Here is a 57,671-nt window from a genome sequence, read left to right as displayed (position 1 = left end):
GTCGATCAACAGACCGGTGCGGTGCGGGCCATGCTCGACCTCGGGCCGGACGGCGGCTCCCGGGACGCCACCCAGCGCATCTGGGCCCAGGCCGAGTACCTGCGCGCGCTGACCCTGCGTCCGCACAGCGAGCCAGCGGTGTTGCGCCAATTGCAGGCGCTGCAACAACACTCACTGCACTCGCGTGGCTGGTATGAATGCCGTGACGAACAGGGGCACGTGAGCCGCCGGGACATGCCGTCGACCACGCCTTATCACTTGGCGACCTGTTATCGCGGGTTGGCTGAATATCTGCGCTGACGGTTCGAGCGCTTTCGCGAGCAGGCTCTCCCCCACACCGGGTCCTGTGCATGCAGTTCCATTGCGGGAGCGAGCCTGCTCGCGATTGGCCACGAGGCGGCCTTAAGCCTTGCCACCACTGCGATCAATGGCAAACCCGGCCCAGGTCTGGCTCACCGGCATCAGCTCCAGGCTGTTGATGTTGATATGGGCCGGCGCATTGAGGACCCAGAAAATGGTGTCGGCAATGTCTTGCGGCTGGATCGGATCGGCACCGGCGTAAGTGGCGTTGTAACGCTCCTGATCACCGGCAAAACGCACCAGCGAGAACTCGCTCTCGCACAGGCCCGGTTCGATGTTGCTGACCCGCACGCCGGTGCCTTGCAGATCGCAGCGCAGGTTCAGGGAGAACTGTCTGACGAAAGCCTTGCTCGCGCCATACACGTGGCTGCCCGGGTACGGGTAGTTGCCGGCGATGGAACCCAGGTTGACGATGCCGGCACCACGACCGTGGGCGATCAGGCGCGGCAGCAGCAAACGGGTGCTGTACATCAGGCCTTTGATATTGGTGTCGACCATGGTGTCCCAATCATCCAGGTCGCACTTGGGTGCCGGGTCAACGCCCAGGGCCAGGCCGGCGTTGTTGATCAGCCCGCGCAGCTTGGCGAAGGATGGCGGCAGGTTGGCAATGGCCTCTTCCATGGCCTTGCGGTCACGCACATCGAGTACCAGGCCATGAACTTCAGTCTGCTTCGAAAGTTCGGCGCACAGCGCGTTGAGGCGTTCTTCACGACGACCGGTCAGCACCAGTTTCCAGCCGGCCTCGGCAAAACGACGGGCACAGGCTTCACCAAAACCGGAGGTCGCGCCGGTAATAAACAGGGTGTTGGACATCGTGTTCTCCTAGCTGTGGCTGATCGCCAGCCATTGGAATATAAAATCAGCAGCCAGCATGCCCGGCCTTGTTCGCAGCGGCAACCACCGCCCAACCTGTACAAAAAACGATCAAACCTCGCAAAGCCTTGTCCAGCGTGGCCTACAGACAGGTGCACGCATGTTATCCACAGGTGGATCCACAGTCTTTGGGGGCAAGTGTAAAAAGCTGAAAGCCCCTATCCACAAGGCTTTGCGACGGATTTTGAAATTTTTTTACTTGACCCTCATTGCTCTGCTGTGCAGCAAAGGACAAGCAACTCGACCGGGCGGTCAAGCCGACGATGGCGCCAAGCCAGTAACCACGGCCTTTATCCGGGTCTTTCCAGAGTTTAATCACAGACTTATCCACAGGCTTGTCCACGCCTTTTCGAGCGGTTTTCGGCGCCAATAAAAAGGTTGACAAAGCGGCCTCACGGCTGCGCAAAAACGCCTGATCAAAAAACAATCACACGCCTGCAGGCCTTGTATTCCAAGGCCTTCAGCCAGCTACTCCCACGTTATTCACAGCCAGCTCCACAGCAAACGGGGACAAGTCAAAACCGTGGCAAAACAACTATTTGCAGCGGCTTTATGTCGCGCTTTGGCAGCTTGGGAATATTGTTTTCCACAATTGACTGCAGGAGCGAGCTTGCTCGCGATGGACGTCAACGAAAACGCGAAAATTCTGAATAAACGCGTCGTCCTGAAGACCTTCGCGAGCAAGCTCGCTCCTACAAGGGATTGGGGTGAATTGGAGATCGAGTAGGAGGCGGATTTACATCCGCCGTCCTCTCACACCACCGTACGTACGGATCCGTATACGGCGGTTCAAGCTATGCGGTTAAGTCGGTTCATCGTGTCCAGTACCGAGACTAGCCCAAGTTCGTCCCACAGCTTCTTCGGCAACGCCTGATTCATATGAGACGCCCCCGAACTCCACCATGGACCGCGACCATTGAAGGCTGATTTACAGGCGCGTGGTTCGCTAAGACCCAAGCGCATCAAATTGCGCGCCCTCGTTGAGGGCTGCTTCCATTGACGCCAGAACAAGCAGCGAAGCTTGCGACGCACCCACCCATCAATTTCCTCAAGTGGCCGTTTGCTCTGACTTAGCTTGAAGTAGCCTGCCCAGCCACGCAGCACAGGGTTGATCCGCTCAATGACATTTGCCATCTTGTGGCCCCGCGCGCTGCGCAGCAGGCCTCTGATCCTGTCGCGCAAGCGACCCAGGTTCATCGACGCCACCCTCAGTCTCGGCTCCTGATGCCAGCTCACCCCATAGCCCAGATAGTCACAGATCCAAGGCCGTGCCACGCGGCTCTTTTCCCGGTTTAGCGTCAGTTTCAGACGCTGGCTCAGGAAGCGCTCAGCTCTAGCCATCACTCGTTCGCCCGCACGGCAACTACGCACATAGATGTTCGCATCGTCGGCATAGCGCACGAAGCGATGACCCCGTCGTTCCAGCTCGCGGTCGAGTTCGTTGAGCAGGATATTCGACAGCAACGGCGAGAGTGGGCCGCCTTGCGGCGTCCCTTCTTGCCGTCGGCTAGCGATACCTCCCGACATGATCCCGGCCTCGAGGTAACGGCGGATCAGCCTGAGCACTCGTTTGTCGTCGACTTGACGCTCTATATGGGCCATCAAAACGTCGTGGTTAACTCGATCAAAGAACTTTTCAAGATCAAGTTCCACACACCAGCGGTGTCCCGCCGCCACATGGCAGCGTGCGGTTTCGATGGCTTGATGAGCGCTTCTGCCCGGACGAAAACCGTAGCTGTAGTCCGAAAACAGAGGTTCGAAGATCGGCGTGAGTTGTTGCAGCAAAGCCTGCTGGATCAGGCGGTCCACGACGCAGGGAATGCCCAACTGCCTTGTTCCGCCTTTGGGTTTGGGGATGTTTACGGCGCGCACACCTTGCGGGTGATACTCGCCAGCCAGCAGCCGAGTCTTGAGGATCGGCCAATACTGTTTAACGTAGCCTGCCAATTCGTCGACCGTCATGCCATCGGCACCCGGTGCACCCTTGTTGCTGACCACGCGGTGATACGCACGCTTGAGGTTGGTCGGTGCAAGCACCCGCTCCATCAGCGTGTCCGGCTCCGCGTTCGTCCACGTCACAGACGCCGCTGATACCTGTGCGCTGTCAGCCGTCATCCTCGGATTCTGTCCGGGACTCGGAGTAACAGTCTTCTCTGGGAGAAATTTCTGCATTTCGGTATTCAACGAGACCTCGACGCCTACTGGCGGCATAACCTGTTCGGCCCTTGGTGACGGGGTTATTCGTCACTTACTACGGCTTCGGCTGACTTCTGCACGCTCATCCCGTCGCCTCTCGACGCTCGGTAGCACAATGGCAAGCGTGCAGATCTCCCAGGGTAATTCGCGCGACCTTCCTGCTTATGCCTGTCGGATCTACGTCGCAGCGTCCCGTGCAAGTATTGGGCTTTGAGGAAACATGCCCCCTTACCCCGCTGCGCCGCCTCTATCCGCTTCCTGTTCGTCAGGCCAGCAATTTGCCTCGGGCTTCCTTCAGATTCGCAGTCACCCGCGACACCCTTGCCTCTGGCTAACACTTCCCCTTGCCGGGTGTGTAGAGGACTTGCACCTCCAAGTCACCACCCTGGCCACCACAGCCAAGCTGGTTGCGCTTACGCGCAACGCGCCATGCCTGGCGCACATGTAAAAAAGCCCCGGCGATTGCGCGCCGGGGCTTGTGTACAACAGGTATAACTCAGTGCCCGCCGAGGTAGGCGTTACGCACATCTTCGTTGACCAACAGCTCCTTGCCGGTGCCGGTCATGCGAATCTCGCCGTTGACCATGACATAGGCGCGGTCAGACAGCTTGAGGGCGTGGTTGGCGTTCTGCTCGACCAGGAAGATAGTCATGCCGGTCTTGGCCAGTTCCCGCAGGGTGGCGAAGATCTGTTTCACCACGATCGGCGCCAACCCGAGGCTCGGCTCGTCCAGCAAAAGCAGTTTTGGCCGGCTCATCAGCGCACGGGCGATGGCGAGCATTTGCTGCTCGCCCCCGGACATGGTCATGGCACGCTGGTTGCGCCGCTCTTCGAGCCGCGGGAACAGCTCGAACATGCGTTGCATGTCTTCCTTGGCGTACTTGTCACCGATCGGAATGGTGCCCATCAGCAGGTTTTCTTCGACGGTCATGTCGGGGAAGACCCGCCGCCCTTCCGGCGATTGTGCGATGCCGTTGGACGCGATGTAGTGGGACGACTTGTGGGTGATGTCCACGCCCTGATAAACGATCTGCCCGCCCGCCGCCCGAGGCTGGCCGAAGATCGACATCAGCAGGGTCGACTTGCCGGCGCCGTTGGAGCCGATGAGGCTGACCGTTTCACCTTCATTGATGTGCAGCGAGACTTTCTTCAGGGCCTGGATCGGCCCGTAAAACACGTCCAGCTCCTTGAGTTCGAGGATGGCACCGTTAGTCATACGAGCTCCTCTTCGTCGGCGCCCAGATAAGCGGCAATCACTTTCGGGTCGTTACGGATATCGTCAGGGCCGCCCTCGGCGATAACGATGCCGTGGTCCAGCACCACGATGTGATCGGAAATACTCATTACCATGCCCATGTCGTGTTCGATCAGCACCACGGTCAGATCGTGCTCGTCGCGCAGCAGCCGGATCATCGCGCTCAGCGCTTCGGTTTCCTGAGGGTTGAGGCCGGCGGCCGGTTCGTCGAGGCAGATGATCTGCGGACGGGTGCACATGGCCCGGGCGATTTCCAGGCGACGTTGCTGGCCGTAGGACAGTTCACCGGCCAGACGGTTGGCGCAGTCCACCAGGTCCACCACTTCCAGCCAGTAGAACGCATGGTCCAGCGCATCGCTTTCGGCCTTGCGATAGCCCTTGGTGTTGAGGATGCCCGCCAGCATGTTGCGGTTGACCCACATGTGCTGGGCCACCAGCAGGTTTTCCAGCACCGACATTTCCTTGAACAGGCGAATGTTCTGGAAGGTCCGCGCCAGCCCGGCACGGTTCACCAGGTGGGTGCCGCCGAACGCCTTGTAGAACAGGCGACTGGCGAAAGATTTGGGCGAGACGAAATCGGTCGCTTTGAACGATTCGCCGAGCAACTTGATGACGTTGGTTTTCTCGCCGCGCACATTCAGTTCGATCTTGCCGCCCGAGGCCTTGTAGAACCCGGTCAGGCAGTTGAACACAGTGGTCTTGCCGGCACCGTTGGGGCCGATCAGGGCGAAAATCGAGTTGCGCTTGACCTGCAGACTGACATCATTCAACGCCTTGATGCCGCCGAAGTGCATCATCAGCTTCTCTACGGAGAGTACGACTTCGCTCATGGCGCTACTCCTTTACGCGGGGCCACACCGGTACGGCTGATCCGAATCAGTCCGCGCGGTCGCCAGATCATCATCAACACCATCAGGATGCCGAACAGCAGCACACGGTATTCCGCGAAGCCACGCAGCAGTTCCGGAGCGACGGTCAGCACGAAGGCCGCCATCACCACACCGATGGTCGAACCCATGCCGCCGAGCACCACAATGGCGAGGATCAGCGCCGATTCGAAGAAGGTGAACGAGGTCGGGTTCACAAAGCCCTGGTAGGTGGCAAAGAACACGCCGGCCAGACCGGCCGTCGAAGCGCCAATGGTAAACGCCGAGAGCTTGACCAGTACGTGGTTCAGGCCCATGGAGCGGCAGGCGATCTCATCTTCACGCAGGGCTTCCCAGGCACGACCCACCGGCATCTTCACCAGACGATGCTTGATGTAGAGCACAGCCAGTACGACCAGGAACAACACCGTGTAGATGAAGTAGTACTTCACGTCCGGGTTATAGGCGATACCGAAGAACTCGTGGAACGGCACGCCGCCGTCCTTTGCCCGCTTGCCGAATTCGAGGCCGAAGAACGTCGGCAACGGTGCCGGCATGCCGTTCGGGCCACCGGTCAGGGACAGCCAGTTGTTGAGGATCAAGCGGATGATTTCACCGAAACCCAGGGTCACGATCGCCAGGTAGTCACCGTGCAGGCGCAACACCGGGAACCCGAGGATGCAGCCGGCCAGACCGGCCGTGATCGCCGCCAGGGGCAATACCGTCCAGAAACCCAGGCCCAGGTATTGATAACCGAGCGCCAGACCGTAGGCGCCGATGGCGTAGAACGCCACATAACCCAGGTCGAGCAGGCCGGCCAGGCCGACCACGATGTTCAGCCCCAGCCCCAGCAGCACATAGATCAGCCCGAGGATGACCACGCCGAGCAAGTAGGAGTTGGAGAAAAACGGGAACACCACGGCGATGGCGATCACCAGCGGGACAATCCAGCGCAAGCGGGATTTGTAATCCGGTGGCAGTACATGCACGCCGGAGCCGGTGGTTTCAAAACCCTCGAGGATTTTCAGGCCCTTCGGGGTTTGCAGGAACAGGCTCAGGGCAAAGCGACCGGCCATGACGATGGCGACAATCCAGGCCACCCGGGTCGTTTCCAGGTTGAAGCCGTAGCCATCGAGAACGACGCCGACAATCGGCCCGAACACGATCAGGGCAATCAGGCCGGCAAGAATCGCGTCAACCAGACTTTTTTTGATATCAATGGATTTTTTAGTGGTTGAAGACATCGCTTACACCTTCGACACAAGAGGACGGCCGAGCAGGCCTTGAGGCCGAAAGACCAGAACGAGAACCAGCAGCGAGAAGCTGAAAACGTCTTTGTAGTCCGAGTTGACCAGACCAGAGAACAGCGACTCGGAAATCCCGAGAATGATCCCGCCGAGCATGGCGCCAGGCAGCGAGCCGATCCCGCCGAGTACCGCAGCGGTGAACGCCTTGATGCCGATGACGAAGCCTGCGTAGAAGTCGAACGTGCCGTAGTTCATGGTGATCAGTACGCCGGCCAGGGCCGCCATCGCTGCACCGATGATGAAGACGTAGGAGATCACACGGTCGGTGTTGATACCGAGGATCGAGGCCATCTTGCGGTCTTGCTGGGTAGCGCGGCACATACGGCCGAGCTTGGTGTACTTGATGACGTAGGTCAGCACGGCCATCCCGGCAAATGCGGCGACCAGAATGAAGATCTTGGTGTAGGTGAGCTGGACGAAGCCAGTGCCTACGTCGATGCGCCATGCACCGGTCAGCAGTGTCGGAACACCCTGCTGGCGAGCGCCCTGGGCGATCTGTGCATAGTTTTGCAGGATCAGCGAGATACCGATGGCACTGATCAGCGGTGCCAGTCGTGTGGAGTTGCGCAGCGGTTTGTAGGCGACGCGCTCGATGACCCAGCCATACACCGCCGTCACGACGATGGTAAAGACCAGTGTGCCGAGCATCAGCAGAGGGAAGGATTCAATACCGAAGTAAGCCAGCAGAGCCAGACTGATTGCCGCGAGGTAAGCGGAAATCATGTAAACCTCGCCATGGGCGAAGTTGATCATGCCGATGATGCCATAGACCATTGTGTAGCCGATGGCGATCAGGCCATAGACCGACCCGAGGGTCAGGCCGTTGACCAGTTGCTGCAGGAAAATACCATCCATAACGCAATCTCACGCATTTGAGAGACTGCACAGAAGCCGGTTGCGACGGACCGGGGTTCAGCCGCCGGCGTAACACGGTTGTGTGCAGCTCTACGAGAAAAGACAGGTACTGCACGGACATGTTTCAGGATTGCCCGGCGCACAAGGCACCGGGCAAATCAGCCGCTCATATCACTTCTGTTTTTCCAGCTGGTGGTATTTGCCGTCCTTGTCCCACTGGTAAACCACGTAGTCGGACACTTTCAGGTCGCCCTTGCTGTCCCAGGACTTCTCGCCCATGACGGTCTTGACCGGGTGTGCCTTGAGCCATTTGGCAGCGTCTTCACCCTTGTTGGACTTGGCGCCGTTGAAGGCTGCCGCCAGGGTCTGGACCGAAGCGTAGGCATACAGGGTGTAGCCCTCTGGCTCGGTGCCATGTTTGCGGAACTCGTCTACCACGGTCTTGCTGTCTGGCAGCAGGCGTGGGTCGGCGCCGAAGGTCATCAGCACGCCGTCGACGTATTGCGGGCCGCCAGCGGTGGTCACCAGTTCGTCGGTCACGATGCCGTCGTCGGACATGAACTTCACGTCTTTGAGGCCTTCAGTGCGCAGTTGTTTAACCAGTGGACCGGCTTCCGGGTGCAGGCCACCGAAGTAGACCACGTCGGCACCCGCCGCGCGGATCTTGGTGACCACGGCGCTGAAGTCTTTCTCGCCACGGGTCAGGCCTTCGTACAGCACGGGCGTTACGCCGCGCTTGATCAGCTGTGCCTTGGTGGCGTCTGCCAGGCCCTGACCGTAGGTGTCCTTGTCATGCAGCACGGCAACTTTCTTGCCCTTGAGCACGTCGACGATGTAGTCGCCGGCCACGATGCCCTGCTGGTCGTCACGACCGCACATACGGAACATGGCGCTCAGGCCGCGTTCGGTAACCTGTGGGTTGGTGGAGCCTGGCGTGATGGCGATGATGCCCGCTTCGTCGTAGATCTCGGAGGCCGGGATGGTCGACGAGGAGCAGAAGTGACCGACGACGCCGGCGACTTTCTGGTTGGTCAGGTCCTTGGCGACCGTCACAGCCTGTTTCGGTTCGCAGGCGTCATCGCCCTTGACCAGTACGATTTTTTCCCCGTTTACGCCGCCCGCTGCGTTGACCGCATCGGCTGCTGCCTGTGCACCCTTCATGTACTGCTCGCCAAATGCCGCGTTGGCGCCCGTCATTGGACCCGCTACGCCGATCTTGATGTCGGCCTGAGCAAACGCAGAAACACCCAACGCAGTTGCCACTGCGAGGGCAAGAAAGCCTTTCTTGTAAAACGTCTGGGACATGAGGTGGTGCTCCAAGGTTTTTTTTAATTGGCACTGCGACTTCACTGAATGCTCAGAGCAAGTGCCGTGCCATCGGTTTTTTATTCTGAAAAAAGTCGCTGCTTTATTATTATTTTGACCGTTTCGATCCCATTTTCATTGGGCGTGCAACCGTCTAAACCGGGGAAGGTGAAACCTTTTATTTTTTGAGGCGCAACCCTCCCGTGCCATCATTGCAACCAAGCCGCCAAACGGTGTGCAACCAGCCTGTAACAACGTACGTCACCGAACTGCACACTGCTGGTGCGGTACTGCTACAACCCGCACCATTACAGGCTAGTCGCTGCGCAAAAAAGCGCCGCGTTTCTGCACGTTTTTCAATCATCAAATGACGATCCGCAGGCACTGGCCCGCGTGATACAGCGAAAAGCCCGCCTCATAAAGACAGCTGCGCAACCCGACCCCGGTCAATGGCTGCATGGGTGCAAAAGGAATCGGTAGCGCTTGAGGATTTCCGTTACACAAATAATCGGCAAAGGCTTTTCCGACCACTGTTCCCGTGGTCACGCCCCGTCCGTTGTAACCGGTGACTGCCACTAAACCGGGCGCCGGTTCGAACAGACGCATCAAGTGATCGGGGGTGAACGCGATGCAACCGGTCCAGGTGCACTCCCACTCCACCGGTTTGAGGTAAGGGAAGTAATGCTGCTGGACGCGATCGGCCCACGCCTTGAGGAACCAGGTCGGTTTCTGATTGCCATTGCCCAGACTGCCGAGCAATAGACGTCCGTCTTTATCGCGACGAATGCTGCTGAGCACCTGCCGGGTATCCCAGGAACCCTGGCCCCCCGGAAGAATTTGCTGCGCAGCCTCTTCCGTCAGCGGCACCGACGCCACCTGGTAGTAATAGCCGGGGAAGAAATTGCGCCGTAATTCCGTCCAGTCGCCCTCGGTGTAGGCGTTGGAGGCAATCACCACCTGCTCGGCCAGCACCGAACCCTGAGCCGTCTGAACCGACCAGCGTTGGCCCTGACGTTCGAGTCGGGTCACAGGCGAATGATCGAACAATTGACCACCGAGACCCACGGCCGCTTTGGCCAGGCCTGTGGTGTAAGCCATAGGGTTGATCGTGCCGGCACGCCGATCGAGCAAGGCGGCGGCGATTTTTTTGGTACCGGTGGCTTGTTCGCAAGCCTGGCCGGTCAGCAGTTCGACCGGCGCGCCACGGCGTTTCCACTGTTGTTCACGACTGCGCAGATCCGCTTCACCGCGGGCGTTATGCGCCATGTGCAGCGTGCCTTCGCGGCGCAATTGGCAATCGATGTTGTATTTGTCGACCAGGCTGAACACCAGGGCCGGTGCCGCACCGAGCATGCGGTTGAGCTGACTGCCGACCGCCTCGCCAAACCCGGCTTCAATTTCGTCCGGTGGAATCCACATGCCGGCATTGACCAGCCCGACGTTGCGCCCGGAACCGCCATGCCCGGCGCGATGGGCTTCCAGCACGCAGACCGTTTTACCCTGCTCCAGCAAATGCACGGCCGCCGACAGACCGGTAAAACCGGCGCCGATGACGCAGACATCGACCTTGACCTCTCCCTTGAGCGCCACGTTGTCAGGCCTTTGCGGCGTCAGTTTTTCCCAAAGACACTCTTCGCGTAACGGCATTGCCAGACTCCAACAGAAACCTAACCAACACAATTTCAATGTGGGAGCGAGCTTGCTCGAGATAGCACCGGCACATCCCACTACGATGCGTCCGATAAATCGCTATCGCGAGCAGGCTCGCTCCCACAGGGGATTACGGTTGACCCACGTTTCAGTCGAACGTGATGCCTTGGGCCAATGGCAACTCCAGCGAGTAGTTCACGGTGTTGGTCTGACGACGCATGTAGCCGCGCCATGCATCGGAACCGGACTCACGACCACCGCCGGTTTCTTTCTCACCACCAAACGCGCCGCCGATTTCCGCGCCGCTTGGGCCGATGTTGACGTTGGCGATACCGCAATCGCTGCCCACCGCCGACATGAACTGTTCGGCTTCACGCACGTCGGTGGTGAAGATGCACGAAGACAGGCCTTGCGGTACAGCATTGTTCAAACGCAGGGCTTCATTGAAATCGCTGTAACCGACCACGTACAGGATCGGCGCGAAGGTTTCGTGGCAAACCACGTCGCTCTGCTCCGGCATTTCGACGATGGCTGGCGAAACGTAGTAAGCGTTCGGGAATTTGTCTTCGAGCTGACGCTGGCCGCCGAATACCTTGCCGCCTTCGCTCAGGGCCTGCTCCAGCGCATCCTGCATGTTCTCGAAGCTTTGCTTGTCGATCAGCGGGCCGACCAGGTTGCCTTCCAGTGGATGGCCGATACGCACTTTGGAGTAAGCGGCTTTGAGGCGGGTGACGATTTCTTCCTTGACCGATTCGTGGGCGATCAGACGACGCAACGTGGTGCAACGCTGACCGGCGGTGCCGACGGCGCTGAACAGAATGGCGCGAACGGCCATGTCCAGATCGGCGCTTGGGCCGAGGATCATGGCGTTGTTGCCGCCCAGTTCCAGAATGCTGCGGGCAAAGCGTGCGGCGATTTTCGGCGCCACTTCACGGCCCATGCGGGTGCTGCCGGTGGCGCTGACCAGCGCGACACGCGGGTCGTCGACCAGGGCTTCGCCGGCATCGCGGCCACCGATGATGACTTGGCTCAAGTGCGGTGGAGCATCGCTGAAGTTCTTCAGCACGCGGTCGAACAGTGCCTGACAGGCCAGTGCGGTCAGCGGCGTCTTTTCCGACGGTTTCCAGATCACCGGGTTGCCACAGACCAGCGCCAGCGTGGCGTTCCAGGCCCAGACCGCCACCGGGAAGTTAAATGCACTGATCACGCCGACGACGCCCAGCGGGTGCCAGGTTTCGCGCATGTGGTGACCAGGACGCTCGGAAGCGATGGTCAGACCGTACAACTGACGGGACAGGCCGACGGCGAAGTCGCAGATGTCGATCATTTCCTGAACTTCACCCAGGCCTTCCTGAGTGATCTTGCCGGCTTCCCAGGACACCAGTTCACCAAGATCGGCCTTGTATTCACGCAGGATGTCGCCCAGTTGACGCACCAGTTCGCCACGGCGTGGCGCCGGAACCTTGCGCCACAGCTCGAACGCATGATCTGCGCGACTGATGTGTTGCTCAACTTCGGCGGCACCTTCCCAGTTCACGGCGGCGATGCGGCTGCCATCGATAGGCGAATGCACCGGCACTTTGCCGTTCTGGTACAGGGCCGGGTTTACACCAAGACGATCAAGCAATGCAGCAACCATGGGTGACTCCTCAAGCAAAAAACGGAACGGGTGCAGCCGGAAAATCACGGCTGATCAGGCCTGTAGTTTTAGCGCCCCGGAGGTTACTCAACAAACGACCTTTAAGAGAGATATCATTCCGTTTATTCATGCTGTGCATTGCTGGCAATAAAGAGACAAGCACAAAGGACCGCCCATGCTGAACAAACGCTATTTGCCATCGATCGCTGCACTGCAGTGTTTCGAAGCCGTGACCCGGCATCTGAGCTTCACCCGGGCCGCCGAAGAGTTGAATCTGACCCAGAGCGCCGTCAGTAAACAGGTCGCGCAACTCGAAGAGCTGTTGCAGCACTTGCTGTTTCGCCGGGTACGTCGACGCCTGCAAATGACACCAGCAGGCGATTTGTACCTGGTCGAGGTCAGAAAAATCCTCACGCAAGTCGAGATGTCGACCCATTACCTGCGCTCCTACGGCGGTGAAACCGAAGTCCTGCGCGTCTCGACGCCACCGACTTTCGGTGCGCGCTGGCTGGTACCGCGCCTCAAAGGCTGGCGCCTGCGTCATCCATCGATTCACCTGGACCTGTGCAGCGAACAGGAAGCCGACGATCTGCTGCAAGGGCGCAGCGACCTGGCGTTCTACTTTGGCCAGGGCTCACGGCCGGGTACCGAATGCCTGAAGCTGTTCGGCGAGGAGCTGGTGCCCGTCTGTGCCCCGGGCAGCCTGCCGGCCGAGCCGTTCACCGATCCTACGCAACTCACCGATCTGGTGCTGCTGCAAAACGCCTCACGCCCCCAGGCCTGGCATGACTGGTTCGACAGCCAGGGCTATCACACCGAACACAGCTACCACGGCCCGCGGTTCGAAACCTTCTACATGTGCATTCGCGCGGCGCAGGTCGGCTGCGGCGTGGCGCTGTTGCCGCGGTTTCTGGTGGAAGAAGAGTTGGCGGACGGCAAACTGGTCATTCCCTGGAAGCATGCAATGCCCAGCACGGATGCGTATTACCTGGCATACCCGGAGCATTCGGCGGAAGTGCCCAAGGTGCGGGATTTTGTGAAGTGGATGCTGGAGCAGGTTGATTGCCCGGAAGCGACCTGACGTATACCGTCGCCTTGCAGGAGCTGGCAAGCCAGCTCCTGCAAGGACTCGGTCAGTCTAAAAAATGCTGGTAATCCTCGCCCTTGATATGCGCCACTAGCGCCATTGATCAATGCCGCTGCAACGCTGGAGATTCCCGTTATGAGCGAGAGTGTGTTTGCCGATCGCATCGTGCAGAACCTGCTCGACACCGACTTCTACAAACTGACGATGATGCAGGCGGTGCTGCACAACTACCCGAACGTGGAAGTCGAATGGGAGTTTCGTTGCCGTAACAGTGAGGATCTGCGCCCTTATCTGGCGGAAATCCGTTACCAGTTCGAACGCCTGGCCGAGTTGAGCCTGAGCGCCGACCAGTTGAGTTTCCTGGAGCGCATCAGCTTCATGAAACCGGACTTCTTGCGCTTTCTCGGGCTGTTTCGCTTCAACCTGCGCTACGTCCACACCGGCATCGAAAACGGCGAACTGTTCATCCGCCTGCGCGGCCCCTGGCTGCACGTGATTCTGTTCGAAGTGCCGATGCTGGCGATCGTCAGCGAAGTGCGCAACCGCTACCGCTATCGCGAAATCGTACTGGAACAGGCGCGCGAGCAGCTCTATCGCAAGTTCGACTGGCTGACCGCCAATGCCAGCAGCGACGAATTGTCCGAATTGCAGGTCGCCGACTTCGGCACCCGCCGTCGCTTCTCGTACCGCGTGCAGGAAGAAGTGGTGAACGTGCTCAAGCATGATTTCCCGGGACGTTTTGTCGGCACCAGCAACGTCCATCTGTCCCGGGAACTGGACATGAAGCCGCTGGGCACCATGGCCCACGAGTGGATCATGGCCCACCAGCAGCTCGGACCGCGACTGGTCGACAGCCAGATTGCCGCCCTCGATTGCTGGGTCCGTGAATACCGTGGCCTGCTGGGCATCGCCCTCACCGACTGCATCACCATGGATGCCTTCCTCGGTGATTTCGACCTGTTTTTCGCCAAGCTATTCGACGGTTTGCGCCATGACTCGGGCGATCCGGTGGTTTGGGCGGAAAAAGCCATCGCCCACTATCACAAGCTGGGCATTGACCCGATGAGCAAGACGCTGACGTTCTCCGACAGCCTGACACTGCCCAAGGCCCTGGAAATATTCCGCGCGCTGCGCGGGCGGATCAACGTCAGCTTCGGCATAGGCACCAACCTGACGTGTGATATTCCGGGTGTCGAACCGATGAGCATCGTGCTTAAAATGACCGCCTGCAACGGCCAGCCGGTGGCAAAGATCTCCGACGAGCCCGGCAAGACTCACTGCAAAGACCCGAATTTCGTCGCCTATTTGCGACACGTTTTCCAAGTTCCTGCCCTTCCCAGCCTATCTAGCAAGGAGTGAATTCATGCAAGCCGTACAGCGTGAGATTGCTGAACAGCTCAAGGTCCAACCGCCGTTTGCCGACGAGGCCGCCCTCAAGGCTGAAGTCGCCCGGCGGATTACCTTTATCCAAGACTGCCTGGTGAATTCCGGGCTCAAGACCCTGGTACTGGGCATCAGTGGCGGCGTCGACTCCCTGACCGCGGGGCTGCTGGCCCAGCGTGCCATGCGTGAACTGCGCCAGCGCACCGGAGACGACCAATACAAGTTCATCGCCGTGCGCCTGCCGTACGATATCCAGTTCGATGAACACGATGCCCAGGCCTCCGTGGACTTCATCAATCCGGACGAGCGCCATACCGTGAACATCGGTCCGGCGGTCAAGTCCCTGGCCAACGAAGTCGCGGCCTTTGAAGGCAAGCATGCGGTCTCGGTGGATTTCGTACTCGGCAACACCAAGGCGCGGATGCGCATGGTCGCCCAGTACACCATCGCCGGTGCCGCCCACGGCCTGGTGATCGGTACTGATCACGCGGCAGAAGCAGTGATGGGCTTCTTCACCAAGTTCGGCGATGGCGCCTGCGATCTGGCGCCCCTCAGCGGCCTGGTGAAAAACCAGGTCCGGGCCATCGCACGCAGCTTCGGTGCGCCGGAATCACTGGTGGAGAAGGTACCGACCGCCGACCTTGAGGACCTGTCCCCTGGCAAACCTGACGAAGCGTCCCACGGCGTGACCTACGCCGAGATCGACGCCTTTCTGCATGGCGAGCCGGTACGCGAGGAAGCGTTCAAGATCATCGTTGGTACTTACAACAAGACGCACCACAAGCGGGTGATGCCGTTTGCGCCTTGAATCGTGAATGAATGAAAAAGCCCGCTGAAGTGTTGATCTTCAGCGGGCTTTTCTTTGGCCGCCAGGATGTGGCGATGCAACCAGCCTCTTCGCGGGCAGCCCACTCCCACATGGAACACCACCGTACCTGTGGGAGCGGGCTTGCCCGCGATGAACGTTAACGCGGTACTTCGGATTACTTCAGCGTCACAGTGCCTTTCATCATCGAGATGTGGCCCGGGAACGAGCAGAAGAAGCCATATTTTTCAGCGGCGTCAAGTTTAGACACGTCGAAGGTCACCGAATCTTTCTCACCAGCACCGATCACCTTGGTGTGCGCGATGATGCGAGCATCACCTTCTTTCAGGTAGTTCTTTTCGATACCGGCACTCAGACCGTCGGTCGCGATTGGCTGCATGTCGGCTTCTTTACTCAGCACCCAGTTATGGCCCATGACGGTTTTCGGCAGGCTGCCGGAGTGGGTCAGTTCCACGGTGAAGGTCTTGCAGCTCTTGTCGATTTCAATGGCCTTGGTGTTGAAGGACATCTGATCAGTGGAGTCGATAGTGGTTTTGCACTCTGCAGCCATCAGTTGGCTGCTGGCCAGTGTCAACAGGGATACCGCAACGAGTTTGGCAAACATGGTGAATCTCCAAGGCAGGGTTAACAGAAATGCGAGTGGACAGAAGACTGCCTGAAAACTTCGCAAGTTCCTATGACCTGAATCAAAAATTGTATACAACTTTCGGGCTATGGCCCCCATCGAAACAATCTACCAGCCAGACGTCTGGGACGGGCCTATGATCGGGCCATCACCCAAACTGGAGCGTCTGTCATGTCCCTCAACAGCCTGTTGTGCAGCTTGCTTGCCGCCTACGCCTGTGGCGCCAGCGGCACTTACGAAACACCCAATCGCAAAGTCTAGCCCTTGGTGCGTCGCGCGCCTGCCTTTACTCTGTGGCCCTGATCGACCATGGAGTAAGGCATGTCTTTAACATCCGTTTGTGTATTTTGTGGTGCCAGCACCGGCCCCCATCCGGCTTATCGGGAAGCGGCCGAAGCCCTCGGCCGGGCGCTGGCCGAGCGTAAGCTGATGCTGGTTTATGGCGGTGGCGCCGTCGGACTGATGGGGATCGTGGCCGATGCCGCGCTGGCGGCCGGAGGCGAAGTCGTGGGCATCATCCCGCAAAGCCTCATGGACAAGGAAATCGGCCACAAAGGGCTGACTCGCCTGGAAGTGGTGGACGGCATGCATGCGCGCAAGGCGCGGATGGCTGAACTCAGCGATGCGTTCATCGCCCTGCCGGGCGGCCTGGGCACGCTGGAAGAGCTGTTCGAGGTCTGGACCTGGGGCCAGCTTGGCTACCACGGCAAACCACTGGGCTTGCTCGAAGTGAACGGTTTCTACAGCAAACTCACCGGTTTTCTCGATCATATCGTCGGCGAAGGCTTCGTTCGCGCAGCGCACCGTGACATGCTGCAGGTGAGCGAATCGCCAACATCTCTGCTCGACGCCCTCGATCAATGGCAACCCACCGTACTGCCCAAGTGGGTCGAGCAAAAACCCGACTAACGACTTGGCACCGATACAGGGCAGAATACGCGCCGCTCAACCTCACCTTCGACCCCAGAGGATCGCCCATGGCTAAACCCAACTACTCCTTCGCCAAACGTCAGCGTGACCTGGCCAAGGAACAGAAGAAAGAGGAAAAGCTTCAGCGCAAGAAAGCAATGGCTGAAGACGCAGCACTGAACCCCGACGGTGAAGTCGCGGCAGAAGATGATGTTGATGCACCGAAAGATCAGGCGCCGGACGCCTGAGTCCCTCCGGGCCGGATGATCCGATCAGGCCCACCGGATCTGTGTCCAGGGCTGGCAGCGTTGCTGCCGGCCCTCACAGAACGATCTGAAACACCCTATCCAGAACAGACCCGCACGCCCTGTGAGCGAGCTTGCTCGCGATGGTCGTCAACGATGACGCGTACTGTCCGGATTAACGCGGCGCCCGTTGGTCAATCGCGAGCAGGCTCGCTCCTACAGTTGATCTTCATTATTCCAATGGCATTACGGTGACGCGGACTTCCGGGTCGTGGTTACCGCCGCCCAGAATCACCCCCCGCAACGGCGAAACATCGGAAAAGTCCCGGCCCCAGGCCAGCGTGATGTGCTCCAGCGCCGGTTGCACATTGTTGGTCGGGTCGAAATCCACCCACCCCAGCACCGGGCAAAACACCGACACCCAGGCATGGGACGCATCGGCCCCGATCAGTCGTGGCTGGCCCGGTGGCGGCTGGGTCAGCAGGTAACCGCTGATGTACCGCGCAGCCAATCCACGGGAACGCACGCAAGCGAGCATCAGGTGGGCGAAGTCCTGACAGACGCCACGCCGACGCTCCAGCACTTCTACCAGAGGCGTCGCCACCTGCGTCGCTTCGGCATCGAAGGTGAATTCGCTGAAGATTTTCTCCATCAGGGCCTGGACCCCCAGAAGCAATGGCCGCCCCGCAGGAAAACAACTTTCCGAGAACTCGACGAAGTTGCGCTTGAGATGCACATAGGGTGATTCGAACCGGTAGCGGCAGGCGTCCAGGATTTGTGGGGGCAGCGGCTGGCTGCTGTAGGTCAGCGCACTTCGGGTGTCTTCCCAGGGCGGAGACTGATTGAAGTCCAGCAACGGTCGGGGCAACACTTCGATCGTGAGGCTCGCATTGACCAACAATTCATCATGGGGACGTTCGAACGCCAGCCGGGTCAACGGATTACCGAATACATCCAGCTCATCACGGCGCGAGGACGGTTGCGGACTGATCTGCAATTGCTGTGCGGTGCAGCGTTGCCAGGCACAGGCGCGCGGCCACAGGTGCGCCAGTTGCTGAGCCAGGGATACCGGGCTGTCGTAGTGATAATGGGTGTCGTGGAAGATCTGGTAGTGGGCACTCATCAGACGGACACCGTGCGTTGGCTGACATCATCGACATGGGCGAAATGGCGCAAGGCCAGGCGATCCGAGACTTGCCCGCTGGCATCGGCGATTTCTTGCAGCAGATCGGCCAGCCCCTCGACGGCGGCGCGCACGCTGGCGGCACCAAACAGCGGGTTTTCCAGACAGCCCAGATCGAAGCGCGCCAGGCGCTCCACCAACGGCGCCAGACCCGCTTCACGAGGCACGCCAAAGTCGTCGTTCAGGCGTTTGAGCGTGCGGGTCACCAGTTTCAGCTGGAACAGCACGGCATGCGGGTTCTGCTCATCAAGCAGCAACAGGTCGAGCACCGGGATCAATTGCGCCACCGCCAGGTAACGCGAACGGTAGGTGATGCTGCTGTTGCCCAGTTCCAGCAGCCATTCCAGCCCGGCCTGATCGAAAGCCCCGGCGCCCCGCAGGAACGCTGCCAGGCTGCCGCTGAGAAATTGCAGACGCTCGATCCGCCGGCCGATCATCAGGAATCGCCAGCCTTCGTCCCGGGTCATGTCATCCAGGGCAAATCCCGACAGTGCCGCCAGGGACATCACCAGTCGGTTGAGGAAATCCAGCAACTCGCCAAAGTCCGGCTCTTCGGTTTCCAGCTCCATAGCTTCGCGCTGCAATTCCACCAGCGCCTGCCAGTTTTCCCGCGAGAGCTTGCCACGCACCTGTGAGGCCGCCCATTGCAAACGCTGCAGGTTGGAACGCAGGCTGAAAGGCCAGTCATCGCCCAGTATCGCGGCCAGCAAGCGCTCCGGCAGTTCGCCTTCCTCGGGCAGCAGCATCAGCCGCTCACCGAGATCGACCGCCGCGTCCAGCGCCTGCGGGTCATCGCCATCGACATAACGCGCCAGCATGATCCGCAGCAACCGCGCACTGTCGTCGCAACGCTCGCAGTAGCGGCCGAACCAGAACAGGTTTTCCACCACCCGCGACGGCAGATACGGGTCGCGTCGCACCAGATCATGCACGCCGATGCTGCGCCGGGCTTTCCATTGCTCGCCGCTCGGCGGGCGGTCGCCCAGCACCCAAGTGTCCTTGCTCGCCCCACCGCGCTGCATCGACACCACTTCAGCGTCTGCTTCAGCGGCGACACGGGTCAAACCACCGGGCAGGACCCGGTAACCGTCTCGACTGGCCACGGCGTACACACGCATGCCGATGGCCCGGGGTTGCAGCTGACCGTCTTCGGCCTGCCAGATCGGCGCCTGGGAGAGCTGAGCAAGTTCTTGCGCAACATAGGCGTAAGGACGCGCTTGCATGCGCTCAGCGAGCGATTGCCGCTGTTTTTCGCTCAGATCACGGCCAAATACCGGTGCAAAGCTCTGGGACGGGAATGCCGGCTTGATCAGCAATTCCGGCAATTTTTCCAGGGCCTGAGCCAGCACGGGCGCTTCGCCGCACCACCACGTGGCGATGGACGGCAAAATCAGCTCCTCACCAAACAGAAACTGGTTGATCTTCGGCAGGAAGCCCAACAGTCCCGGCGATTCAAGTACGCCGCTGCCGAGGGCATTGGCCACCAACACCCGCCCCTGGCGCACGGCTTCGAGCAGGCCCGGCACTCCCAGAGCCGAATCGGTGCGCAGCTCCAACGGATCGCAGAAGTCGTCATCGAGCCGGCGCATGATCGCGTGGACCCGGCGCAGGCCACTGAGGGTTTTCAGATAGACCGTCGCGTCGCGCACCGTCAGGTCGCCGCCCTCCACCAGCGGGTAACCGAGCTGACGCGCCAGGTACAGATGTTCGAAATAGCTTTCGTTGAATCGCCCCGGCGTCAGCAACACCACCAGCGGCACCTCTTCATCGCTCGGCGCCTGGCGCGCCAGGGTTTCCTGAAGCGTGCGGAAGAATCCGGCCAGATGCTGCACCTTCAAATCGCGGTACAACTCGGGAAAGGCGCGGGACACGATGGTGCGGTTCTCCAGCGCGTAACCGGCCCCGGACGGGGCTTGCGTACGGTCCGCGGTCACCCACCAGCGACCATCGGGAGTGCGTGCCAGGTCCACCGCATACAGATGCAGAAAGGCCCCTTCAGGCGGATTGATACCCTGACAGGGCCACAGGAAGTTGTTGTGACCGAACACCAGCTCGGCTGGCAGCAAGCCTTCGGCGATCAAGCGTTGCGGGCCGTACAGGTCGGCCAGCACGGCATTGAGCAACCGGGCCCGTTGGGCGATGCCGGCTGACAGCTGCTCCCACTCATCGGCAGCAATCACATGGGGCAGCAGGTCCAGCTCCCAGGGACGATCGGCGCCCTTGGGGTCGGCGTAAACGTTATAGGTGACGCCGTTTTCCTGAATCTGCCGGGTCAGCAATGCCTGGCGCTGCATCAGCTGCGCTGGCGTGCTGCGCTGCAATTGGTCGAACAGCCGGCGCCAGTGCGCACGTACGGCGCCGCTGTCGTCGAGCAGTTCGTGATAAGTACCCGCTGTCAGCGGGTAGCGGTCTAGCAGGTCAGGCATGGAAAGCTCGGCAGACAGCAGTGAACAGTCAGACTAACGTAGGCTCATGACGCCCGGATAGACGAAAGATCCGGGCGTCGCATACGGCTTAGAAACGTCGTAAATCAAGCGTCAGTGGCAGCTCGTCGTTGATTTGCGCAATCGGTACAGGAATCTTCCCTGGCGTGTGTCCGATCCGGAAGAAACGCGCCATCCGCCGGCTCTCGGCCTCGTTGGCATTGACCGGCAAGCTGTCGTAATTACGCCCGCCCGGATGGGCCACGTGATATTGGCAGCCGCCCAGCGAACGCCCCATCCAGGTGTCGAGCAGGTCGAACACCAGCGGCGCATGCACGGCAATGGTCGGTTGCAGACAGTTGGCCGGTTGCCATGCGCGGAAACGCACCCCGGCGACAAACTCACCGACGCGCCCGGTGGGCTGCAGCGGCACCGGAATGCCGTTGCAGGTCAGTAAATAGCGCTGAGGCGGCAAGCCGTTGAGTTTGACTTGCAGACGCTCCAGGGAAGAATCCACGTAGCGCACCGTGCCACCGACCGCGCCCTCCTCGCCCAATACATGCCACGGCTCAAGCGCCTGGCGCAGTTCCAGCGCAATGCCACTGACGGCGTAATCGCCGACCTTGGGAAAGCGGAACTCCAGATGCGCGGCAAACCACTCGGCCCGCACCGGATAACCGGCGGCGTTGAGGTCGACAATGACGTCGGCGAAATCCTGCTCGATAAAGTGCGGCAACAGGAACCGGTCGTGCAGCTCAGTGCCCCAGCGCGCCAGTTTCGGCGGCGCATAGGGTTCACGCCAGAAACGTGCGACCAACGCCCGCAGCAACAGCTGTTGAGCCAGGCTCATGCGCGCGTGGGGCGGCATTTCAAAGGCCCGCAACTCGAGCAAGCCCAAGCGCCCCGTGGCGCCGTCCGGCGAGTAAAGCTTGTCGATGCAGAACTCGGCGCGGTGAGTGTTGCCCGTTACGTCGATCAACAGATTGCGCAGCAACCGGTCGACCAGCCACGGCGCGCATTCCTCGCCGGGTTGCGGCATTTGGGCGAAGGCGATTTCCAGCTCATACAGGGCATCGTTGCGCGCTTCATCGACCCGTGGCGCCTGCGAAGTCGGGCCGATGAACAGCCCGGAAAACAGGTACGACAAGGACGGGTGGTTATGCCAGTAGCTGATCAGGCTGCGCAGCAGATCCGGACGCCGCAGGAACGGTGAGTCGGCCGGTGTCGCGCCACCCAGTACGAAATGGTTACCGCCACCGGTACCCGTGTGCCGGCCATCGATCAGAAATTTCTCGGTGGTGAGTCGGGTTTGTCGCGCCTCTTCGTAAAGGAATTCGGTGCGTTCAACCAATTCATCCCAAGTGGCGGACGGCTGCACGTTGACCTCGATGACCCCCGGGTCCGGCGTGATGCGGAAGTTGCTCAAACGCGGATCGCTCGGTGGTTCATAGCCTTCCAGCAATACCGGGCAACGCAGCTCTTGCGCGGTGGCTTCAATCGCGGCGACCAGTTCGAGGTAGTCCTCAACCCGTTCCAGCGGCGGCATGAACAGGTACAACCGACCTTCCCGCGCTTCGGCGCAGATGGCGGTGCGGGTCAGCCAGTCGGCGGATTCATCGATTTTCGGTGCGCGATCTTCAGCAATGGCAGCGGAATCTTGGCTCTGAAGCTGTGCGGTGTCGGGCAATGCCGGGAAATCCTGGTTCGGGTCCTGCGGATGAATGTACGGGTACTCCGCGGCTTTCACCCAGGGCTGTGAGCCGAGTGGCAGACGATAGCCCAGCGGCGAATCTCCCGGCACCAGACGACAGTGCTCGTCGCGCAAGTACCAGCGCCCGCTCTGCCACTGATCCCCCTTGGCGGTCCGTGCCAGCGGCAGGACCTGACCAATTACCTTATCCAGACCCTGACTGAAGACTTTACGCAGTCGCGCACGCTCCAGCGGCTCCTCGAGACGTGAATCTTCGGCGCTGACGTTCTGCGGCAAGGTGCCTTCGCGCCAGAGGTAATAGAAATTGTCTTCGTAAGCAGGGAACACAAAACGTGTCGGAATTTTCAGGCGCTCGGCGACACTCGCCAGAAATCGTCCGGCCAGCTCGCCATCGGCGCCATAGTCTTGCTGCTCGTCGGCGATCAGCGCCGCGTTGTGCCAGATCGGCACCCCGTCGCGGCGCCAGTAGCAGTTGAGCGACCAGCGCGGCAGTTGCTCACCCGGGTACCACTTGCCCTGGCCAAAGTGCACCAGGCCTTTGGGCGCGTAGTGCTGACGCATGCGCTGGAACAGTTCGGCAGACAGGCGACGCTTGTCCGGCCCCAGCGCCGCGGTGTTCCACTCGGCACCGTCCGGGTCATCGATGGACACGAATGTCGGCTCACCGCCCATGGTCAGGCGTACATCGCCTTCCAGCAGGTCAGCATCGATCTGCCGCCCCAGGCTCTGAATCGCCAGCCACTGCTCTTCGGTGTAGGGCTTTGTGACCCGGGGCGCCTCCCAAATCCGCTCCACGGACATTTCGTGGCTGAATTGGCACTCGCACGGCTCCACCAGGCCACTGATCGGTGCCGCAGAGGACGGATCGGGACTACAAGCCAAGGGAATATGTCCTTCACCGGCAAACAGCCCGGAGGTCGCGTCCAGACCGATCCAGCCGGCACCGGGCAAATACACCTCGCACCAGGCGTGCAGGTCTGTGAAGTCCACATCCGTGCCCGAGGGACCGTCGAGGCTTTTGACGTCGGCCGTCAGTTGGATCAGATAGCCGGAGACAAAACGCGCGGCCAGTCCGAGATTTCGCAGCAGTTGCACCAGCAACCACGCGGAATCGCGACAGGATCCGGAGGCGTGCTCTAGGGTGTGCTCGGGCGTTTGCACGCCCGGCTCCATGCGGATCAGGTAGCCGATGTCTTCGCTCAGGCGCTGATTGAGCGCGACAAGGAAATCCACAGCCGGTAATGGTGAGCGGTCGATGCCATCCAGATACGCCTTGAACTTAGGCGTCAGCGGCAGGGTTTCCAGGTAAGGCGCCAGTTCCTTGCGCTCATCGGCGGCATAGGCGAACGGAATTTTTTCCGCGTAGGGCTCAAGGAAGAAATCGAACGGATTGAACACCGCCATTTCCGCCACCAGGTCGACTTCGATCCGCAGCTCTTCGGTTTTTTCCGGGAACACCAACCGCGCCAGGTAATTGCCCTGCGGGTCCTGCTGCCAGTTGATGAAGTGTTGCTCGGGCGAAACCTTCAGCGCATAGGACAGAATCCGCGTGCGACTGTGGGCGGCCGGGCGCAGGCGAACGATCTGCGGACCGAGCTCAACGGCACGGTCGTAGCGGTAATGCGTAACGTGATGCAATGCGACATGAATCGACACGGCGTGCCTCCTGCGAGCCCTAAGCGTATGTGAAAGCGCGCAAGACTTATGCCACCCAGCAGTGCTGGCGCTTTCTCCGGTTACTGGAGGCAGTACAGCACCAAAATCGGGCGAGGCGGGAAATTGGTTTGGGGCCGTTGCACGTAAATGTGGCGTTGCGCGGCAGATTCACCACCAGCAGCGGTCTCTTTGGGCCCAATGTGCTGATGTTCCGCGGCTCAGAAATGCAAAACGCCAACCCGAAGGTTGGCGTTTTGTTGAGCCCAAGCGCGATTTAGCGCGGTACGACCGGCTTGCGAGCCGGTTTCGGCCCTTTGCCTTTGGCCGCATCCTTGCGCTCCTTGGCCGCCTGCTGGTTACGGGCGAATGCCGCAGCCTTGGCCTGTTCACGCTTGTCCCACGGGTTGCCACCGTCGCTGGCGCGGGGTGGCAGGCCGGTGTGCTGGGTCAGGATTTTGGTCGTTTCCTTGCCCACTTTATGGCTGCCGGCCGGCGTCGAGTTCTTGCGACGAGCACTCTGGTAGCTGTCGGTGGACGGCTGGTGCAACGGGATCAACTGGTTCTTGCCCGGCCCGATCAGGTCACTGCGGCCCATGCGGATCAACGCTTCACGCAGCATCGGCCAGCCTTTCGGGTCGTGGTAGCGCAGGAAGGCCTTGTGCAGGCGGCGCTGCTCTTCGCTCTTGACGATGGTCACCGCGTCAGACTTGTAGGTGACCTTGCGCAGCGGGTTCTTGCCCGAGTGGTACATCGCGGTGGCGGTGGCCATCGGCGACGGGTAGAACGCCTGCACCTGGTCGGCACGGAAACCGTTGCCCTTGAGCCACAGGGCCAGGTTCATCATGTCTTCGTCGGTGGTGCCCGGGTGAGCGGCGATGAAGTACGGAATCAGGTACTGCTCTTTGCCGGCTTCCTTGGAGTATTTCTCGAACATGCGCTTGAACTTGTCATAGCTGCCGATGCCCGGTTTCATCATCTGGTTGAGCGGACCTTCCTCGGTGTGTTCCGGGGCGATCTTCAGGTAACCGCCGACGTGGTGGGTCACCAGCTCTTTGACGTATTCCGGCGACTCGACCGCGAGGTCGTAACGCAGGCCGGAAGCGATCAGGATTTTCTTCACACCCGGCAAGGCGCGGGCACTGCGATACAGCTGAATCAGCGACGAGTGGTCGGTGTTCAGGTTCGGGCAGATACCAGGGAACACGCACGATGGCTTGCGGCACGCGGATTCGATTTCCGGCGTTTTGCAGGCAATGCGGTACATGTTCGCGGTCGGGCCGCCAAGGTCGGAGATGACGCCGGTAAAACCGGGAACCTTGTCGCGAATTTCTTCGATTTCGCGAATGATCGACTCTTCGGAACGGTTCTGGATGATCCGGCCTTCATGCTCGGTGATCGAGCAGAACGTGCAGCCACCGAAGCAGCCACGCATGATGTTCACCGAGAAGCGGATCATCTCGTAGGCCGGGATTTTCTCCTTGCCATACGCCGGGTGCGGAATGCGCTGATAAGGCATGCCGAACACGTAGTCCATTTCTTCGGTGGTCATCGGAATCGGTGGCGGATTGAACCAGACGTCGACCTCGCCGTGCTTCTGGACCAGGGCACGGGCGTTGCCCGGGTTGGTTTCCAGGTGCAGCACGCGGTTGGCGTGGGCGTAGAGCACCGCGTCGTTGCGGACCTTTTCCACCGACGGCAGACGAATCACGGTCTTGTCGCGGGTCATCTTGGGACTTGCCAGGATCTGCACGACCTTGGCTTCCTGCGGATCCTCAACCGGACCTTTTTCCTGCTCGATGGCGCAGGCCTGGGTGTCCTGGGTGTTCACGTACGGGTTGATGATCTTGTCGATCTTGCCCGGACGGTCGATGCGCGTGGAGTCGACTTCGTACCAGTCTTTCGGCGTATCGCGACGGATAAACGCGGTGCCGCGCACATCGGTGATGTCTTCGATCTTGTGACCGTAGGACAGGCGCTGGGCGACTTCGACAATGGCACGCTCGGCGTTGCCGTAGAGCAAGATGTCGGCGCTGGCGTCAATCAGGATCGAGTTGCGAACGCGGTCCTGCCAGTAATCGTAATGCGCGATGCGGCGCAGGGACGCTTCGATGCCGCCGAGCACGATGGGCACATGCTTATAGGCTTCCTTGCAGCGCTGGCTGTAAACCAGGCTCGCGCGGTCCGGCCGCTTGCCCGCCAGGCCACCCGGCGTGTACGCGTCATCGGAACGGATTTTCTTGTCGGCGGTGTAGCGGTTGATCATCGAGTCCATGTTGCCGGCCGCGACACCGAAGAACAGGTTCGGCTCGCCAAGCTTCATGAAGTCGTCTTTGGACTGCCAGTTTGGCTGGGCAATGATCCCGACGCGGAAGCCCTGGGACTCCAGCAGCCGGCCAATGATCGCCATGCCGAACGACGGGTGATCGACGTAGGCATCACCGGTGACGATGATGATGTCGCAGGAATCCCAGCCAAGCTGATCCATCTCCTCCCTGCTCATCGGCAGGAATGGCGCTGGCCCGAAACATTCGGCCCAGTACTTGGGATAGTCAAATAACGGCTTGGCTGCTTGCATGTCGATAACCGGTGTTGGCTTTCATTGAATTTCGCGGGCGCGGAATATAGCACAAATTTTGACCAATTCCGACGGCTATGGTCGGAAATTGCGGCGCGTCTATCGCTGGCAAGCCAGCTCCCACAGGGATCGCATCAGCCCTGTGTGGGCTTGCCAGCGATGGGGCCCTTCAAGACGCTGAATTACTCGTCGTCATCGAAGTTATAGCTACCCGGCGCCAGGTTCTCGAAACGGGTGTACTTGCCGATGAACGCCAGGCGGATAAAGCCGATCGGCCCGTTCCGCTGCTTGCCGATGATGATTTCGGCGATGCCTTTGTGCTCAGTTTCCGGGTGGTACACCTCGTCGCGATACACGAACATGATGACGTCGGCGTCCTGCTCGATCGCTCCGGATTCCCGCAAGTCGGAGTTCACCGGGCGTTTGTTCGGCCGCTGTTCCAGGGAACGGTTGAGCTGGGACAATGCCACCACCGGGCAGTTGAATTCCTTGGCCAGGGCTTTCAGGGACCGGGAGATCTCGGAAATCTCGTTAGTCCGGTTGTCGCCACTCGAACCAGGGATCTGCATCAATTGCAGGTAGTCGATCATGATCAGGCCGATTTCACCGTGCTCACGCACCAGACGCCGGGTCCGGGCGCGCATTTCCGACGGGCTGATACCGGCGGTATCGTCGATGAACAACTTGCGGTCGTTGAGCAGGTTGACCGCCGAGGTCAGGCGCGGCCAATCGTCGTCTTCCAACTGGCCCGAACGGACCTTGGTCTGGTCGATGCGTCCCAGGGACGACAACATACGCATGATCAGCGATTCGCCTGGCATCTCCAGCGAGTAAACCAGAACCGCTTTCTCGCTGCGCAGCACGGCGTTTTCCACCAGGTTCATCGCAAAGGTGGTTTTACCCATGGATGGACGGCCGGCAACGATGATCAGGTCAGCCGGTTGCAGGCCGCTGGTTTTCTCGTCGAGGTCGGTGTAGCCGGTGGACAGGCCGGTGATGGCGTTGTCGGTGTTGAACAGGGTATCGATGCGGTCGATGGCCTTGGTCAGCAGTTCATTCACCCCCACCGGGCCGCCGGTTTTAGGCCGGGCCTCGGCGATCTGGAAAATCTGCCGTTCAGCTTCATCAAGGATTTCTTCAGCCGTACGCCCTTCCGGGTTGAAGGCGCTGTCGGCGATTTCGGTGCTGATGCCGATCAGTTGGCGCAGCGTCGCGCGCTGGCGAACGATTTGCGCATAGGCCTTGATGTTGGCGACGGACGGCGTGTTTTTCGCCAGTTCGCCGAGGTACCCAAGGCCGCCGACTTGCGAAGTCTGACCTTCCTTGTCCAATTGCTCGGCCAGGGTCACGACGTCGATCGGCGAGTTCTGATCGGCCAGTTTGGCGATCGCACGGAAGATCAAGCGGTGGTCATGTCGATAGAAATCACCGTCGGAGACTTGATCAAGCACGCGCTCCCAGGCGTTGTTGTCCAGCATCAGACCACCGAGTACAGCCTGTTCGGCTTCGATGGAATGCGGCGGCACCTTCAGCGCGGCGGTTTGCAGATCGTATTGCTCAGGAGCGGAGATTTCGTTCATGGCCACTTGGTATTTTTTGGAGAAGCTGGAATTAAAAAACGGAACTGCCAGAAAGACAAAGGGCACGACCTGTAAACAGGATCGTGCCCGATGTTACCGGCAAGCACCCGAGGGTGCCAGCCGACAAGTACTGCTTAAGCTGCTACCACGACAACGCGTACGGTGGCTTCAACTTCGGCGTGCAGGTGCACGGCTACGTCGAATTCACCTACGTTGCGGATGGTGCCGTTCGGCAGACGAACTTCGCTTTTTGCAACTTCAACGCCAGAGGCGGTCAGTGCATCAGCGATGTCGTGAGTACCGATCGAACCGAACAGCTTGCCTTCGTCACCAGCGGTGGCAGTGATAGTCACTTCCAGCTCAGCCAGTTGGGCAGCGCGGCTTTCAGCCGATGCTTTACGGTCTGCTGCAGCTTTTTCCAGCTCAGCGCGACGCTCTTCGAACGCAGCCAGGTTGGCTGGGGTCGCAGCGGTAGCTTTGCCGTAAGGCAGCAGGTAGTTACGACCGTAACCAGCCTTAACGTTCACTTTGTCACCCAGGTTGCCCAGGTTGGTGACTTTTTCCAGAAGGATCAGTTGCATGTGAAAATCCTCTTAACTTTTAACCTTCACCGTTCGCGTTATCGGCGTCTTTCGGCGCCAGACGACCGCGAAAATCAATCAGGCTGTCGACGATGGCCAGGACCACCAGCAACGGATAGATCAGTTGCATGAACAGCAACAGCGTGACGTACAACCCCACCAGCCAGAACCTGGCCAGTCGCTTTTGCGCCACCAGCCCGTGAATCAGGGCCAGCCCGGCGAAAACCAGCGGTACGCTGCACAACGGCGTCAACATGGCCATCTGCGGACCGAAGTTCGGCCCCAGAAGCATTAACGCCAGCAACAACATCGCTGGTCCAAGCGGGATTCGGATGACGCGAAACTCGCGACCAAAACCACCCGGGTTGTACAACAACGCCTGCCAGTAGCGCCCGATAATCAGGCTCAGCACACTGACGATTTGCAACAAGGCCGCAATCAGGCCGGTCAGGATCGGTGCAATCAGGGACGCGAATCGCGCTTGCTCTTCTACCGACATCTTCTGGTAGAGGTCACCGAGTGCCAGCGGCAGGATTTTTATCAGATCCTGCGCCAGCATTTCGATTTGGGAACTGAACACCGTCCCCAGCACCACTGAAAACACCAACCCCATCGCTATGCTGACCAGCAGCACGCGGTTCCAGGACTCGCTTGCGCGCAAAACCAACGCAAGGCCCGAAGACCCCAGCAGCACCAGAAGTGCCCTTGGATCATCGAATTTAAGCCACCAGATCAACGCCGGCAGCAATCCCAGAGCAAGAACGCCCAGGGCGTCCCTCATTCCGCGCCGCAGGAGCACAAGGCATCCGGCGGCAGCACCCAACCAATACAACAACGGCAATGCCGCGCATCCGGCCACTACCAGAGTGGCCTGCATACGGCCCCGCATGATGAACTCAGCTAAGGCACGCATACATTCAATCCTTTGCTACGTGTCGACTGCCCGGTCTCAGCGGCCGTGGCTGTCGGTGTAGGCCAGCAGGGCCAGGAAGCGGGCGCGCTTGATAGCGGTGGCCAGCTGACGCTGATAACGAGCTTTGGTACCGGTGATACGGCTTGGAACGATTTTGCCGGTCTCGGATACGTAGGCTTTCAGAGTGTTGAGATCTTTGTAATCGATCTCTTTCACGTCTTCAGCGGTGAAGCGGCAGAATTTACGACGACGGAAGAAACGTGCCATTTGATAGGCTCCTTAAAAGGTCCGTGGATTACTCGTCAGCGTTATCGCTGTTGTCGCTGTCATCACTGTCAACGCCTTCAGCGTCGGAGTGCTCAGGACGGTCGCGACGCTCACGGCGCTCACTGCGGTTTTCTTCAGCCTTGAGCATCTCGGATTGGCCGGTAACGGCTTCTTCGCGACGGATGACCAGGTTACGGATCACTGCATCGTTGTAGCGGAAGTTGTCTTCCAGCTCGGCCAGGGCCTTGCCAGTGCACTCAACGTTCAGCATCACGTAGTGAGCCTTGTGAACATTGTTGATTGCGTAGGCCAGTTGACGACGGCCCCAATCTTCCAGACGGTGGATTTTGCCGCCGTCTTCTTCGATCAGCTTGGTGTAACGCTCAACCATGCCGCCGACTTGCTCGCTTTGATCCGGGTGGACCAAAAAGATGATTTCGTAATGACGCATGAATGCTCCTTACGGGTTGTAGCCTGCCGCTCAAAAGCGGTCAGACAAGGAGTGAATGACACTTATGGACTTGTGGACGCTAGACACATGCGTGCCTGCCATCGCAGCAAGGGGCGCAATTGTAGAGAAGGGGCGAAGGAGGCGCAAGGTAATTGGTGATTATTTGAACAGTTCGTTCGCCCGCCATTCTTTGGCTGGCCACAAACCATTGTGGGAGCGAGCCTGCTCGCGATGAGGACGCAACATTCAACATTGATGCCGAATGTTACATCGCTATCGCGAGCAAGCTCGCTCCCACAGCAATTGCAACCAGATCAGGACTTCTTGGCGGTAGCCGCAGCTTTGACCCTACGCTGACGCTGGGCTTCGAACAGGCATACGCCGGTCGCCACGGAAACGTTGAGACTGCTGACGCTACCCGCCATCGGCAAATTCACCAGGTAGTCGCAATGCTCGCGAGTCAGGCGGCGCATGCCCTTGCCTTCGGCACCCATGATCAGGATGGTGGGGCCGGTCAGGTCCTGGTCATACAGACTGACTTCAGCCTCCCCTGCCGTGCCGACGACCCACAAGCCACGCTGCTGGAGTTTCTCCAGGGTGCGAGCCAGGTTGGTCACGGCGACCAGAGGAATCACTTCCGCAGCGCCGCAGGCGATTTTTCGTACAACCGGCGTCAGGGTCGCCGACTTGTCCTTCGGAACGATCACCGCCAGCGCACCGGCCGCATCGGCAGAACGCAGGCAGGCACCAAGGTTATGCGGATCGGTCACGCCGTCGAGCACCAGCAACAGCGGTGCGCCTTCGGTGCGATCAAGCAGTTCGTCGAGCATCGCCTCACCCCAGACCTGGCTCGGACTCACGTCCGCGACCACGCCCTGGTGTACGCCTTCGACCCAGGCGTCCATTTCACGACGCTCAGCCTGCCCGACCTGGACACGATTCTCGTTGGCCAGTTCGATCAGCGTCTGCACCCGAGGATCATTGCGGCCTTCGGCCAGCCAGATCTGCTTGACGCGTTTCGGATGGTGACGCAGCAACGCTTCTACAGCATGCACGCCGTAGATTTTTTCCAACTGACTCATGACTTGGCCTTAGGTTTACGCGCCCCGCCACTTTTGGCTGGGGCCGAGCCCGCTTTTGGCGGACCTTTACGATGTTTACTCGGTTTGGCTGGTTTTCCGCCGGGAGCCTTGTCAGGCGCCGACCGTCCGGTCTTTCCCGCAGACGCCGCTTTACCGCCGCTTTTCGCGTCGGCCAGCAGGGCCTTCTTCAGTTCACGGCTCTTGCGCACTTCGGCGTTTTTCGCCGCGGCATCGCTCGGGCGATAGGCCTCTACAACCTTTTCCTTGGCAGGACGACGACCGGTTTTCACCGGTGCCGGCTCTGCGGCTGTTTTTGCAGAAGACGCTGCGGGCGCTGCGGTTTCCGTACCGCGTTTTTTACGACCGATCGGCGCGCTGATGGTTTTTTCGGCCATCTCGAAATCGATCTTGCGTTCGTCGAGATCGACGCGCATGACCCGCACTTCAACAGTGTCACCCAGACGGAAGCTACGACCGGTACGCTCACCGGCCAGGCGGTGATGCACAGGATCGAAGTGGTAGTAATCGCCCGGCAGCGCGGTGACGTGCACCAGGCCTTCGACGTAGATGTCGGTCAGTTCGACGAACAGACCAAAACCGGTTACGGCGGTGATTACACCCGGGAACGATTCGCCAACGCGGTCTTTCATGAACTCGCACTTGAGCCAGTTCACGACATCGCGGGTCGCCTCGTCGGCGCGGCGCTCGCTCATCGAGCACTGCTCGCCGAGTTGCTCCAGGGCCGCTTCGTCGTATGGATAGATACGCGCCTTCGGAATGGTCATCGCGCCAGCACGACGAACGTGCGGGGTGTCCTGTTTCGAATGGATGACGCTGCGGATTGCACGGTGAGTCAGCAAGTCCGGATAGCGGCGGATCGGCGAGGTGAAGTGGGTGTAAGCCTCGTAATTCAGACCGAAGTGGCCCTGGTTATCAGCGCTATACACCGCCTGACTCAGCGAGCGCAGCATGACGGTCTGGATCAGGTGGAAATCCGGACGATCCTTGATACCGGCCAGCAATGCCTGATAATCCTTCGGCGACGGGCCGTCCTTGCCTTTGTGCAGGGACAGGCCAAGCTCACCGAGGAAGGCGCGCAGTTTTTCCAGGCGCTCCGGTGGCGGGCCGTCGTGGACGCGGTACAGCGCAGGGATTTCATGCTTTTTCAGGAATTCGGCGGTAGCCACGTTGGCTGCCAGCATGCATTCCTCGATCAGCTTGTGGGCATCGTTGCGCACGGTCGGGCGAATTTCCGCAATCTTGCGCTCGGAGCCGAAGATGATCCGGGTTTCCTGGGTTTCAAAATCGATCGCGCCGCGCACATGACGAGCCGCCAGCAGCACCTTGTACAGCGAGTACAGCTGCTTGAGGTGCGGCACGACGTCGGTGTACTCGCCACGCAGCTTGCGCGCTTCGGTGGCTTTCGGCGTTTCGAGCATGGCGCTGACTTTGTTGTAAGTCAGGCGCGCATGAGAGTGGATCACCGCTTCGTAGAAGCAGTAGTCGGTCATTTCACCGGTTTTGGAGATGGTCATCTCGCAAACCATGGCCAGGCGATCGACCTGCGGATTCAGCGAGCACAGACCGTTGGACAGCTGCTCAGGCAGCATCGGGATCACGCGCTCGGGGAAGTACACCGAGTTGCCGCGTACCTGGGCCTCGGCATCCAGCGCCGAACCGAGCTTCACGTAGCTGGATACGTCGGCAATCGCCACGTACAACTTCCAGCCACCCGAGAACAGCCGCAACTTGCCCTTACGGGCTTCGCAATAGACCGCGTCATCGAAGTCACGGGCATCTTCGCCGTCGATAGTGACGAAGGGCAGATGGCGCAGGTCGATGCGTTTCTCTTTGTCCTTTTCTTCGACTTCAGGCTTGAGCTTGGCCGCTTCCTTGAGCACCGCCTCAGGCCAGACGTGAGGGATGTCGTAAGTACGCAGCGCGACATCGATCTCCATGCCCGGCGCCATGTAGTTACCCACGACCTCAACCACATCGCCCTGGGGCTGGAATCGTGGCGTCGGCCAGTGAGTGATCTTCACTTCAACAAACTGACCGATCTGGGCGTTGGCATTGCGACCCGGCGTCACCAGCACCTCTTGCTGGATCTTCGGATTGTCGGCAACCACGAAACCGATGCCGCCCTCTTCGAAATAGCGACCGACAATGCTCTCGTGAGCACGGGACACCACTTCGACGATCATGCCTTCACGACGACCGCGACGGTCGAGGCCGGAAACGCGGGCCAGCGCACGGTCACCATCGAACACCAGGCGCATTTGCGCCGGACTCATGAACAGGTCGTCACTGCCATCGTCCGGAACCAGGAAGCCAAAGCCGTCACGGTGACCGCTGATGCGGCCCAGGATCAGGTCGAGCTTGTCTACCGGCGCATAAGTGCCGCGACGGGTATAGATGAGTTGAGCATCGCGCTCCATGGCGCGCAGGCGGCGGCGCAGGGCTTCGATCTGGTCTTCTGTGGTCAGACCAAACTCTTCGACCAATTGCTCGCGGTTAGCAGGCGAACCTCGATCAGCAAGATGCTGAAGGATCAGTTCGCGGCTAGGAATAGGGTTTTCATATTTTTCCGCTTCACGAGCGGCCTCGGGATCGAGGGACTGCCAATCGGCCATTAGAGAGTTTTCACCTTGTCTATATACGGGTTAGTTTGGCATAGGCGTAATGAAACGGGAAATTTCAAGCTATGACGGCCCTTCTAAAGCCCTTTATCGACGTCACAAAGCTGGTTTGAAGACCGCCGGTGAATTTTTTCAAGTTTTTTTGATTCCAGGGGTTTACAGTTAAAAAGACGCTCCGTATAGTGCGCGCCATCGACGACGGACAACGTTGCCGATACTGCCCAGATGGTGAAATTGGTAGACACGCCAGCTTCAGGTGCTGGTGGCCTTACGGCCGTGGAAGTTCGAGTCTTCTTCTGGGCACCAATTTCGAGCTTGAGATTAGATCAATTTCAAGGCTCACACAAAAACCCGCGAAAGCGGGTTTTTGCATTTTAGGCCGTTGATTTATTAATTTTAAATCAGGGGTTTACAGATCAAATTGCTCTCCGTATAGTGCGCCACATCAACAGCGGCAACGCTGAAGATGAATGCCCAGATGGTGAAATTGGTAGACACGCCAGCTTCAGGTGCTGGTGGCCTTACGGCCGTGGAAGTTCGAGTCTTCTTCTGGGCACCAATTCAAATTCAAGGTTACGACCTTGGATTTCACAGAAACCCGCGAAAGCGGGTTTTTGCGTTTCCGGCTTTCGAAAATCAACACGCCCTCCCCCTGTAGGAGCGAGCTTGCTCGCGGTGCATTTAAAGGCGGCGCTCTCTCGCAGACAGAACGCATTATCGTTCTTGTCGATCGCGAGCAATCTCGCTCCCACAGAAATTTTCTGCGAACACAATTTTTGTGAACAACAGAGTCACTGCGTGAGCGAACTTGCCCGCGACAGCCTCATCCCTGACAACACATCAAGCCCTGAACTGCCCCAGGCTCGCCTTCAACTGCGCCGCCAAACCGTCCAGCACCTTGCCGCTGGCCGTGGTCTCCACCACCGCCTGAGCCGCTTTCTCTGCCTGCGCGTGAATGGTTTCGACCCGACCACGCACAGCCTGCGCGCCCTGGGCTTGATGCGCGGCGGCCTGGGTTGCCAGACCGATCGCCGCATGTACCTGCTCCACCGAAGCCTGCACTGATTGCTGCAGCCGCGCACTGTCACGCAATACCAGCAAACCTTCGTTCGCCTGACGCCCAGCCTGACCGATCGCCGCCACCGCCTCACGCGCGCCTTGCTGCAACGCCACAATGTGCGCCTGGATATCGCCAGTGGAGCTCTGCGTCTTGCTCGCCAGCGCTCGCACCTCGTCCGCCACCACCGCGAACCCGCGCCCGGTCTCGCCGGCTCGCGCCGCTTCGATGGCCGCGTTCAGTGCCAGCAGGTTGGTTTGCTCGGCGATCCCGTGAATCACCGTGAGCACCACCTCAATCTGCTCACTTTGCTGCGCAAGCCGCTCGATCACCTGTGCCCCGGTTTCGACTTGACCGGCCAACGCTTCGATCAGGCTGCCGACTTTCGCCGAGGTGCGGGTGTTTTCGTCGGTGGCCTGACGGATATCAACGACCTGTTTCAAAGCTGCCTGCATGGCGTTGCTTTCAGACTGGGCCTCGTCAGCCATTTGCGACAAGGCACGCAGACTTTCGGCCACCTCATCGCGCTGCATACCTGCCGCCGCATCGGCCCCGGCATTACGCAGGGTCATGGCGCCGATTTCCACGCCGGTACGCTGGGCCACGTCACCCGCTTCGCGCACGATCGGCTGCAACTTATCCACAAAGCGATTGACCGCCGAGGCCATGTCACCGATCTCGTCCTTGCTGCTGATCTGTACCCGCTTGGTCAGATCACCCTCGCCCGCCGCCAGGTCATCCATGGCGACAATCAGCATTTTCAAGCGGTTGACCACTCGACGCCCCAGCACCACTGCCAGCAACAGCAGGACACCGAAGCCCACCACCGCCAGACAGACACCGATGCGCCAGCGCAAGGTTGCTGCCGCTTCCTGAACGGTGTTGGTGGTATTGGCTTTCATTTCAGCCGCCGTGGACTGGGCCGATTGCAGTCGTGCACGCATGGCTGCCGCGCTATCCGCTGCCGCACCTTTGAGACTGTCACCCACCAATTGATCACTGCTGGCGATCAATGCGGAGAAGCGTTTGTCGAGGGCCGCCAGGTCGGTTTCCACCGACGCGGTCGAGACGCCCATCAGGACTTTGCCGATTTCCACACCATTGGGGTTGATCGAGGCTTCGATGTAAAAGACCGAAGGATCGTTCTTCGCCGCATCCAGCACTTTGTCCAGCGCCCTCTCGCCCTGGCCTTTCTCCAGAAGCGCCTTGTTGATCGGGTTTTCCCGGTTGAGGTAGCGCGTCAGATGCTGACCCGTGGCGTCGTCATACACCACGAACAGTACATTGGGATTGCGCTGGGCCCTTCGGGCAAACTCGGACAGGGTCGGAACGTCGTTATCCCACATCGCGCGCGGGGCGACTGAGGCCAGAAGCTGCGCCATGTCGCTGGCGGAGTCCTTCAAGTCCTTTTCCAGCGTCGCACGCAACTGCGCCTGCTCATCCTCCAGGCGCGAGGACAAACCGGTGGTAAGACGTTGGCGGGTACTGGCGGAGAGGTTATCGAGGCTCGACGTGACTTCTCGCCCCGCCTGCTCAAGCTCACCGGAAAGTTTTTGACTGTCCGCACCCAGGCGCATACCGAGATCGGCTTCCAATGCAGTCACCGTGCTCCGGGTCAGAGCGACAGCTACCAGCACTTGCACCAAAAGGGCGATACCAAGCGTAACGAACACTGGCCGCAACAAACGGCTTTGTAACAATGAGAGAACGGCCGACACTAGGAATCCCTCTGCTTTGGCGCCATTAAATTGATAGCACACCGGAAAGGATGCTCTTTTCAATGTTCGCAGCAAAGGTCATGCCGTTCAGCAGACAAAAACGACAAAGGGCCCGATTATGGGCCCTTTGTGTTTCACATCAATGACTTATCAAGCGAACGGATGACGCAGAACGATGGTTTCGTTGCGGTCCGGGCCCGTCGAAATAATGTCGATCGGCGCGCCGACCAACTCTTCGACACGCTTGATGTAGTTGCGCGCAGCCTGAGGCAGCTCTTCCAGGGTTTTGGCACCCAGGGTCGATTCGCTCCAGCCCGGCATTTCTTCGTAAACCGGCTCCAGGCCGATGTAGCTGTCGGCGTCGGTTGGCGCGTCGATCACTGCACCGTCAGCGTTTTTGTAGCCAACGCAGATATTGATGGTTTCCAGGCCGTCGAGCACGTCCAGCTTGGTCAGGCACAGGCCCGAGATGCTGTTCACGTCGATAGCGCGACGCAGGATGACGGCATCGAACCAGCCGCAACGACGGGCACGGCCGGTGGTAGCACCGAACTCGTGGCCACGCTTAGCCAGGAACGCACCAACGTCGTCGAACAGTTCAGTCGGGAACGGACCCGAACCGACGCGAGTGGTGTAGGCCTTGGTGATACCGAGGATGTAGTCCAGGAACATCGGACCAACACCCGAACCGGTCGCGATGCCGCCAGCGGTGGTGTTGGAGCTGGTCACGTACGGGTAGGTACCGTGATCGATGTCCAGCAACGAACCCTGGGCGCCTTCGAACATGATGTCCTTGCCAGCGCGACGCAGGGCGTGCAGCTCGGCAGTGACGTCCAGCATCATCGGCTTGAGCAGCTCGGCGTATTCCATGCACTCATCGAGAGTCTTCTGGAAGTCGATTGCAGGCTCTTTGTAGTAATTGACCAGTACGAAGTTGTGGTAGTCCAGCAACTCGCCCAGCTTGGCGGCGAAACGCTCGCGGTGGAACAGATCACCGATGCGCAGGCCACGACGTGCAACCTTGTCTTCGTAAGCCGGGCCGATGCCGCGACCGGTGGTGCCGATCTTCAGCTCGCCACGGGCCTTTTCACGGGCCTGGTCCAGTGCTACGTGGTAGGACAGGATCAGCGGGCAGGACGGGCTGATACGCAGGCGCTCACGCACCGGTACGCCTTTCTCTTCCAGCTTGTTGATTTCCCGCAGCAGAGCGTCAGGTGCAACCACCACGCCGTTGCCGATCAGGCACTGCACGCCTTCGCGCAGCACGCCCGACGGGATCAGGTGCAAGACGGTTTTTTCGCCGTCGATCACCAGGGTGTGGCCAGCGTTGTGACCACCCTGATAGCGCACTACGGCGGCAGCATGTTCGGTCAGCAGATCAACGATCTTGCCTTTGCCCTCATCACCCCATTGGGTGCCCAGGACTACGACATTCTTACCCATAACACTTGTCCTCATTCGCGCAAACTTGGTGCCGGCGGTGGCCGGCAGGAAAACTCAAGAAGCCAGTGGCGATACTTGCCAAAGCCCGTTCTGCTGAATCAATTGCCGGTCGCAGTCCGCTTCACGGGCGGCGGCCAAAGGTTGTCCAGGCAAGGCCTGAACGACACGCTGACCCTCACTGCGCAACTGGCAAACCTGCTGCCAGAGTGCCGCATCCGTACTGTCAGGCATCCAGATACCGCCAGACGGTAGCTCGATCTCAGCACGCCCCAGGGTCACCAGGGTTTTCAAATCGGTGGAGAAGCCGGTTGCCGGACGGGCGCGACCGAAATCGGCGCCGATGTCGTCGTAACGACCGCCCTGGGCGATGGACTGGCCAACACCCGGCACGAATACGGCAAACACCACACCCGTGTGGTAGTGATAACCGCGCAGTTCGCCCAGGTCGAAGTACAGCGGCAATTCCGGGAAACGCACGGAGAGCCGCTCGGCAATCGCCAGCAAATCGTCCAGAGCTGCCAGAACCGGTGCCGGTGCCTTGGCCAGACGCTCGCGCGCAGCGGCCAATACTTCACGGCCGCCGCACAGGTCAACCAATGCCCGCAGCATGCCCGACAGATCGGCAGGCAAACCTTCGGTCAAGGTAATGACCTCGTCGATGGCCTTGCGTTGCAATGCGTCGAACAACTGCTGTTCAACTTCACCGGACAAACCGGCGGCGCGAGCCAGGCCACGGTAGATACCGACATGACCGAGATCCATGTGCACGTCCGGCACATCGGCCAGTTGCAGCATGGCCAGCATCAGGCTGATGACTTCGACATCGCTGCTCGGGCTGGCATCGCCATACAACTCGGCGCCCAGCTGGATCGGGCTGCGCGAGGACGACAAGGCGCGTGGCTGAGCATGCAGCACGCTGCCGGCATAGCACAGACGGCTCGGGCCTTCGCGACGCAGGGTATGCGCATCGATACGCGCCACCTGTGGCGTGATGTCCGCACGGAACCCCATCTGCCGGCCCGACTGCGGATCGATGACCTTGAAGGTACGCAGATCCAGGTCCTGGCCTGCACCGGTGAGCAGGGATTCCAGGTACTCGATATGGGGAGTCACGACAAACTCGTAACCCCAGCTCTGGAACAGATCCAACACCTGGCGACGCGCAACTTCAATGCGCGCCGCTTCCGGTGGCAGTACTTCTTCGATGCCATCTGGCAGCAGCCAGCGGTCTACCGTTGCCATTACGCCTTCCCCTATATCCGGGCGGCCAGCCAGCCCTCGGCCGAGCCTTGAGTGAAGCAGAAAATGATTGTTCCGCGCATGAGCAACGGAGCGAAAAGCCTTCAACCGGCTTCGCCAACCACTTTCCTCGAAAAACCTGTCGAGCCTTTCGACTCGTACGCCTGCACCAAAACAGCAATCAAACGTGCAGACGCAAAAAAGCCGGGAATTTCCCGGCTGCCGCATCATACACACGTTTTGCCAAAGGATCACCCCGCCAGAGGCGTTAGCCGCCCGGCGGAATGATTTGGGTCAACGCCGTATCAAGGCTTGGCTTTTTCCAGGTAGTGGAAGAAGTCACTGCTTGGGTCGAGGACCATGACGTCGGATTTATTCGCGAAGCTTTCACGGTACGCGCGCAGGCTACGGTAGAACGCGTAGAACTCCTGATCCTGACCGTAGGCCTTGGAATAGATCGAAGCGGCCTGGGCATCACCGTCACCGCGAATCTCTTCGGATTCACGATAGGCTTCAGCCAGCAACACGCGGCGTTGACGATCGGCGTCGGCGCGAATGCCTTCAGCCAGCTCGTTACCCTTGGCGCGGTGCTCGCGAGCTTCACGCTCACGCTCGGTGCTCATACGCTCGAACACGCTACGGTTCACTTCCTTCGGCAGGTCGATGGTCTTGACCCGAACATCGACAACTTCGATGCCCAGCTCTTTTTCAGCCATCTTGTTCAGCGAAGCGGTGATATCCGCCATCAGCGCGTCACGCTCACCCGACACTACTTCGTGCAAGGTGCGCTTGCCGAACTGGTCACGCAGGCCCGACTCCAAACGACGGGACAGGCGCTCGTCAGCGATTTGCTTGAGACCGGACGTCGCGGTGTAGAAACGCTCTGCGTCCTTCACCCGCCACTTGGCGTAGGCATCGACCATCACGGCTTTCTTTTCCAGCGTCAGGAAGCGTTGCGTCGGTGCATCCAGCGTCATCAGGCGTGCGTCAAATTTACGCACCTGGTTAACGTAAGGCACTTTCACATGCAGGCCAGGCTGTACATCGGCCTGGACCACGCGACCGAACTGCAGCAACACCGCACGCTCGGTCTGAGCGACGATGTAGAAGCAGTTCCAGCCAACCAGTACCACAACGACGCCAACAATCAGGGCGATCAGCGATTTATTGCTCATCAGCGGGTCTCCCTTGTACGCGTTTGCGGCGGGTCAGTGAGATGCGGCGCAACATCCGTGCTGCTACTGGCAGCGGCGGAACCGGTTACCGGCGCATTACCACCAGAGCCGCTCTGAATCATCTTGTCCAGCGGCAAGTACAGCAGATTGCTCTGGCCATTCTTGTTGCCAGTCACGAGCACCTTGCTGGTGTTGGTGAAGACTTCCTGCATAGTGTCCAGGTATAAACGCTGACGGGTGACTTCAGGGGCCTTGCGGTACTCGGCCACCAATTTGGTGAAGCGATCCGCCTCACCCTTGGCGCGCGATACCGTTTCGTCACGGTAACCGTTGGCATTCTCAAGGATGCGCTGGGCTTGACCCCGCGCTTCCGGCACTACGCCATTGGCGTAGGTTTCAGCCTGGTTGCGCGAACGCTGCTCGTCTTCACGGGCACGGATCACGTCGTCGAAGGCTTCCTGGACTTCGCGCGGTGCCGCTGCGCTCTGTACGTTGACCTGGGTCACGGTGATACCGGTGCGATAGGTATCCATGAAGCGCTGCAGCCGCTCCTTGATTTCGCTGGCCATTAATTCACGACCTTCAGTCAGCACCTGGTCCATCGCGGTGGAACCCACCACATGGCGCAAGGCGCTGTCAGTCGCTTGCTGCAGACTGATTTCCGGCTGATCGACGCTCAGCACGAAATCCTGCAGGTTGCTGATCTTGTACTGCACGGTCAGCGGCACTTCGACGATGTTTTCGTCTTCAGTCAGCATTTGACCCTGCTTGGTATACGCACGCTCACGCGTGACGTTTTCCAGGTACTTCTTGTCGATCGGCGGGAAATAGATATTCAGACCCGGGCCGACGGTTTCGTAGTACTTGCCGAAGCGCAGCACAACGGCCTGCTCCTGCTCGTCCACAACATAGACCGCGCTGTACAACCACACGGCTGCCAGCACGACCAGACCAATGCCGAGCAGGCCGCCGAAGCCGCCACTCTTGCCCGGACCACCGCCGTCATCCCCACGTTTTTTACCACCACCGAACAACCCGTTCAGGCTTTCCTGCAGCTTTCGGAAGGCCTCGTCGAGATCCGGTGGTCCCTTGCGGTCGCCATTGTTGCGACGCTTGCCACCCCAAGGATCCTGATTATTCGAGTTGCCACCCGGCTCATTCCAAGCCATAGCGCTCTCCATCTGATAAAGCAAAGACGCACCCACGGCGCGCCGACCAATGCTACAGAATGCCTGTCACCACGGCACAACCGCTTTCTCAGGCTTTTATTGCAAAGTGTGTTGCTCGATGAATTCCATCGGCTGCAATCCTTCGCGGCTTACCAGTCGATTCAGCTCGACCCGGGGCAAACGAACGGCCAGCAAACTGATGCCTTCTTCGTCGTGTTCTTCTTTTTGCACCGCACCGAGTTCGAAAAACTGCGCACGCAGTCGAGCGAATCGTTGCGGCAAGCGCAGGGTACCGATAAACAAATCACTGCCAAGTAATTCGGCAATGGCTTGCTCAAGCAATTCCAGACCAGTGCCATCACGCGCCGATAGCCAGACCCGCTGGGGTTTGCCGTTTTCGTCGCGCTGAATTTGTGGCTCAACGCCTTCAAGCAAATCGAGTTTGTTATAGACCTCGAGGATCGGCAAGTCCTGGGCACCAATCTCGCCCAGCACCACCATCACCTGCTCGATCTGCAACATGCGATCGGGTTCGGCCGCATCGATCACGTGCAACAACAGGTCGGAGTTGCTCGACTCTTCGAGGGTAGACCGAAATGCCTCGACCAGCTTGTGGGGCAAGTGACGAATGAAACCTACAGTGTCCGCCAGGACAATCGGCCCCAGATCGTCCAGATCCAGACGACGCAGGGTCGGGTCCAGCGTGGCAAACAATTGGTCAGCCGCGTAGACGTCGGATTTCGTCACGTTATTGAACAGCGTGGATTTACCGGCGTTGGTATAGCCCACCAGCGACACGGTAGGGATATCCGCACGCGAACGACCACGCCGCGACTGTTCGCGCTGGCTGCGCACCTTCTCCAGCCGGCCCTTGATCTGTCGCAGGCGAACCCGCAGCAAACGGCGGTCGGTTTCCAGCTGGGTTTCACCCGGGCCACGCATGCCGATACCGCCACCCTGGCGTTCAAGGTGAGTCCAGCCACGAACCAGCCGGGTGCTCATGTGGTCAAGCTGGGCCAGTTCTACCTGGAGCTTGCCTTCATGAGTACGGGCGCGCTGGGCGAAAATATCGAGAATCAGACCGGTACGGTCGATCACGCGACACTCGAAAACACGTTCGAGGTTACGTTCCTGACTGGGCGTGAGGACGTGATTGAAGATCACCAGATCGGCCTCTTCGGCCTTGACCAGGTCGCGCAGCTCCTCGACCTTGCCGCTGCCAATCAGGAATTTGGCGGTTGGCCGATGACGCGGCACGTTAAAGAACGCAACGGTCTCGGCGCCGGCCGAATTAGCCAATTCCTGAAACTCCTGCGGGTCTTCGCGCGCCTCAGGGTCCTGTCCATCCAAGTGAACGAGGATGACTCGTTCACCACCACCGTGGCGCTCAAAGAACAAAGGAGACTCCTATCAGGCGTTACCTGGCTCAGCATCACCTGTTTCGGATTCGGTTGCGCTAGGCAGACGAATTGGACGAACCGGCACTACTGTAGAGATAGCGTGTTTGTAGACCATTTGGCTTACGGTGTTTTTCAGCAGGATGACGAACTGGTCGAAAGACTCGATCGTGCCTTGCAGTTTGATACCGTTGACCAGGTAGATGGACACCCCAACTTTCTCTTTACGTAAAGTATTCAAGTAAGGGTCTTGTAGCGAATGCCCTTTTGACATGTGCCGCACTCCTTTAAGGATTCAATATAAAAAATAGGTAAACAGATGGCTTGTGGCCGCCACACCCCCAAGGATAGACGGCAATTGCAAGGACTCAGCTCAATATGGAGATGGTCCCCAGGTATTTCAAGGCGCGCGGCAGATTGTCGCGATCCAGGCTGTCCAGCCAATGCAAATCGGCCCAACTGCGCAGCCAGGTGAACTGGCGCTTTGCCAATTGGCGCGTGGCGATGATTCCACGCTCCTGCATCTCGGCTGACGTCAGCTTGCCATCCAGGTAGTCCCAGACTTGTCGGTAGCCTACCGCACGTATAGACGGCAACCCGGCATGCAGGTCACTTCGCTTACGCAGGGCTACGACCTCGTCGATGAATCCCTGTTCCAACATCAAAGTGAATCTTTGTTTAATTCGTTCGTGCAATACCTGGCGATTTGCCGGAGCAATGGCCAAGTTCGCGACAGTATAGGGCAATTGTTGCCGTCCCGAAGCGGCTGCTTCAGTACTTTGCGCAGATTGTTGCAAGCGCAGCTCAGTCATGCTTTGACCACTGACGCGATAAACTTCCAGCGCTCGACTAAGTCTCTGCGGATCGTTCGGATGAATCCGCGCCGCAGAAACCGGATCAATGACCGCCAGTTGTTCGTGCAAGGCTTGCCAGCCAAGGCGTGCAGCCTCTTCTTCGATCTGCGCGCGAACATCCGGATCGGCGGCCGGCATATCCGCCAGGCCTTCGAGCAAAGCCTTGTAGTAGAGCATTGTGCCGCCTACCAACAGCGGAATTTTTCCGCGTGCAGTGATCTCGGCCATGGCCTCGAGGGCGTCCCGGCGAAAATCCGCGGCGGAATAGCTCTCGGCCGGGTCGAGAATATCGATCAAACGGTGGGGATACTGCGCCAAAAGCTCTTTCGACGGCTTGGCCGTGCCGATGTCCATGCCACGGTAAACCAGAGCCGAATCGACACTGATCAGTTCGCAAGGCAGGACTTTGGTGAGTTCGATGGCCAGGTCGGTCTTGCCGGCGGCAGTCGGGCCCATCAGGAAAATCGCAGGTGGGAGCTGGCTCATCAACGACCGCGCAAGAACAGTTTGTCCAGATCGTCCAGGCCCAACTGGGTCCAGGTCGGTCGGCCATGGTTGCATTGACCGCTGCGCTCGGTGTTTTCCATATCACGCAGCAGACCGTTCATTTCCGCCAAGGCCAGACGCCGGTTGGCACGGATCGCGCCGTGGCAGGCCATGGTCCCGAGCAGTTCGTTCAGGTGCGCCTGAATCCGGTCGCTGGTGCCGTATTCCATCAGGTCGGCCAACACATCGCCGACCAGGCGATTGGCTTCAGCCTGCTTGAGCAAGGCCGGAATCTGCCGGATGGCCAGTGTTTCCGGGCCCAGCCGCTGAAGCTCGAAGCCCAGGCGCTGGAACCAGGCGACATGCTCTTCGGCGCAATCGGCCTCGCGCTGACTGACCGCCAGGGACTCCGGCACCAGTAGCGGTTGCCCGCTCAGACCTTCGCTGGCCATGGCGATTTTCAGGCGCTCGTACATGATCCGCTCGTGAGCAGCGTGCATATCCACCAGCACCAGGCCCTGGGCGTTCTCCGAAAGAATGTAGATACCCTTGAGTTGGGCCAGCGCGTAACCCAACGGCGGGATATCGTCCTGGCCGGCCGGCAGCGCCACTGCGCTGGCTTCGGGCAAGGGCGCAAAAAATTCACGATAGGCGGCCTGGGCCTCTGCGGCTGGAACGGTGGACTGAGGTCGCGGGGTGTATTGGTACTGATAACCGGCGCCCGAACCCGAGCCGGACGGTGTATTGAACGACGGCTGCGCCTGAGGCTGCTCCAGCAGCGCATTGGCTGCCAGGCGCATTTCGCCCTGCGGACCGAACTCACCTGCTTCAAGCCCGGTAGGACGAACAATAGCCGTCGCCACTGGTGCAGCCAGTTGATCTTCCGGACGCACGTCCCCCAGGGCACGGTGCAACGTACCGTAGAGGAAGTCGTGGACCATGCGCCCGTCACGGAAGCGCACTTCGTGTTTGGTCGGGTGCACGTTGACGTCGACGCCCGCCGGATCGACTTCGAAGAACAGCACGAAGGTCGGATGCCGGCCATTGAACAGCACGTCGCGATAAGCCTGGCGCACCGCGTGGGCCACCAGCTTGTCGCGTACGGCACGGCCGTTGACGAAGAAATACTGCAAATCCGCCTGACTACGGTTGAATGTCGGCAACCCAACCCAGCCCCATAGATGCAGGCCATTGCGTTCGATTTCAATCGGCAGCGCCTGCTCCAGGAAACCCGGTCCGCAGATTGCTGCCACTCGGCGGGCACGGGCCGCATCATCATGGGCCTCGTGCAGACTGAGAATCGTCTTGCCGTTGTGGCGCAGATGGAACGCCACGTCGAAGCGCGCCAAGGCCAGACGCTTGATCACTTCTTGCAGATGATCGAATTCGGTTTTTTCGGTCTTGAGAAATTTGCGCCGCGCCGGCGTGTTGAAAAACAGGTCACGGACTTCCACCGAGGTACCCACCGGATGGGCCGCTGGCTGCACGCGAGCCGCCATGTCACGGCCCTCGGTCTCGACCTGCCAGGCCTGGTCGGCATCACGGGTGCGCGACGTCAGGGTCAGTCGCGCCACGGAACTGATCGATGCCAGTGCCTCGCCACGGAAACCCAGGCTCATGACCTGCTCAAGGTCTTCCAGATTACGGATCTTGCTGGTGGCGTGACGGGCCAGCGCCAGCGGCAGGTCATCGGCAGAAATGCCGCTGCCATCATCACGTACCCGCAGCAGTTTGACACCGCCCTGCTCCACATCGACATCAATGCGTTTGGCGCCGGAGTCGAGGCTGTTTTCCAGCAACTCCTTGATTACCGAAGCCGGGCGTTCAACCACCTCACCGGCGGCAATCTGGTTTGCCAGTCGCGGGCTGAGCAGCTCGATGCGGGCAGCGTTGGTCAGCACCTCGTTCATTCTTTAGCCGCCAGCTCAGTGCCAGGAATGGTCAAATGCTGACCGACCTTGAGTTCGTCGCTCGACAGGTTGTTGGCGCTGCGCAGCGTGGCCGGCGACACTTGGTAACGCACTGCAATCATCGCCAATGTCTCTCCCGGGCTAACCCGGTGGTCACGCGGGCCTTGGGCGATTTTGCCCGAGTCACGCAACCAGGCGATGTAAGTGCCAGGCGGCGGGTTTTGCTGGAAGAACTGGCGCACGCCGGCGCTGATAGAGCGTGCCAATGCCTGTTGATGGCTCGATGCCGCGAGTTTCGAGGCTTCGTTGGCGTTGGAGATGAACCCGGTTTCCACCAGGATCGACGGAATGTCCGGCGATTTCAGCACCATGAACCCGGCCTGTTCCACTCGCTGCTTGTGCAGCGGTGTGACCCGGCCGATGTTGGTCAGGACTTTCTGACCGACGTTCAGGCTGGAGGTCAGCGACGCCGTCATCGACAGGTCGAGCAACACGCCAGCGAGCATGCGGTCCTTGTCGTCGAGGCTGACGTTGCCCGCACCACCGATCAAGTCGGAACGGTTTTCACTGTCAGCCAGCCAGCGCGCAGTTTCCGAAGTGGCGCCGCGATCAGACAGGGCAAACACTGAGGCCCCGAATGCGGCAGCTGAAGGCGCGGCATCGGCGTGGATCGAAACGAACAGGTCCGCGCCTTTCTTGCGGGCAATTTCGGTACGGCCGCGCAAGGGAATGAAGTAGTCACCGGTGCGGGTGAGTTCGGCGCGGAAACCTTTCATGCCGCTGACCTGGCGTTGCAGTTCACGGGCGATGGCCAGCACTACGTCTTTTTCGTGCTGACCGCGAGAGCCCGAGGCACCCGGGTCTTCGCCACCGTGGCCGGCGTCGATCACCACAATAATGTCGCGCTTGCCGGCCGGCGCTGGCGGCAACTTGATTGCAGGTTCCGCAGGAGTCACCGGTACTGCCGGAACGGTCGCGACCGAAGGCGTCGGCGCTGGAGGTGGCGCGGCGTCGGACGGATTATCGAACAAATCGACCACCAACCGGTTGCCATACTGGGCGTTCGGTGCGAGGGAGAAGCTTTTCGGGGTGACCGCCTTTTTCAGGTCGATGACCACCCGCAGGTCGGTCGGCGTGCGTTGGGCCGAGCGCATGGCGGTAATAGGGGTATTGGAGGTGTTGACGTTCAGCGGCGCACCGAGGGTCGCACCATTGATGTCAATCACCAGCCGATCCGGGGCTGTCAGGGTAAAGACACTGTGCTGCACCGGGCCTGTCAGGTCAAACACCAGTCGCGTGTTGTCCGGCGCCCGCCACAGGCGAACACTGTTGACCTTCGTGTCGGCCACAGCGTCGACGGTTACCGCCAAAAACAACACCCCAACGGCAGCAACCAACGCGCGAAAGCGCATACCTAACCCCATCATTTATTTGGATTCCAATGCCAAAGCGGCACACCAGGACTCGCCACGCGAGCCTTGGGGCAAAATTTTCAGCGAACGCCCGCTGTCATGCGGGCTAATGGTAATGGTCAGGTCGGGCTTTGGCAAAAAGCCTGCACCCTTGTCTGGCCATTCGATCAGGCACAGCGCGTCATCTTCGAAATAGTCGCGGATACCGAGGAACTCCAGCTCTTCCGGATCGACCAGGCGATACAGGTCGAAATGAAAGGCACGAATATCGCCGATCTCGTAGGGTTCAACCAAAGTGAAGGTCGGACTTTTTACCGCCCCGACATGCCCCAGGCCACGGATAATGCCCCGGGACAGCGTGGTTTTCCCCGCCCCCAGATCCCCCTCGAGAAAGATCAGACCGTGCCCTTGTGTGGTTTGGGCGATGCGCGTGCCAAACGCAGTCATCGCCTCTTCATCAGCCAGGTACAGGGTTACTTCAGACACGGTGCTTGCTCCTCCAACAACTGACGAATGGCTGGTATCAAATCACTGGCCGCCAGCCCACGGCCGAATTTACCTTGTTGCTCACCGGCGTTGGCATGCAGCCAGACCGCCAGGCACGCCGCATCGAACGCTTCCATGCCCTGAGCGATCAATGCACCGACCAAACCGGCCAGCACATCGCCCAATCCGGCGGCGGCCATCGCCGGATGCCCCTGGTGGCATACGGCCAACCGCCCGTCAGGACTGGCGATCAAACTGCCGGCGCCTTTGAGCACCACGACCGCTGTATATTTTTTGCTCAGCGCATGGGCGGCAGCCGGCCGATCTGCCTGAACTTGCGCCGTGCTGATGCCTAACAAGCGAGCAGCTTCGCCCGGATGCGGGGTGATCACACAATCCCCGGGCAAACTCACCTGTTCCTCGGCCAGCATGTTCAGCGCGTCGGCATCCCAGACTTGCGGCAACGACGCATTGGCGGCAGCCGACAAAAGACTGCGCCCCCAATCCGCCTGGCCCAGTCCGGGGCCGACCACCAACACGGAAACCTTTTGAAGTAATCCCATCAACTGATTGGCTGACGAAGCGCCCACGACCATCGCCTCGGGGATCCTGGCCAATGCCGCAGGCACGTGTTCGCTGCGAGTGGCCACCGACACCATGCCGGCACCGCTGCGCAATGCACTTTGCGCACTGAGCAGGATCGCGCCGCCGAAACCGCGATCGCCGCCAATCAGCAGCACATGGCCGAATTTGCCTTTATGAGAAGCAGGCGGACGCCAAGCCAGGCGCGGCAGATTGCCGGCATTCAGACGACGCGCACTGATCGGCGCGCCCCCAAGCAGCTGCGGATCGGCATGCAAGTCGTTGAACACGAGTTCGCCCACCACATCCGCCGCATCACCGGTGAACAAACCCACTTTCAAACCGATGAACGTTACGGTCAGGTCGGCACGTACCGCATGAGCGAGGATGCGCCCGGTATCGGCGCTCAGCCCGGAAGGGATATCCACCGCGGCCACGGGCAGACCGCTGGCATTGATCGCAGCAATGGCACTGGCATACGGCTCACGCACGTCGCCGCTCAGCCCCGTACCGAGCAGGGCGTCGAGTACGACACCGCGCAATTCGGACTGCGCGCTCCATGCTTCAATGGAGACTTTTTCAGACACGGCCTCGGCATGGGCCAGGCCGGCATCGCCTTGCAACCGTTGCGGATCGCCCACTGCCAATACACGTACCGCCCATCCGGCGCGCCGGGCCAGCACCGCCACCAGATAGCCATCACCGGCATTGTTGCCCTGCCCCGCCAACACGCTCAATTCGTTCGCCGATGGCCACTGTCGCACCAGCGCTCGCCAGGTCGCACGCGCCGCGCGTTGCATCAATTCGAAGCCGGGCGTGCCGGCCGCGATCAGGCTCGCATCAAGCCCTCGGACCTGTGCGGCGCTGTACAGCGCGTCGGGTAAATCATCTTTAGTGTGCGGCATGCGTCTTCAGGCTCCGATGTCTGGCAGAATTATACGCACCTCAGCTCCGGTTTCTCTCGCCTCATGCCCGCTATTACTACAGATCTGCCCGCCCTCGCCCAATCCATCAAGGACTGGGGTCGCGAGCTGGGCTTTCAGCAAGTCGGCATCAGCGGCCTCGACCTGGGCGAGCATGAGCAGCATCTGGAGCGCTGGCTCGAGGCCGGCTACCACGGCGAAATGGACTACATGGGCGCCCACGGCAGCAAACGCTCGCATCCGGAAGAACTGGTGCCGGGCACATTGAGAGTCGTTTCCCTGCGCATGGATTACCTGGCAGGCGACACGCAAATGGCGCAAATGCTCGCCCAACCGGAAAAAGCCTACGTCTCGCGTTATGCCTTGGGCCGCGATTACCACAAATTGATCCGCAAACGCGTGCAACAACTGGCGGAAAGGATTCAAGCCGAAATCGGCCCGTTCGGCTTTCGCGCCTTTGTCGACAGTGCGCCCGTTCTGGAAAAAGCCATCGCTGAACAAGCCGGCCTGGGCTGGATCGGCAAGAACACTCTGGTCTTGAATCGCAAGGCCGGCAGTTATTTCTTCCTCGCAGAGCTGTTCGTCGATTTGCCGCTGCCGGTAGACCCGCCTCACGCCACCGAACATTGCGGGCGTTGCAGCGCCTGTCTCGACATCTGTCCGACCAACGCCTTCGTCGGCCCCTATGTGCTGGACGCCCGACGCTGCATTTCCTACCTGACCATCGAACTCAAAGGCGCGATCCCCGAAGACCTGCGACCGCTGATCGGCAATCGAGTGTTCGGTTGCGATGACTGTCAGATCGTCTGTCCGTGGAACCGCTTCGCCCGGCCGTCCGGCGAAAGCGACTTCAAGCCGCGACACAACCTGGACAACGCTCAATTGGCCGACCTGTTCATGTGGGACGAGGATAAATTCCTGAGCAGCACCGAAGGCTCACCCTTGCGCCGCACCGGTTACGAAAACTGGCTGCGTAACCTGGCGGTGGGCCTGGGCAACGCGCCTTCAACGATTCCGGTGCTGGAGGCGCTGAAAGCACGGCGAGATCACCCGTCTGAATTGGTCCGCGAGCATGTCGAGTGGGCGTTGAAACAACACGGCCTCCCGTAGGACCGAGCCTGCTCGCGAAAAACTTGAGCACGCCATGGGGTGTCGGGTTTATAGCGTTATCGTTAACGACCATCGCGAGCGAGCTCGCCCCTACAGGGGATCGCCTCAGGGCTCGTCGTTGTAGACGAATTTGGGCATTTCCCAGTGAAAACGGATCGCCAACAAGCGCAGCAGGAAACCGCCGAACAGGGTGATCAGAATCGACTGCTCTCCGGGTAAATTCAGATACAGGCAGAGCATGTAGCACCACGCCGCAGCGAACGAGACGCTGGCGTAGAGCTCGCGGCGGAAGATCAGCGGAATATCGTTGCAGAAAATATCCCGCAGGATGCCGCCGAATACCCCGGTGATCACCCCGCTGACCGATGCGACCAGCATGCCGTGGCCCATTTCCAGGGCGGTCATGCAGCCGATCAGGGTGAATGCCACCAGACCGACGGCATCAAGCACCAGAAACAGCGAACGCAAGTGACGCATCCAGCGCGCCGTGAACACCGTGAACATCGCCGCGATGGAGGTCAGCACCAGGTATTCCGGGTGCTTGACCCAAGTCAGCGGGTAATGCCCCAGCAACACATCACGCACCGATCCCCCGCCCAGTGCCGTGACGCACGCGATCAGCACCACGCCAAACCAGTCCATGCCGCGACGCCCCGCGGACAGAGCGCCAGTCATGGCTTCGGCGGTGATGGCAATCAGGTAGAGCATCAACAACATGGTGGCGGTCCTTGCAGAAAGGCGCGCAGTCTACTGACTTCACCCAAGCACCAAAAGAGGGCGCAACTCTCTGGAGCCGGCTTGCCGGCGAAAGCGTCCTCAAGGGCCCCTCACTGGCAAGCCAGCTCCTATAGATCGGGTTTAAGGCTCAGGCCTTGATGAAATGCTTGCGGTAGTGCTGCAACTCGGCAATGGACTCGCGAATATCGTCCAGGGCCAGGTGGGTGCTGCCTTTCTTGAAGCTGTCACGCACGTCCGGCGCCCAGCGCGCGGCCAGCTCTTTGAGTGTGGACACGTCGAGGTTGCGGTAATGGAAATAGCTTTCCAGGGATTTCATGTGGGTATAAAGGAAGCGACGGTCCTGGCAGATGCTGTTGCCACAGATCGGCGACTTGCCTTTCGGCACCCACTTCTCGAGGAAGGCGATGGTTTCGGCTTCGGCTTCGGCCATGCTGATGCGGCTCTCGCGCACGCGCTGGGTCAGCCCGGAACCGCCGTGTTGACGGGTGTTCCACTCGTCCATGCCGGCGAGGACTTCGTCGCTGTGATGGATGGCGATCACCGGACCTTCAGCCAGCGTGTTCAGATCACTGTCGGTGACGATGGTGGCCATTTCGATGATGACGTCGGTATCAGGGTTCAGACCGGTCATTTCCAGGTCGATCCAGATCAGATTCTGCGGGTTTTGCATGTGTCGGCTCCTAGGCAATGCTGCGCAGTTTAGCCTAGGCCGGTGGCCGGGCGTGCTAAACTCGCGGCCGTTTTACCTAATCGCTGCATTATTGATACGGAACACCCATGGCCAAACGCCAACTCAATCGTCGTCAAAACTGGCGCATCGAAAAGATTCAGGGCGAACGCGCTGCCCGCGCCGCCAAACGCGAGTCCTCGGCTGTCGAGGCACTTGAGGGCGGCGATCTGGGCCCGGAACAGCACGGTCTGGTGATCGCGCACTTCGGCGTGCAAGTCGAAGTCGAGGCCGTGGATGGCGAACAGGCCGGTGAGGTTTTCCGTTGCCACCTGCGTGCCAACCTGCCGGCACTGGTGACCGGCGACCGCGTTGTCTGGCGTGCCGGCAATCAGGGCATCGGCGTGATCGTGGCGCAATTGCCACGCAACACCGAACTCTGCCGTCCGGACAGCCGTGGTCAGCTCAAGCCGGTCGCCGCCAACGTCGACATGATCGTGATCGTCTTCGCTCCGCTGCCCGAGCCCCATGCCAATCTGATCGACCGCTATCTGGTCGCGGCCGAGCATGCCGGCATCAAGCCGCTGCTGTTGTTGAACAAATTCGACCTGATCGACGAGCACAACGCCCCGGCGCTGAACGCCTTGCTCGCGGTTTACCGCACGCTGGGTTATCCGGTACTGGAAGTGTCGGCGCACCATGGCAACGGCATGGAGCAACTTCAGCAGCAATTGGACGGTCGCATCAGCGTGTTCGTCGGCCAGTCCGGTGTCGGCAAGTCGTCGCTGGTCAACAGCCTGCTGCCCAACGTCGAAACCCGCGTCGGCCCGCTGTCCGAGCTGTCCGGCCAAGGCACGCACACTACCACTACCGCTCGACTGTTCCACTTCCCCGGTGGCGGTGAGTTGATCGACTCCCCCGGCATCCGTGAATTCGGCCTTGGCCATGTCAGCCGTGCCGATGTCGAAGCCGGTTTCATCGAGTTCAACGACCTGCTCGGCACCTGCCGCTTCCGCGACTGCAAGCACGACCGCGAGCCCGGATGCGCCCTGCTCAAGGCTCTGGAAGATGGCCGCGTTCAGCAACAACGAATGAACAGCTACCGCTCGATCATCGCAAGCCTGCCGGAAAACGGCTACTAAACAGACGTCGACCGCCCTACCCCCACGAGGGGTGGGCGGTAGCTCGTTCCCGCCTACAAATACCCATTCGCCTTACACGTCAGACGCCTCTGTAAGACGCCCATCCAAGCACTTGCAGGACATTTCTGATTCGCCGCGCAAGCCTTGTTAGCGCTCCTCAATTGCATACATTCGAGCCCTCTTCGCATTCAGGCGACACCGAGGGACACCCATGCAAACCTACCACCTGTTCATCAGCCATTCGTGGAACTACTCCGATGCCCACGACAGACTGGTAAAACTGCTCACCGCGCACCCGACCTTCACCTTCAAGAACTTTTCAGTCCCCCCACACAACCCAATCGTTGGCGCACAAACCGACAAGCAACTTGAGCTGGCCATTGAAAACAAAATCCGACCTTGTTCGGCGGTGCTGATCATGGCCGGGATGTATTCGGCCTATAGCAAGTGGATCAACAAGGAGATCGAAATCGCCAAGCGCATGGGCAAGGTGATCATCGCGATCAAACCCTTCGGCGCCGAGCGTATTTCGACGGTGGTACGGGACGCCGCACATGCCGAATGTGCGTGGAACACCAACAGCATCGTCAGTGCCATTCGCCAGCACACGGCGGTGTAACCATGCGCAAGGGACTGTTTATCGGCATTAACAACTACACCCATGTGTCCCAGTTGAGTGGCTGCAACAACGACGCCATGGCCATGGCCTCGGTGTTGAAGACCGACGCCAATGGAGATCCGAACTTCAAGAACATCGTGCTCACTTCCGCCGAAGACTACTTGAGTCGCGAAAAGCTCGAAGACCAGATCCGTGAACTGTTCTCCGGTGACTGCAATGTCGCGCTGCTGTATTTCGCCGGCCACGGCAGTTTCGACCTCGATACCGACGAAGGCATGCTGATCCCTCAGGATTACAAATCCGCGAAGGACGGCATCCGGATCAGCGACATCCTGAACTGGGCGAGCAAAGCCACGAAAATCAAAAACAAGGTGATCATTCTCGACTGCTGCCAGGGTGGGTCGGCCGGCGAAACACGCGTATTGCGCAGCGAAGGCAGCGTGATTGGCGAGGGCATGACCATTCTGACGGCATGCAAAAAAGAACAGCCGGCGATGGAAGGTGCCGGTCACGGAGTCTTCACCGGTTTACTGCTTCAGGCCTTACATGGCGGTGCCGCGAACATCCTCGGCAAAGTAACCCCCGGCAGCCTCTATTCATTCGTCGACAACGCCCTCGACGCCTGGGAGCAGCGGCCTGTGTTCAAGACCAATGTCTCGCAGTTCATTTCATTGCGCGAAGTTTCGCCACTGATCCCCAAGGAAATACTGCGCAAACTGCCCGAGTGGTTCCCCGAGGCGGAGTCGGTCTACCCCCTCGCCCCGAGCTTCGAGCCCACCGAGCCCGAATTCAATCCGGAGCAAGGCGAAGTCTTCGCCCAACTGCAAAAGTGCAACCGTCACAGCCTGATCGAACCGGTGGATGCCGAACACATGTATTACGCCGCCATTCACTCCACCGGCTGTCGCCTCACCGCCCTCGGCGCCTATTACCGTGAACTCGCGATCAAAGGACACTTCTGATGCCTGTGTTTATCAGCTACCGCCATATGGACCGCCCCTATGCGATGAACATCAACAGCCGTCTGATGCAGGCCAATATCAAGACCTACCTCGATGTACTGGACCCAGAATCCCAGACCACCGATGACATTACCGGGGTCATCACCCGCAACATCAGCGAATGCACGCACCTGCTGGCGGTGGTGTCGGAAAAGACGGCGTTGTCATGGTGGGTGCCGTTCGAAATCGGCGAGGCGACTATTACCAACCGGCGTATCTGCTCGTTCAAGACCGGACCGACAGAACTGCCGCTGTACCTCGATAAATGGCCGAAACTGACGCGTGAACAGGACATCGACTTTTTCATTGATGCCTATCGCAATGAAGTGACACTCAAACGCTCGATGGCGCTGGATTCGGTCACCGGCAGCGATTCCATGCGCAATGCCAACAGGGCCAACGCCGACCGATTCCACAGTGACCTCAAATCCAGAATCTCCCGCGGCTTCTGAAATCACGCCCACAAAAAAGGCCGACTGCGATGTCGGCCTTTTTTGTGGGTCACTGCTTCGGCGCGGGGGCCGGTGCAATGGCGGGGGCAGAGGCTGGTGCCGCACTTCCGGGCACCGGTGGTTTCGGCGCCGGATCATCAAACAGATTCAGTCGCTGGCGAAGCTCATGCGCAGGGAGCGGTTCCTTGTCCGCCGGCAACGCATTCGGGTCGGTTGGCGTGGCCGGTGCGGCGTCGGGAGCCGTCGAACCTTGCGGCGCATCAGGTGCAGGCTCCGCCCCTTGCGAGCCTTCGATGGCACGCTGGGCTTTCTTCGTCAGCACGATGATGTCGATACGGCGATTGACCGGGTTGAACGGATGTTCACGATCAAACAGCGCCGATGAGGCATAACCCACGACACGCGCCACTTGCTGATCCGGATAGCTGCCCGCGACCAGCGCACGGCGAGCGGCGTTGGCACGGTTGGCCGAGAGCTCCCAGTTACCGAAATCGCCGGTGCCGGTGTACGGCTTGGCATCGGTGTGGCCGCTGATGCTGATCTTGTTCGGTACCGCTTTGATCGTGTCAGCCATGGCCAGCAGGATATCTTCGAAATATGGCTTCAGACGGGCTGAGCCCGAGTCGAACATCGGCCGGTTTTCGGCGTCCACGATCTGGATGCGCAAACCGTCCGGAGTGATCTCGAACATGATCTGGTCTTTGAATTTCTGTAGCTGCGGATTCTCTTCGACCTTGTTCTGCAGCTCTTGCAGCAACAGTTCGAGACGTTCCTTCTCGACCATCTCGGCCATGCCTTCGACCTGATCGGTATCGACAGTGACCTTGTCCGGCTGCGGCTGGGACTTCACCTCGGGGTTGAGGGTTTTTTCCGGCGCCAGGGTCGGCGTGCCGCCCAGATCGATGATGTATGGCGTGCCGCTTTCGGAGAAGCCGATCGGGTCCTTGAAGTAACCGGCGATGGCGATCTTCTGCTCCGGTGTTGCCGTGGACAACAGCCACAACACCAGGAAGAACGCCATCATCGCCGTGGCGAAGTCGGCGAAGGCGATTTTCCAGGCGCCCCCGTGATGCCCACCGGCGTAGCGCTTGACGCGCTTGATGATTATCGGCTGATTGTTCTCCATGACTTAGCGACCGCGAACCGCTTGTTCCAGCTCGGCGAAGCTAGGACGGTGCGCCGGGTACAGAACCTTGCGTCCGAACTCCACGGCCAGCGATGGCGGCATGCCGGAAGCCGAGGCGACCAGCGAGGCCTTGATGGCTTCGTAGACGTTCAGTTCTTCCTTGGCATCGTGGGCCAGGGAATGGGCCAACGGGCCGAAGAAGCCGTAGGCGGCGAGAATACCGAAGAAAGTACCGACCAGTGCCGCACCCACGTGCAGGCCGATGGACTTCTGGTCACCTTCACCCAGGGACGCCATGGTCACCACGATACCCAGTACCGCCGCGACGATACCGAAACCGGGCATGGCGTCAGCGATGCCGTTCACCGCGTGGGACGGATGCTCCAGGTCTTCCTTGAGGCTGAAGAGCTCCATGTCAAACAGGCCTTCAAGCTCGTGGGGAGCCATGTTGCCGGAAGACATGATGCGCAGGTAATCGCAGATGAACGCGGTCATGCGCTCATCCTTCAGGACCGCCGGGTAC

The 57,671-nt window shown here is 59.8% G+C and carries 49 protein-coding genes and 2 tRNA genes (2 of these 51 running past the window's edge); 13 read left to right on the top strand and 38 right to left on the bottom strand.

Annotation, left to right across the window (positions count from 1 at the left end):
* Window positions 1-300 carry the 3' portion of an AGE family epimerase/isomerase gene (locus tag ACGJAX_RS08790; protein WP_390958416.1) on the top strand. 834 nt of this gene lie to the left of the window's left edge, so only the last 300 of its 1,134 coding nucleotides appear in the window; the start codon falls outside the window, past its left edge; its stop codon occupies window positions 298-300.
* 102 nt (window positions 301-402) lie between these two features.
* Here the strand turns inward: ACGJAX_RS08790 and ACGJAX_RS08785 are convergent, their stop codons facing one another.
* The 10 genes from ACGJAX_RS08785 to ACGJAX_RS08740 all read right to left on the bottom strand — a co-directional run bounded on the left by ACGJAX_RS08785 (window position 403) and on the right by ACGJAX_RS08740 (window position 12,306).
* Complete coding sequence (locus ACGJAX_RS08785) at window positions 403-1,173, bottom strand: SDR family oxidoreductase (protein WP_247257190.1); 771 nt, start codon at window positions 1,171-1,173, stop codon at window positions 403-405.
* 163 nt (window positions 1,174-1,336) lie between these two features.
* The gene (locus ACGJAX_RS08780; RefSeq protein WP_390958415.1) at window positions 1,337-1,660 is read right to left on the bottom strand and encodes a hypothetical protein; all 324 of its coding nucleotides are present in this window, start codon (window positions 1,658-1,660) and stop codon (window positions 1,337-1,339) included.
* 362 nt (window positions 1,661-2,022) lie between these two features.
* Entirely contained in the window at window positions 2,023-3,444 is a 1,422-nt protein-coding gene (gene ltrA, locus ACGJAX_RS08775) for a group II intron reverse transcriptase/maturase (protein WP_390958414.1), read from the bottom strand.
* Between the two features lie 481 nt (window positions 3,445-3,925).
* Window positions 3,926-4,645, bottom strand: a complete 720-nt coding sequence (locus ACGJAX_RS08770) for an ABC transporter ATP-binding protein (protein WP_090328570.1) — start codon at window positions 4,643-4,645, stop codon at window positions 3,926-3,928.
* Window positions 4,642-5,514: an ABC transporter ATP-binding protein gene (locus tag ACGJAX_RS08765; protein ID WP_090328568.1), complete on the bottom strand. Its 873-nt coding sequence runs from the start codon at window positions 5,512-5,514 to the stop codon at window positions 4,642-4,644. Before ACGJAX_RS08765 ends, ACGJAX_RS08770 begins: the two co-directional genes overlap by 4 nt.
* Entirely contained in the window at window positions 5,511-6,794 is a 1,284-nt protein-coding gene (livM, locus tag ACGJAX_RS08760) for a high-affinity branched-chain amino acid ABC transporter permease LivM (protein ID WP_247257195.1), read from the bottom strand. Before livM ends, ACGJAX_RS08765 begins: the two co-directional genes overlap by 4 nt.
* A 3-nt stretch (window positions 6,795-6,797) precedes the next feature.
* Entirely contained in the window at window positions 6,798-7,712 is a 915-nt protein-coding gene (locus tag ACGJAX_RS08755; protein WP_090328564.1) for an ABC transporter permease subunit, read from the bottom strand.
* 171 nt (window positions 7,713-7,883) lie between these two features.
* The gene (locus ACGJAX_RS08750) at window positions 7,884-9,017 is read right to left on the bottom strand and encodes an ABC transporter substrate-binding protein (RefSeq protein WP_090328563.1); all 1,134 of its coding nucleotides are present in this window, start codon (window positions 9,015-9,017) and stop codon (window positions 7,884-7,886) included.
* Between the two features lie 363 nt (window positions 9,018-9,380).
* Entirely contained in the window at window positions 9,381-10,664 is a 1,284-nt protein-coding gene (locus ACGJAX_RS08745) for an FAD-dependent oxidoreductase (protein ID WP_390958412.1), read from the bottom strand.
* Window positions 10,665-10,815: 151 nt separating this feature from the next.
* The gene (locus tag ACGJAX_RS08740) at window positions 10,816-12,306 is read right to left on the bottom strand and encodes an aldehyde dehydrogenase family protein (RefSeq protein WP_090328558.1); all 1,491 of its coding nucleotides are present in this window, start codon (window positions 12,304-12,306) and stop codon (window positions 10,816-10,818) included.
* Between the two features lie 175 nt (window positions 12,307-12,481).
* Between ACGJAX_RS08740 and ACGJAX_RS08735 the strand changes: the two genes are divergently transcribed.
* From ACGJAX_RS08735 to nadE, 3 genes are all read left to right on the top strand, one after another.
* Window positions 12,482-13,387, top strand: coding sequence for a LysR substrate-binding domain-containing protein (locus ACGJAX_RS08735; protein ID WP_390958409.1), 906 nt, complete (start codon window positions 12,482-12,484; stop codon window positions 13,385-13,387).
* 141 nt (window positions 13,388-13,528) lie between these two features.
* On the top strand, window positions 13,529-14,752 hold the full coding sequence (gene pncB, locus ACGJAX_RS08730; RefSeq protein WP_248915325.1) for a nicotinate phosphoribosyltransferase: 1,224 nt from the start codon (window positions 13,529-13,531) through the stop codon (window positions 14,750-14,752).
* A 4-nt stretch (window positions 14,753-14,756) separates the two neighbouring features.
* On the top strand, window positions 14,757-15,584 hold the full coding sequence (gene nadE / locus ACGJAX_RS08725) for an ammonia-dependent NAD(+) synthetase (RefSeq protein ID WP_090328552.1): 828 nt from the start codon (window positions 14,757-14,759) through the stop codon (window positions 15,582-15,584).
* Window positions 15,585-15,759: 175 nt separating this feature from the next.
* On the opposite strand, the gene azu is transcribed toward nadE, so the two are convergent.
* Window positions 15,760-16,206, bottom strand: coding sequence for an azurin (azu, locus tag ACGJAX_RS08720; RefSeq protein ID WP_090328550.1), 447 nt, complete (start codon window positions 16,204-16,206; stop codon window positions 15,760-15,762).
* Between the two features lie 342 nt (window positions 16,207-16,548).
* On the opposite strand from azu, the gene ACGJAX_RS08715 reads away from it, so the two are divergent.
* The gene (locus ACGJAX_RS08715) at window positions 16,549-17,136 is read left to right on the top strand and encodes a TIGR00730 family Rossman fold protein (protein WP_390958406.1); all 588 of its coding nucleotides are present in this window, start codon (window positions 16,549-16,551) and stop codon (window positions 17,134-17,136) included.
* 68 nt (window positions 17,137-17,204) lie between these two features.
* The gene (locus ACGJAX_RS08710; protein ID WP_090328546.1) at window positions 17,205-17,384 is read left to right on the top strand and encodes a hypothetical protein; all 180 of its coding nucleotides are present in this window, start codon (window positions 17,205-17,207) and stop codon (window positions 17,382-17,384) included.
* A 229-nt stretch (window positions 17,385-17,613) separates the two neighbouring features.
* Here ACGJAX_RS08710 and ACGJAX_RS08705 read toward each other — a convergent pair whose 3' ends face one another.
* From ACGJAX_RS08705 to rnr, 11 genes are all read right to left on the bottom strand, one after another.
* Window positions 17,614-18,504: a transglutaminase N-terminal domain-containing protein gene (locus ACGJAX_RS08705; protein ID WP_390958404.1), complete on the bottom strand. Its 891-nt coding sequence runs from the start codon at window positions 18,502-18,504 to the stop codon at window positions 17,614-17,616.
* On the bottom strand, window positions 18,504-20,990 hold the full coding sequence (locus ACGJAX_RS08700; RefSeq protein WP_248915322.1) for a circularly permuted type 2 ATP-grasp protein: 2,487 nt from the start codon (window positions 20,988-20,990) through the stop codon (window positions 18,504-18,506). Before ACGJAX_RS08700 ends, ACGJAX_RS08705 begins: the two co-directional genes overlap by 1 nt.
* A gap of 88 nt (window positions 20,991-21,078) precedes the next feature.
* Entirely contained in the window at window positions 21,079-24,354 is a 3,276-nt protein-coding gene (locus tag ACGJAX_RS08695) for a transglutaminase family protein (RefSeq protein ID WP_390958402.1), read from the bottom strand.
* 274 nt (window positions 24,355-24,628) lie between these two features.
* Complete coding sequence (locus tag ACGJAX_RS08690; protein ID WP_090328538.1) at window positions 24,629-26,929, bottom strand: YgiQ family radical SAM protein; 2,301 nt, start codon at window positions 26,927-26,929, stop codon at window positions 24,629-24,631.
* Between the two features lie 182 nt (window positions 26,930-27,111).
* Window positions 27,112-28,509: a replicative DNA helicase gene (dnaB, locus tag ACGJAX_RS08685; protein ID WP_090328831.1), complete on the bottom strand. Its 1,398-nt coding sequence runs from the start codon at window positions 28,507-28,509 to the stop codon at window positions 27,112-27,114.
* Between the two features lie 134 nt (window positions 28,510-28,643).
* Window positions 28,644-29,090, bottom strand: coding sequence for a 50S ribosomal protein L9 (rplI, locus tag ACGJAX_RS08680; protein ID WP_007939577.1), 447 nt, complete (start codon window positions 29,088-29,090; stop codon window positions 28,644-28,646).
* A gap of 19 nt (window positions 29,091-29,109) precedes the next feature.
* Complete coding sequence (locus ACGJAX_RS08675; protein ID WP_090328536.1) at window positions 29,110-30,003, bottom strand: hypothetical protein; 894 nt, start codon at window positions 30,001-30,003, stop codon at window positions 29,110-29,112.
* 36 nt (window positions 30,004-30,039) lie between these two features.
* Window positions 30,040-30,270, bottom strand: a complete 231-nt coding sequence (gene rpsR, locus ACGJAX_RS08670; RefSeq protein WP_002551829.1) for a 30S ribosomal protein S18 — start codon at window positions 30,268-30,270, stop codon at window positions 30,040-30,042.
* Window positions 30,271-30,298: 28 nt separating this feature from the next.
* Entirely contained in the window at window positions 30,299-30,721 is a 423-nt protein-coding gene (gene rpsF / locus ACGJAX_RS08665) for a 30S ribosomal protein S6 (RefSeq protein WP_007939579.1), read from the bottom strand.
* A 314-nt stretch (window positions 30,722-31,035) separates the two neighbouring features.
* A complete protein-coding gene (gene rlmB / locus ACGJAX_RS08660; RefSeq protein ID WP_090328534.1) occupies window positions 31,036-31,803 on the bottom strand; it encodes a 23S rRNA (guanosine(2251)-2'-O)-methyltransferase RlmB in 768 nt (255 codons plus the stop codon).
* Window positions 31,800-34,436 (bottom strand): ribonuclease R, encoded by a 2,637-nt coding sequence (rnr, locus tag ACGJAX_RS08655; protein WP_247257205.1) that lies wholly within the window; start codon window positions 34,434-34,436, stop codon window positions 31,800-31,802. The genes rlmB and rnr overlap by 4 nt, the downstream gene beginning before the upstream one ends.
* Before the next feature lie 225 nt (window positions 34,437-34,661).
* Between rnr and ACGJAX_RS08650 the strand changes: the two genes are divergently transcribed.
* Window positions 34,662-34,748: transfer RNA gene (locus ACGJAX_RS08650), tRNA-Leu, on the top strand.
* 166 nt (window positions 34,749-34,914) lie between these two features.
* Window positions 34,915-35,001: transfer RNA gene (locus ACGJAX_RS08645), tRNA-Leu, on the top strand.
* Between the two features lie 281 nt (window positions 35,002-35,282).
* Here ACGJAX_RS08645 and ACGJAX_RS08640 read toward each other — a convergent pair.
* The 12 genes from ACGJAX_RS08640 to ACGJAX_RS08585 form a co-directional block, all read right to left on the bottom strand.
* Window positions 35,283-37,217 carry a methyl-accepting chemotaxis protein gene (locus ACGJAX_RS08640; RefSeq protein ID WP_390958395.1) on the bottom strand — a complete coding sequence of 645 codons (1,935 nt, stop codon included), beginning with the start codon at window positions 37,215-37,217 and terminating at the stop codon, window positions 35,283-35,285.
* A gap of 150 nt (window positions 37,218-37,367) precedes the next feature.
* A complete protein-coding gene (locus tag ACGJAX_RS08635) occupies window positions 37,368-38,660 on the bottom strand; it encodes an adenylosuccinate synthase (protein ID WP_090328527.1) in 1,293 nt (430 codons plus the stop codon).
* 54 nt (window positions 38,661-38,714) lie between these two features.
* Window positions 38,715-39,902: an ATP phosphoribosyltransferase regulatory subunit gene (locus ACGJAX_RS08630; RefSeq protein ID WP_090328525.1), complete on the bottom strand. Its 1,188-nt coding sequence runs from the start codon at window positions 39,900-39,902 to the stop codon at window positions 38,715-38,717.
* Between the two features lie 302 nt (window positions 39,903-40,204).
* Entirely contained in the window at window positions 40,205-41,074 is an 870-nt protein-coding gene (gene hflC / locus ACGJAX_RS08625) for a protease modulator HflC (RefSeq protein WP_090328522.1), read from the bottom strand.
* Window positions 41,074-42,243: an FtsH protease activity modulator HflK gene (hflK, locus tag ACGJAX_RS08620; protein ID WP_247257207.1), complete on the bottom strand. Its 1,170-nt coding sequence runs from the start codon at window positions 42,241-42,243 to the stop codon at window positions 41,074-41,076. The genes hflC and hflK overlap by 1 nt, the downstream gene beginning before the upstream one ends.
* A 96-nt stretch (window positions 42,244-42,339) precedes the next feature.
* The gene (hflX, locus tag ACGJAX_RS08615; RefSeq protein WP_046819838.1) at window positions 42,340-43,641 is read right to left on the bottom strand and encodes a ribosome rescue GTPase HflX; all 1,302 of its coding nucleotides are present in this window, start codon (window positions 43,639-43,641) and stop codon (window positions 42,340-42,342) included.
* Between the two features lie 12 nt (window positions 43,642-43,653).
* A complete protein-coding gene (hfq, locus tag ACGJAX_RS08610) occupies window positions 43,654-43,914 on the bottom strand; it encodes an RNA chaperone Hfq (protein ID WP_030128332.1) in 261 nt (86 codons plus the stop codon).
* A gap of 94 nt (window positions 43,915-44,008) precedes the next feature.
* Window positions 44,009-44,980 carry a tRNA (adenosine(37)-N6)-dimethylallyltransferase MiaA gene (miaA, locus tag ACGJAX_RS08605; RefSeq protein ID WP_247257208.1) on the bottom strand — a complete coding sequence of 324 codons (972 nt, stop codon included), beginning with the start codon at window positions 44,978-44,980 and terminating at the stop codon, window positions 44,009-44,011.
* Window positions 44,980-46,878 carry a DNA mismatch repair endonuclease MutL gene (gene mutL, locus ACGJAX_RS08600; RefSeq protein WP_390959826.1) on the bottom strand — a complete coding sequence of 633 codons (1,899 nt, stop codon included), beginning with the start codon at window positions 46,876-46,878 and terminating at the stop codon, window positions 44,980-44,982. The genes miaA and mutL overlap by 1 nt, the downstream gene beginning before the upstream one ends.
* A gap of 8 nt (window positions 46,879-46,886) precedes the next feature.
* Entirely contained in the window at window positions 46,887-48,317 is a 1,431-nt protein-coding gene (locus ACGJAX_RS08595; RefSeq protein ID WP_090328511.1) for an N-acetylmuramoyl-L-alanine amidase, read from the bottom strand.
* The gene (gene tsaE / locus ACGJAX_RS08590) at window positions 48,318-48,788 is read right to left on the bottom strand and encodes a tRNA (adenosine(37)-N6)-threonylcarbamoyltransferase complex ATPase subunit type 1 TsaE (protein WP_090328509.1); all 471 of its coding nucleotides are present in this window, start codon (window positions 48,786-48,788) and stop codon (window positions 48,318-48,320) included.
* Window positions 48,776-50,275 carry an NAD(P)H-hydrate dehydratase gene (locus tag ACGJAX_RS08585; RefSeq protein ID WP_390958391.1) on the bottom strand — a complete coding sequence of 500 codons (1,500 nt, stop codon included), beginning with the start codon at window positions 50,273-50,275 and terminating at the stop codon, window positions 48,776-48,778. The genes tsaE and ACGJAX_RS08585 overlap by 13 nt, the downstream gene beginning before the upstream one ends.
* Window positions 50,276-50,338: 63 nt before the next feature.
* Between ACGJAX_RS08585 and queG the strand changes: the two genes are divergently transcribed.
* Window positions 50,339-51,403, top strand: a complete 1,065-nt coding sequence (queG, locus tag ACGJAX_RS08580; RefSeq protein ID WP_247257210.1) for a tRNA epoxyqueuosine(34) reductase QueG — start codon at window positions 50,339-50,341, stop codon at window positions 51,401-51,403.
* Between the two features lie 105 nt (window positions 51,404-51,508).
* Here queG and ACGJAX_RS08575 read toward each other — a convergent pair whose 3' ends face one another.
* Entirely contained in the window at window positions 51,509-52,120 is a 612-nt protein-coding gene (locus ACGJAX_RS08575) for a trimeric intracellular cation channel family protein (RefSeq protein ID WP_090328500.1), read from the bottom strand.
* A gap of 148 nt (window positions 52,121-52,268) precedes the next feature.
* Entirely contained in the window at window positions 52,269-52,811 is a 543-nt protein-coding gene (gene orn / locus ACGJAX_RS08570) for an oligoribonuclease (RefSeq protein ID WP_248915317.1), read from the bottom strand.
* A gap of 107 nt (window positions 52,812-52,918) precedes the next feature.
* Here orn and rsgA point away from each other — a divergent pair, with 107 nt between their 5' ends.
* From rsgA to ACGJAX_RS08550, 4 genes are all read left to right on the top strand, one after another.
* Window positions 52,919-53,950 carry a small ribosomal subunit biogenesis GTPase RsgA gene (rsgA, locus tag ACGJAX_RS08565; protein WP_090328495.1) on the top strand — a complete coding sequence of 344 codons (1,032 nt, stop codon included), beginning with the start codon at window positions 52,919-52,921 and terminating at the stop codon, window positions 53,948-53,950.
* A gap of 211 nt (window positions 53,951-54,161) precedes the next feature.
* Window positions 54,162-54,569 (top strand): TIR domain-containing protein, encoded by a 408-nt coding sequence (locus ACGJAX_RS08560; protein WP_047536690.1) that lies wholly within the window; start codon window positions 54,162-54,164, stop codon window positions 54,567-54,569.
* A gap of 2 nt (window positions 54,570-54,571) precedes the next feature.
* A complete protein-coding gene (locus ACGJAX_RS08555) occupies window positions 54,572-55,531 on the top strand; it encodes a caspase family protein (protein WP_390958387.1) in 960 nt (319 codons plus the stop codon).
* Complete coding sequence (locus ACGJAX_RS08550) at window positions 55,531-56,022, top strand: toll/interleukin-1 receptor domain-containing protein (protein ID WP_090328488.1); 492 nt, start codon at window positions 55,531-55,533, stop codon at window positions 56,020-56,022. The genes ACGJAX_RS08555 and ACGJAX_RS08550 overlap by 1 nt, the downstream gene beginning before the upstream one ends.
* 49 nt (window positions 56,023-56,071) lie before the next feature.
* Here ACGJAX_RS08550 and motB read toward each other — a convergent pair whose 3' ends face one another.
* Window positions 56,072-57,148 carry a flagellar motor protein MotB gene (motB, locus tag ACGJAX_RS08545; protein WP_390958384.1) on the bottom strand — a complete coding sequence of 359 codons (1,077 nt, stop codon included), beginning with the start codon at window positions 57,146-57,148 and terminating at the stop codon, window positions 56,072-56,074.
* A gap of 3 nt (window positions 57,149-57,151) precedes the next feature.
* Window positions 57,152-57,671: the 3' portion of a flagellar motor stator protein MotA gene (motA, locus tag ACGJAX_RS08540; protein ID WP_090328484.1), read on the bottom strand. Its footprint extends 332 nt past the window's final position; the window shows 520 of its 852 coding nt (coding positions 333-852); its start codon lies beyond the right edge, outside the window; it ends in the stop codon at window positions 57,152-57,154.

It is taken from the genome of Pseudomonas moorei, from assembly GCF_042846945.1.
In the GTDB taxonomy this organism is placed as follows: domain Bacteria; phylum Pseudomonadota; class Gammaproteobacteria; order Pseudomonadales; family Pseudomonadaceae; genus Aquipseudomonas; species Aquipseudomonas moorei.
The sequence above is the reverse complement of the archived record's forward strand: the minus strand, read 5'-3'. Positions and strand labels throughout refer to the sequence as shown.

What these genes read in the sequence shown, in the direction of transcription:
- ACGJAX_RS08785 (WP_247257190.1), bottom strand. Translation starts at nt 1,173, where the DNA reads ATGTCCAACACCCTGTTTATTACCGGCGCGACCTCCGGTTTTGGTGAA.
- ltrA (WP_390958414.1), bottom strand. Translation starts at nt 3,444, where the DNA reads ATGCCGCCAGTAGGCGTCGAGGTCTCGTTGAATACCGAAATGCAGAAA.
- ACGJAX_RS08770 (WP_090328570.1), bottom strand. Translation starts at nt 4,645, where the DNA reads ATGACTAACGGTGCCATCCTCGAACTCAAGGAGCTGGACGTGTTTTAC.
- ACGJAX_RS08765 (WP_090328568.1), bottom strand. Translation starts at nt 5,514, where the DNA reads ATGAGCGAAGTCGTACTCTCCGTAGAGAAGCTGATGATGCACTTCGGC.
- livM (WP_247257195.1), bottom strand. Translation starts at nt 6,794, where the DNA reads ATGTCTTCAACCACTAAAAAATCCATTGATATCAAAAAAAGTCTGGTT.
- ACGJAX_RS08755 (WP_090328564.1), bottom strand. Translation starts at nt 7,712, where the DNA reads ATGGATGGTATTTTCCTGCAGCAACTGGTCAACGGCCTGACCCTCGGG.
- ACGJAX_RS08750 (WP_090328563.1), bottom strand. Translation starts at nt 9,017, where the DNA reads ATGTCCCAGACGTTTTACAAGAAAGGCTTTCTTGCCCTCGCAGTGGCA.
- ACGJAX_RS08745 (WP_390958412.1), bottom strand. Translation starts at nt 10,664, where the DNA reads ATGCCGTTACGCGAAGAGTGTCTTTGGGAAAAACTGACGCCGCAAAGG.
- ACGJAX_RS08740 (WP_090328558.1), bottom strand. Translation starts at nt 12,306, where the DNA reads ATGGTTGCTGCATTGCTTGATCGTCTTGGTGTAAACCCGGCCCTGTAC.
- ACGJAX_RS08735 (WP_390958409.1), top strand. Translation starts at nt 12,482, where the DNA reads ATGCTGAACAAACGCTATTTGCCATCGATCGCTGCACTGCAGTGTTTC.
- pncB (WP_248915325.1), top strand. Translation starts at nt 13,529, where the DNA reads ATGAGCGAGAGTGTGTTTGCCGATCGCATCGTGCAGAACCTGCTCGAC.
- nadE (WP_090328552.1), top strand. Translation starts at nt 14,757, where the DNA reads ATGCAAGCCGTACAGCGTGAGATTGCTGAACAGCTCAAGGTCCAACCG.
- azu (WP_090328550.1), bottom strand. Translation starts at nt 16,206, where the DNA reads ATGTTTGCCAAACTCGTTGCGGTATCCCTGTTGACACTGGCCAGCAGC.
- ACGJAX_RS08715 (WP_390958406.1), top strand. Translation starts at nt 16,549, where the DNA reads ATGTCTTTAACATCCGTTTGTGTATTTTGTGGTGCCAGCACCGGCCCC.
- ACGJAX_RS08710 (WP_090328546.1), top strand. Translation starts at nt 17,205, where the DNA reads ATGGCTAAACCCAACTACTCCTTCGCCAAACGTCAGCGTGACCTGGCC.
- ACGJAX_RS08705 (WP_390958404.1), bottom strand. Translation starts at nt 18,504, where the DNA reads ATGAGTGCCCACTACCAGATCTTCCACGACACCCATTATCACTACGAC.
- ACGJAX_RS08700 (WP_248915322.1), bottom strand. Translation starts at nt 20,990, where the DNA reads ATGCCTGACCTGCTAGACCGCTACCCGCTGACAGCGGGTACTTATCAC.
- ACGJAX_RS08690 (WP_090328538.1), bottom strand. Translation starts at nt 26,929, where the DNA reads ATGCAAGCAGCCAAGCCGTTATTTGACTATCCCAAGTACTGGGCCGAA.
- dnaB (WP_090328831.1), bottom strand. Translation starts at nt 28,509, where the DNA reads ATGAACGAAATCTCCGCTCCTGAGCAATACGATCTGCAAACCGCCGCG.
- rplI (WP_007939577.1), bottom strand. Translation starts at nt 29,090, where the DNA reads ATGCAACTGATCCTTCTGGAAAAAGTCACCAACCTGGGCAACCTGGGT.
- ACGJAX_RS08675 (WP_090328536.1), bottom strand. Translation starts at nt 30,003, where the DNA reads ATGCGTGCCTTAGCTGAGTTCATCATGCGGGGCCGTATGCAGGCCACT.
- rpsR (WP_002551829.1), bottom strand. Translation starts at nt 30,270, where the DNA reads ATGGCACGTTTCTTCCGTCGTCGTAAATTCTGCCGCTTCACCGCTGAA.
- rpsF (WP_007939579.1), bottom strand. Translation starts at nt 30,721, where the DNA reads ATGCGTCATTACGAAATCATCTTTTTGGTCCACCCGGATCAAAGCGAG.
- rlmB (WP_090328534.1), bottom strand. Translation starts at nt 31,803, where the DNA reads ATGAGTCAGTTGGAAAAAATCTACGGCGTGCATGCTGTAGAAGCGTTG.
- rnr (WP_247257205.1), bottom strand. Translation starts at nt 34,436, where the DNA reads ATGGCCGATTGGCAGTCCCTCGATCCCGAGGCCGCTCGTGAAGCGGAA.
- ACGJAX_RS08635 (WP_090328527.1), bottom strand. Translation starts at nt 38,660, where the DNA reads ATGGGTAAGAATGTCGTAGTCCTGGGCACCCAATGGGGTGATGAGGGC.
- ACGJAX_RS08630 (WP_090328525.1), bottom strand. Translation starts at nt 39,902, where the DNA reads ATGGCAACGGTAGACCGCTGGCTGCTGCCAGATGGCATCGAAGAAGTA.
- hflC (WP_090328522.1), bottom strand. Translation starts at nt 41,074, where the DNA reads ATGAGCAATAAATCGCTGATCGCCCTGATTGTTGGCGTCGTTGTGGTA.
- hflK (WP_247257207.1), bottom strand. Translation starts at nt 42,243, where the DNA reads ATGGCTTGGAATGAGCCGGGTGGCAACTCGAATAATCAGGATCCTTGG.
- hfq (WP_030128332.1), bottom strand. Translation starts at nt 43,914, where the DNA reads ATGTCAAAAGGGCATTCGCTACAAGACCCTTACTTGAATACTTTACGT.
- miaA (WP_247257208.1), bottom strand. Translation starts at nt 44,980, where the DNA reads ATGAGCCAGCTCCCACCTGCGATTTTCCTGATGGGCCCGACTGCCGCC.
- ACGJAX_RS08595 (WP_090328511.1), bottom strand. Translation starts at nt 48,317, where the DNA reads ATGATGGGGTTAGGTATGCGCTTTCGCGCGTTGGTTGCTGCCGTTGGG.
- ACGJAX_RS08585 (WP_390958391.1), bottom strand. Translation starts at nt 50,275, where the DNA reads ATGCCGCACACTAAAGATGATTTACCCGACGCGCTGTACAGCGCCGCA.
- queG (WP_247257210.1), top strand. Translation starts at nt 50,339, where the DNA reads ATGCCCGCTATTACTACAGATCTGCCCGCCCTCGCCCAATCCATCAAG.
- ACGJAX_RS08575 (WP_090328500.1), bottom strand. Translation starts at nt 52,120, where the DNA reads ATGTTGTTGATGCTCTACCTGATTGCCATCACCGCCGAAGCCATGACT.
- orn (WP_248915317.1), bottom strand. Translation starts at nt 52,811, where the DNA reads ATGCAAAACCCGCAGAATCTGATCTGGATCGACCTGGAAATGACCGGT.
- rsgA (WP_090328495.1), top strand. Translation starts at nt 52,919, where the DNA reads ATGGCCAAACGCCAACTCAATCGTCGTCAAAACTGGCGCATCGAAAAG.
- ACGJAX_RS08560 (WP_047536690.1), top strand. Translation starts at nt 54,162, where the DNA reads ATGCAAACCTACCACCTGTTCATCAGCCATTCGTGGAACTACTCCGAT.
- ACGJAX_RS08555 (WP_390958387.1), top strand. Translation starts at nt 54,572, where the DNA reads ATGCGCAAGGGACTGTTTATCGGCATTAACAACTACACCCATGTGTCC.
- ACGJAX_RS08550 (WP_090328488.1), top strand. Translation starts at nt 55,531, where the DNA reads ATGCCTGTGTTTATCAGCTACCGCCATATGGACCGCCCCTATGCGATG.
- motB (WP_390958384.1), bottom strand. Translation starts at nt 57,148, where the DNA reads ATGGAGAACAATCAGCCGATAATCATCAAGCGCGTCAAGCGCTACGCC.